Source organism: Mycobacteriales bacterium, assembly GCA_035995165.1.
GTDB lineage: Bacteria > Actinomycetota > Actinomycetes > Mycobacteriales > CADCTP01 > CADCTP01.
On the sequence record DASYKU010000094.1, the window covers coordinates 1 to 44009 of the forward strand.

The 44009-nt window shown below is 72.8% G+C and carries 45 protein-coding genes, 1 tRNA gene and 2 pseudogenes; 19 read left to right on the forward strand and 29 right to left on the reverse strand.

Annotation, left to right across the window (positions count from 1 at the left end; translation table 11 throughout):
* Positions 1-164: 164 nt before the first annotated feature.
* From VGP36_15480 to VGP36_15510, 7 genes are all read right to left on the reverse strand, one after another.
* Positions 165-240: transfer RNA gene (locus VGP36_15480), tRNA-Thr, on the reverse strand.
* Positions 241-283: 43 nt separating this feature from the next.
* The gene (locus VGP36_15485) at positions 284-838 is read right to left on the reverse strand and encodes a hypothetical protein (protein HEV7656116.1); all 555 of its coding nucleotides are present in this window, start codon (positions 836-838) and stop codon (positions 284-286) included.
* A 172-nt stretch (positions 839-1010) separates the two neighbouring features.
* Positions 1011-1211: a hypothetical protein gene (locus VGP36_15490; GenBank protein HEV7656117.1), complete on the reverse strand. Its 201-nt coding sequence runs from the start codon at positions 1209-1211 to the stop codon at positions 1011-1013.
* A 21-nt stretch (positions 1212-1232) separates the two neighbouring features.
* Positions 1233-2057 (reverse strand): regulatory iron-sulfur-containing complex subunit RicT, encoded by an 825-nt coding sequence (gene ricT, locus VGP36_15495; protein ID HEV7656118.1) that lies wholly within the window; start codon positions 2055-2057, stop codon positions 1233-1235.
* Between the two features lie 33 nt (positions 2058-2090).
* Complete coding sequence (locus VGP36_15500; GenBank protein ID HEV7656119.1) at positions 2091-3281, reverse strand: DNA polymerase III subunit delta'; 1191 nt, start codon at positions 3279-3281, stop codon at positions 2091-2093.
* A complete protein-coding gene (gene tmk / locus VGP36_15505) occupies positions 3278-5494 on the reverse strand; it encodes a dTMP kinase (protein ID HEV7656120.1) in 2217 nt (738 codons plus the stop codon). The genes VGP36_15500 and tmk overlap by 4 nt, the downstream gene beginning before the upstream one ends.
* 141 nt (positions 5495-5635) lie before the next feature.
* On the reverse strand, positions 5636-6139 hold the full coding sequence (locus VGP36_15510) for a MarR family transcriptional regulator (GenBank protein HEV7656121.1): 504 nt from the start codon (positions 6137-6139) through the stop codon (positions 5636-5638).
* 57 nt (positions 6140-6196) lie between these two features.
* Here VGP36_15510 and VGP36_15515 point away from each other — a divergent pair, with 57 nt between their 5' ends.
* Together VGP36_15515 and VGP36_15520 are read left to right on the forward strand one after the other, a co-directional pair.
* A complete protein-coding gene (locus VGP36_15515) occupies positions 6197-6964 on the forward strand; it encodes a trans-aconitate 2-methyltransferase (GenBank protein HEV7656122.1) in 768 nt (255 codons plus the stop codon).
* A complete protein-coding gene (locus VGP36_15520; GenBank protein HEV7656123.1) occupies positions 6961-7326 on the forward strand; it encodes a VOC family protein in 366 nt (121 codons plus the stop codon). Before VGP36_15515 ends, VGP36_15520 begins: the two co-directional genes overlap by 4 nt.
* Before the next feature lie 86 nt (positions 7327-7412).
* Here the strand turns inward: VGP36_15520 and topA are convergent, their stop codons facing one another.
* The 9 genes from topA to VGP36_15565 form a co-directional block, all read right to left on the reverse strand.
* Positions 7413-10133: a type I DNA topoisomerase gene (topA, locus tag VGP36_15525; GenBank protein HEV7656124.1), complete on the reverse strand. Its 2721-nt coding sequence runs from the start codon at positions 10131-10133 to the stop codon at positions 7413-7415.
* 216 nt (positions 10134-10349) lie between these two features.
* Entirely contained in the window at positions 10350-11393 is a 1044-nt protein-coding gene (locus VGP36_15530; GenBank protein ID HEV7656125.1) for a glycoside hydrolase family 76 protein, read from the reverse strand.
* Positions 11390-12817, reverse strand: a complete 1428-nt coding sequence (locus VGP36_15535) for an alpha/beta fold hydrolase (GenBank protein HEV7656126.1) — start codon at positions 12815-12817, stop codon at positions 11390-11392. The genes VGP36_15530 and VGP36_15535 overlap by 4 nt, the downstream gene beginning before the upstream one ends.
* Positions 12814-13122: a hypothetical protein gene (locus tag VGP36_15540; protein ID HEV7656127.1), complete on the reverse strand. Its 309-nt coding sequence runs from the start codon at positions 13120-13122 to the stop codon at positions 12814-12816. The genes VGP36_15535 and VGP36_15540 overlap by 4 nt, the downstream gene beginning before the upstream one ends.
* A gap of 90 nt (positions 13123-13212) precedes the next feature.
* Positions 13213-13785, reverse strand: a complete 573-nt coding sequence (locus VGP36_15545) for a hypothetical protein (GenBank protein HEV7656128.1) — start codon at positions 13783-13785, stop codon at positions 13213-13215.
* 18 nt (positions 13786-13803) lie between these two features.
* On the reverse strand, positions 13804-14361 hold the full coding sequence (locus VGP36_15550) for a hypothetical protein (GenBank protein HEV7656129.1): 558 nt from the start codon (positions 14359-14361) through the stop codon (positions 13804-13806).
* 55 nt (positions 14362-14416) lie between these two features.
* Entirely contained in the window at positions 14417-16750 is a 2334-nt protein-coding gene (locus tag VGP36_15555) for a sodium-translocating pyrophosphatase (GenBank protein HEV7656130.1), read from the reverse strand.
* A 223-nt stretch (positions 16751-16973) separates the two neighbouring features.
* Entirely contained in the window at positions 16974-17423 is a 450-nt protein-coding gene (locus VGP36_15560; GenBank protein ID HEV7656131.1) for an ATP-binding protein, read from the reverse strand.
* Positions 17424-17427: 4 nt separating this feature from the next.
* Positions 17428-17775, reverse strand: coding sequence for an STAS domain-containing protein (locus VGP36_15565; protein HEV7656132.1), 348 nt, complete (start codon positions 17773-17775; stop codon positions 17428-17430).
* A gap of 108 nt (positions 17776-17883) precedes the next feature.
* Between VGP36_15565 and VGP36_15570 the strand changes: the two genes are divergently transcribed.
* Positions 17884-20202: a DEAD/DEAH box helicase gene (locus VGP36_15570; GenBank protein ID HEV7656133.1), complete on the forward strand. Its 2319-nt coding sequence runs from the start codon at positions 17884-17886 to the stop codon at positions 20200-20202.
* Between the two features lie 118 nt (positions 20203-20320).
* The gene (locus tag VGP36_15575; protein ID HEV7656134.1) at positions 20321-20827 is read left to right on the forward strand and encodes a hypothetical protein; all 507 of its coding nucleotides are present in this window, start codon (positions 20321-20323) and stop codon (positions 20825-20827) included.
* Between the two features lie 56 nt (positions 20828-20883).
* On the opposite strand, the gene VGP36_15580 is transcribed toward VGP36_15575, so the two are convergent.
* The 3 genes from VGP36_15580 to VGP36_15590 are packed head-to-tail and all read right to left on the reverse strand — an operon-like array spanning position 20884 to position 21762.
* On the reverse strand, positions 20884-21237 hold the full coding sequence (locus tag VGP36_15580) for an Rv3654c family TadE-like protein (GenBank protein ID HEV7656135.1): 354 nt from the start codon (positions 21235-21237) through the stop codon (positions 20884-20886).
* Complete coding sequence (locus VGP36_15585) at positions 21227-21565, reverse strand: TadE family type IV pilus minor pilin (protein ID HEV7656136.1); 339 nt, start codon at positions 21563-21565, stop codon at positions 21227-21229. The genes VGP36_15580 and VGP36_15585 overlap by 11 nt, the downstream gene beginning before the upstream one ends.
* Before the next feature lie 20 nt (positions 21566-21585).
* Positions 21586-21762, reverse strand: a complete 177-nt coding sequence (locus VGP36_15590) for a DUF4244 domain-containing protein (GenBank protein ID HEV7656137.1) — start codon at positions 21760-21762, stop codon at positions 21586-21588.
* Positions 21763-22023: 261 nt separating this feature from the next.
* On the opposite strand from VGP36_15590, the gene ssd reads away from it, so the two are divergent.
* The 5 genes and pseudogenes from ssd (at position 22024) to VGP36_15615 (ending at position 26565) form a co-directional block, all read left to right on the forward strand.
* Entirely contained in the window at positions 22024-23076 is a 1053-nt protein-coding gene (ssd, locus tag VGP36_15595; protein ID HEV7656138.1) for a septum site-determining protein Ssd, read from the forward strand.
* The gene (locus VGP36_15600) at positions 23073-24227 is read left to right on the forward strand and encodes a TadA family conjugal transfer-associated ATPase (protein HEV7656139.1); all 1155 of its coding nucleotides are present in this window, start codon (positions 23073-23075) and stop codon (positions 24225-24227) included. The genes ssd and VGP36_15600 overlap by 4 nt, the downstream gene beginning before the upstream one ends.
* A 284-nt stretch (positions 24228-24511) precedes the next feature.
* Entirely contained in the window at positions 24512-24973 is a 462-nt protein-coding gene (locus tag VGP36_15605; GenBank protein HEV7656140.1) for a type II secretion system F family protein, read from the forward strand.
* Positions 24970-25662: a type II secretion system F family protein gene (locus tag VGP36_15610; protein HEV7656141.1), complete on the forward strand. Its 693-nt coding sequence runs from the start codon at positions 24970-24972 to the stop codon at positions 25660-25662. The genes VGP36_15605 and VGP36_15610 overlap by 4 nt, the downstream gene beginning before the upstream one ends.
* A gap of 222 nt (positions 25663-25884) precedes the next feature.
* Positions 25885-26565 (forward strand): annotated as a pseudogene (locus VGP36_15615) (HAD family hydrolase).
* Positions 26566-26987: 422 nt separating this feature from the next.
* Here the strand turns inward: VGP36_15615 and VGP36_15620 are convergent.
* Positions 26988-27767 carry an oxidoreductase gene (locus VGP36_15620; GenBank protein ID HEV7656142.1) on the reverse strand — a complete coding sequence of 260 codons (780 nt, stop codon included), beginning with the start codon at positions 27765-27767 and terminating at the stop codon, positions 26988-26990.
* Positions 27768-28071: 304 nt separating this feature from the next.
* Here VGP36_15620 and VGP36_15625 point away from each other — a divergent pair, with 304 nt between their 5' ends.
* The 5 genes and pseudogenes from VGP36_15625 to VGP36_15645 all read left to right on the forward strand — a co-directional run bounded on the left by VGP36_15625 (position 28072) and on the right by VGP36_15645 (position 33616).
* Positions 28072-28383, forward strand: a complete 312-nt coding sequence (locus VGP36_15625) for a hypothetical protein (GenBank protein HEV7656143.1) — start codon at positions 28072-28074, stop codon at positions 28381-28383.
* Between the two features lie 148 nt (positions 28384-28531).
* A complete protein-coding gene (gene acs, locus VGP36_15630) occupies positions 28532-30472 on the forward strand; it encodes an acetate--CoA ligase (protein ID HEV7656144.1) in 1941 nt (646 codons plus the stop codon).
* 148 nt (positions 30473-30620) lie between these two features.
* Positions 30621-31046 carry a phage holin family protein gene (locus tag VGP36_15635; protein ID HEV7656145.1) on the forward strand — a complete coding sequence of 142 codons (426 nt, stop codon included), beginning with the start codon at positions 30621-30623 and terminating at the stop codon, positions 31044-31046.
* A gap of 32 nt (positions 31047-31078) precedes the next feature.
* A complete protein-coding gene (locus VGP36_15640; GenBank protein HEV7656146.1) occupies positions 31079-31972 on the forward strand; it encodes an alpha/beta hydrolase in 894 nt (297 codons plus the stop codon).
* Positions 31973-32034: 62 nt separating this feature from the next.
* Positions 32035-33616, forward strand: a pseudogene (locus VGP36_15645) (IS1182 family transposase).
* 119 nt (positions 33617-33735) lie between these two features.
* Here VGP36_15645 and VGP36_15650 read toward each other — a convergent pair.
* Genes VGP36_15650 through nth form a run of 5 tightly spaced genes read right to left on the reverse strand, consistent with a single transcriptional unit; the run spans position 33736 to position 37468 of the window.
* Positions 33736-34917, reverse strand: coding sequence for a MarP family serine protease (locus VGP36_15650; GenBank protein ID HEV7656147.1), 1182 nt, complete (start codon positions 34915-34917; stop codon positions 33736-33738).
* Positions 34914-35339 carry a plastocyanin/azurin family copper-binding protein gene (locus VGP36_15655; GenBank protein HEV7656148.1) on the reverse strand — a complete coding sequence of 142 codons (426 nt, stop codon included), beginning with the start codon at positions 35337-35339 and terminating at the stop codon, positions 34914-34916. Before VGP36_15655 ends, VGP36_15650 begins: the two co-directional genes overlap by 4 nt.
* A complete protein-coding gene (locus VGP36_15660) occupies positions 35336-36247 on the reverse strand; it encodes a CoA pyrophosphatase (protein ID HEV7656149.1) in 912 nt (303 codons plus the stop codon). Before VGP36_15660 ends, VGP36_15655 begins: the two co-directional genes overlap by 4 nt.
* Positions 36240-36803, reverse strand: a complete 564-nt coding sequence (locus VGP36_15665) for a TlpA disulfide reductase family protein (protein HEV7656150.1) — start codon at positions 36801-36803, stop codon at positions 36240-36242. The genes VGP36_15660 and VGP36_15665 overlap by 8 nt, the downstream gene beginning before the upstream one ends.
* Positions 36800-37468 carry an endonuclease III gene (nth, locus tag VGP36_15670; protein ID HEV7656151.1) on the reverse strand — a complete coding sequence of 223 codons (669 nt, stop codon included), beginning with the start codon at positions 37466-37468 and terminating at the stop codon, positions 36800-36802. The genes VGP36_15665 and nth overlap by 4 nt, the downstream gene beginning before the upstream one ends.
* 226 nt (positions 37469-37694) lie before the next feature.
* On the opposite strand from nth, the gene VGP36_15675 reads away from it, so the two are divergent.
* The 3 genes from VGP36_15675 to VGP36_15685 all read left to right on the forward strand — a co-directional run bounded on the left by VGP36_15675 (position 37695) and on the right by VGP36_15685 (position 39579).
* Positions 37695-37958 (forward strand): hypothetical protein, encoded by a 264-nt coding sequence (locus VGP36_15675; GenBank protein ID HEV7656152.1) that lies wholly within the window; start codon positions 37695-37697, stop codon positions 37956-37958.
* A gap of 129 nt (positions 37959-38087) precedes the next feature.
* Complete coding sequence (locus VGP36_15680; GenBank protein ID HEV7656153.1) at positions 38088-38762, forward strand: Crp/Fnr family transcriptional regulator; 675 nt, start codon at positions 38088-38090, stop codon at positions 38760-38762.
* A 1-nt stretch (position 38763) separates the two neighbouring features.
* Positions 38764-39579 (forward strand): alpha/beta fold hydrolase, encoded by an 816-nt coding sequence (locus VGP36_15685; GenBank protein ID HEV7656154.1) that lies wholly within the window; start codon positions 38764-38766, stop codon positions 39577-39579.
* Here VGP36_15685 and VGP36_15690 read toward each other — a convergent pair.
* Genes VGP36_15690 through VGP36_15705 form a run of 4 tightly spaced genes read right to left on the reverse strand, consistent with a single transcriptional unit; the run spans position 39564 to position 41768 of the window.
* Positions 39564-40334 (reverse strand): MBL fold metallo-hydrolase, encoded by a 771-nt coding sequence (locus VGP36_15690; protein HEV7656155.1) that lies wholly within the window; start codon positions 40332-40334, stop codon positions 39564-39566. The genes VGP36_15685 and VGP36_15690 overlap by 16 nt on opposite strands.
* Positions 40331-41179, reverse strand: a complete 849-nt coding sequence (locus VGP36_15695; GenBank protein HEV7656156.1) for an NUDIX hydrolase — start codon at positions 41177-41179, stop codon at positions 40331-40333. The genes VGP36_15690 and VGP36_15695 overlap by 4 nt, the downstream gene beginning before the upstream one ends.
* Positions 41176-41616, reverse strand: coding sequence for a RidA family protein (locus VGP36_15700; GenBank protein HEV7656157.1), 441 nt, complete (start codon positions 41614-41616; stop codon positions 41176-41178). Before VGP36_15700 ends, VGP36_15695 begins: the two co-directional genes overlap by 4 nt.
* Complete coding sequence (locus tag VGP36_15705) at positions 41613-41768, reverse strand: DUF4177 domain-containing protein (protein ID HEV7656158.1); 156 nt, start codon at positions 41766-41768, stop codon at positions 41613-41615. The genes VGP36_15700 and VGP36_15705 overlap by 4 nt, the downstream gene beginning before the upstream one ends.
* A gap of 85 nt (positions 41769-41853) precedes the next feature.
* On the opposite strand from VGP36_15705, the gene VGP36_15710 reads away from it, so the two are divergent.
* Positions 41854-42831, forward strand: coding sequence for an ArsA-related P-loop ATPase (locus tag VGP36_15710; protein ID HEV7656159.1), 978 nt, complete (start codon positions 41854-41856; stop codon positions 42829-42831).
* A complete protein-coding gene (locus tag VGP36_15715; protein HEV7656160.1) occupies positions 42828-43961 on the forward strand; it encodes an ArsA-related P-loop ATPase in 1134 nt (377 codons plus the stop codon). Before VGP36_15710 ends, VGP36_15715 begins: the two co-directional genes overlap by 4 nt.
* Positions 43962-44009: the final 48 nt, after the last annotated feature.

The following is a 44009-nucleotide window of genomic DNA, read 5'->3' on the forward strand; positions in this document are numbered from 1 at the left end:
GCGACGCCGCTGACCGAACCATCCCGGCCTCTAGCGAACCTGACCGGCCGGTTCGGCCGCCGCCCATGAGGCGCTTCGCGCAAGAGAACGAGCTCAGATCTGAGACCGAGAAATGAACGGACCGCCATTTCTGGCGACCCACCCGGCGAACGTGCAGGTCAGGGTGGAGCCGCCTCGGAGAATCGAACTCCGGACCTATTCATTACGAGTGAATCGCTCTGCCGACTGAGCTAAGGCGGCGCTGCACGCCCGAGGGCGTACCGGCCCGAACAGTGTAGCGGGCTCAGGAGGGCGGCTCGTCCAGCGGGGAGCCGACGGCGCAGAGCGGGCAGGTCGGCGGCGGCCAGAGGTGGGACGGGACGGTGGCCAGGTGGTCGACCGGGACGCCGGCCAACCGGGCGGGCGCGTCGCCCAGGGCGAGGAACGCGGCGACGGCGACCACGGTGCCGCCGGCGGCCGCCAGAGTGTCGGCGGTGGCGGAGACGGCTGAGCCGGCGTTGATCGCGTCGTCGACAATCGCTATGCGGCGCCCGCTCACGTCGCCGGTCACCGTGTACGAGGGCGGCGTGGACCAGGCGAAGGCGGCATCGAGGGACTCGGCGACCAGCTGGGCAGCGTACGCGCCGCCGAGGAGTGGGCCGCAGACGACATCGGGATGTGCGGGCCGCACAAGGTCCGCGAGCGCAGCCGCATGAGGGCGCAGGATCCCCGGGCGGGCGAACAGCGCGTCCAGGTCAAGCCAGAGGTCACCGTGGTATCCGGACTCGAACGCATAGTGCCCGCGTCGGCCAGGGACGAGATCCAGCACGGACCCCTTTGTCGACTCAGTCAACGCCATCCGATCCCCGTCCTCAGCGGCCGAGGCCGAGATCCACGACCCCATCGACGCGGTCCCGCTTCGGCGGGACGAGGTCAGGACGGACCTCTCCGTCGGCCCTGTCAGCCCGGTCGACTGGACGCGGACCGCCTGGGGCCCAGGCGACGCGATCCCGTCGCCGTCCAGAACGGGACTACGAGCCCTCGTTCCAGCGTCGGTCCTCCTCGTCCATGCGCTTGTTGCGCTCGTGGAGCTCGGTGAGGCCGCGCTCGGCCTCTTCCTTCGACGCGTACGGGCCGAGCCGGGCCTCGCGGAACCCGCGCTTGGACGGGCCCTTCTCGGCGGCGCCCTTCTCGACGTTGTAATACCAGCTGTCGTCCAGATCGTTGGCCACGTCGTGATGATGCCCCGAGGATCAGGCGTTGTACCGCTCGTCGTGCGCGGTGCGGGGCGCGCAGACCGACTCGAACGAGCAGGAGCAGGCCCGGCCGCCGTCGCGCAGGCGCACCTTGACCGTCTCGCTCGGCACGTTGATCTCGACGACCCGGCCCGGGCCTTCGGGGGTGTCGACCTCGGAGCCGCGTGGGGGGACGGTCTCGTGCGCCTTGACGTACAGCGGGTGCTCGTACTTGAGGCAGCACAGCAGGCGGCCGCAGGCGCCGGAGATGCGCAGCGGGTTCAGCGGCAGGTCCTGGTCCTTCGCCATCCGGATCGAGACCGGCTCGAAGTCCTTGAGGAACGTCGCGCAGCAGAGGTCCCGCCCGCACGATCCGATCCCACCCTGCACGCGGGCCTCGTCCCGGGGTGAGAGCTGACGCAGCTCGACCCGGCAGGAGAGCGTCGCGCCGAGATCGCGCACCAGGCCGCGGAAGTCGACGCGGTGCGGCGCGGAGAAGTAGATCGTGGTCCGGTTGGTGTCGGGTACGTGATCCACGCCGACGACCTTCATCGGCAGCTTGTGCTCGCGGACCAGGCGCTTCGCCGCGACCCGGGCCGCCGCCTTGCGCTTGCGGATCAACGCGTCGCGATCGATGTCAGCCTGCTGGGCCACGCCGACGAGCACCGGCATGCCCATCGTGTCCTCGCTGACCCACTGCGGCGCCCACACGCACTCGGCGACCTCGGGGCCGTCGTCGGTCGGGATCAGCACCTTGTCGCCGATGGCGGGCGAGTACGGACCGGGGTCGAAGTAGTAGAGCCGGCCGTACCGCTCGAAGCTCACCGCGCAGACCATGCCCATGAGCCGACCTTACGGGCGCGCACCCCGTCGGCGTCAGGTCAGTCGCAGCGAGACCGTCAACGCCTCGACCGCGATCCGCGGTTTCACGTTGAGCTCCAGCGCCTCCCGGCAGCCCAGCACGGCGTCCAGCCGTTGCAGCACTCCCTCGGGGGTGAGCCGGGCGGCCAGGGTACGGACGTCCGCCGCCACGTCCGGGTGCGCGGGCCGGACCGCGGCGCCGCACTGGGCCACCAGCACGTCCCGGTAGAACGCGGCCAGGTCGACCAGGGCGCGATCCAACGCGTCCCGCTGGGCCCGGGTCGAGCGGGACCGCTGCCGCCGCTCCAGTTCCTTGATCGCGCCGGCGGTGCCCCGGGTCGCGGTCGCGGCGCCCTTGCCGGTGCCGCCCGCGCCGAACGCCTGCTTCAGTGCCTCGGTCTCCGGCCCGTCGAGCTCCGCCGACAGCGCCGCGGCCTCCTGCTCGGCCGCACGGACGAGCTCGTCGGCAGCGTCGAAGCAGGCGCCGAGGCTGGTCAGCCCTGCGGGGACGGACAGCACCGCGCGGCGGCGGGCCCGGGCCTCGGCGTCGCGAGCGAGGCGGCGGGCCCGGCCGACGTGACCCTGCGAGGCCTGCGCGGCCCACTCGGCGTCGGCCGGGTCGACACCGTCGCGGCGGATCAGCACGTCCGCGACCGCCTCCGGCGACGGTGTGCCGAGCGGGACAACCCGGCAGCGGGACCGGATCGTGATCGAGATGTCGTCGGGGTGGGTGGACGGCGCGCAGAGCAGGAAGACCGTCCGCTCCGGCGGCTCCTCCACCGCCTTGAGCAGCGCGTTCGACGCGGCCTCGGTGAGCCGGTCGGCGTCCTCGACCAGCACGACCTGCCAGCGGCCGAGCGACGGCAGCCGGCCCGCGGTCAGCACGATCGACCGCATCTCCTGCACCGCGATCGACAGGCCTTCGGGTACGACGATGTGGACGTCGGCATGCGTCTTGGTCTTCACGGTGTGGCACCCCGGGCACTCGCCGCAGCCGACCCCGCCGCGATCGCATTCCAGCGCGGCCGCGAACGCCCGGGCCGCGACCGATCGACCCGAGCCGGGCGGCCCGGTGAACAACCAGGCGTGGGTCATCGAACCGACCGCGGTCGCCTCGCCGATCACGATCTTGTGCGCGGCCGCGGCCGCATCCTGCAGGGTGGCGACCGCACGGGGCTGGCCGACGACCTCGTCCCACACCGTCATCGCGACTGTCCCCTGGGTACGTCGTCGGGCTCGGCCACGAGCGGCACCTCGGGCTCGCGCACCGGCATCACGCCCGCCGTGCCCACCGTCGGCACCGGCGGCGTCTCCGGCGGCACGCCCGCGACGGTCGCCCCATGCCCGGTCCTCGAACGCCGACTCCTCCACCGCAACGGCTTACTCGCCTCCGCGTCCACCGGCACCGGTCGCTGCGCCGCCATCCGCGCCGCGAGCCGCTTGCCGGCCGCCAGCCGGATCATCGTCGAGACCGTATGAGACTGCTGACCGGCGTCGATGACGAGGTAGTGGTCCGGCGTCGCCTCGGCCAGCGACCGGAACGCCTGCCGGACCCGCTGGTGGAACTCCAGCGACTCCCGTTCGACCCGGTCGTGCCCGCGACCGGCCGCCCGGGCCCGCTCCAGCCCGACCTCGGGGTCGATGTCGAGCAGGATCGTCAGGTCCGGCCGCAGCCCGTTGGTCGCCCACCGCGACAGCCGGCGGACGTCCTCGAGCGACAGCGCCCGGCCGGCACCCTGGTAGGCCAGCGACGAGTCCACGTACCGGTCGGTGATGACGACGTCGCCGCGGTCCAGCGCCGGCCGGATCACGGTGTCGACGTGGTGGGCGCGGTCGGCGGCGAACAACAGCGCCTCGGCGCGCGGGGTGAGGGAGCCGTCCGGGGAGTCCAGCAGGATCTGCCGGATCCGGACGCCGAAGTCGGTCGCCCCGGGCTCGTGCGTGGTGGTCACCGCGACCCCACGCTCGGTGAGCCACTCGGCCAGCCGGGCCGCCTGGGTCGACTTGCCCGACCCCTCGCCGCCCTCGAACGCGATGAGCATGCCGCCCTTGGACAGCCGCCGCCGCGTCCTCGTGTCCCCACGCAACGCGCTGACCACGTCCGGCACGACCGGCACACCGGTCCGGTCGTCCATCTGCCGGTACGACACGATGCCGCCGCCGACTGCAAGGAGACCGGCCGCGACGAGCAGGATCCGCGTCCCGTCCACGGTGAAGTCGATGACGCCGACGTTCACGGTCCGCTGCTTGAGCAGACCGACCAGGAACGGCGCCGCCGCCAGCGTGAGGATCAGGTCGACCCGGACCAGCGACTGGACGAACGCGAATGTCCGCCCGCGCACCTCGTCCGCGACCTCTCGACCGAGCAGCGTCGTGCCGGCCAGGTAGGCCGCGCCCGCACCGAAGCCGACACCGATCACGCAGATCAGGCTCAGGATCAGGTGCGGCATCAGCGCGACGAGCACCAGGCAACAGCCGGCGAAGATGATCGACAATCCGAACAGCCGTCGCCGGGACAGGTCCCGGGCGACGCGCGGCCCGAGTCCCATGCCGAGCCCGAGCCCGACGAAGACCGCCCCGAACAAGATCCCGTACGTCGCGTCGCCGCCGCCGAGGCTGGCCGAGTACGTCTTCCCGGTGCCGATCACCGCCCCGCCGGCCGCGAACGCGCCGAGGATGCCGACGACCAGGCCCCGCACGAGCGGCGTCTGACCGATGAACTCCCAGCCCTCGACCACCGACCGCAGCAGGCCTTGGGCGGGTGCCGCGCCCGCGCCCACCGATCGGCCGCTGATCTGCCGGATCCGCTGCACGGTCAACGCCGAAGCCAGGAAAGTCGCGGCGTTGATGTAGAGCGCGAGGTCGACCCGGTTGGCGTCGAAGAACTCGAACGAGTTGCCCAGCAGCCGGGTGAGCAGCGCCAGCAGCGAGAAGACGACGGCGGCTGCGACCGGCGTGATCCCGTACGTCGTGACCAGGCTGACCTGGTTCGCCTGCTCCAGCTGGTCCTTGCGGACCAGGTTGGGGACCGAGGCTTCCTTCGCCGGGATCCAGAACAGGCTGATGCATTCGACCAGGAAAGTCGCGACGAACAGCCACCAGAGCTGGCCGACCAGCGGGATCGACAGGAACAGCGCGAACCGGCCGATGTCGGCGACGACCATGAGCTTGCGCCGGTCGAACCGGTCCGCGAACGCCCCGGCCAGCGGCCCGAAGATGACCGCCGGCAGCAGCCGCACGACCAGCACGCCGCCGAGCGCGAAGTTCTCCGCCGCGTAGCCGCTGGCGAGCTCGGCCGCCAGCGCGGTCGTGGCGAGCAGGCCGAGCCAGTCGCCGAAGCTGGAGAACGACATGACCAGCCAGAGCCGGCGGAAGTCGCGCACGCGCAGGACCGCGCGGATCCGGTGCGTCGTCGACACCAGAGCGCGCTCGTCCTCCGCCGGCCGGGGTGGCCCGTCGGTGGCGCTGTCCGCGTCGATGACGACCTCCTCCGGGCGCGCTCGAGCCTGATTTGTCGGAGCCGACTGTATCGGCCGGGTCCGACGGATTCCGCGGCCGCGTCAGCCGTCGGGACCCCGGCTCTCGAAGTTCACCAGGACGGTGCGCAGCAGTCGCGCGAGCCGGTCCCGGTCCGGCTCGGACAGCCCCGCGAGCAGCTGCCGTTCCCGGTCGAGCAGGTCCGCGACGGCGTCGTCGGCGCGGTCCCGGCCCTGGTCGGCGAGCCGGATCCGGCGAGCGCGACCATCCTGCGGGTCCGGCCGGCGCTCGATCAGCCCGCGCGCCTCGAGCCGGTCCAAGCGGTTGGTCATCGTGCCGGAGCCGACGAGCGTCTCACGGACCAGCTGCCCCGGCGTCAGCTCGTACGGCGGGCCGGCCCGGCGCAACGCTGTGAGCACGTCGAACTCGTACGCCTCCAGGCCGTGCTCGGCGAACGCCGCCCGCCGCTCCCGATCGAGGTGCCGGGCCAGCCGGGTGACGCGCGAGAGCACCGCGAGCGGCGCGGCGTCCAGGTCGGGCCGCTCGCGCCGCCAGGCCTCGAGCAGTCCGTCGGTCTCGTCGCGCACGTTGACATGGTATCTCGACGTCGAGTTAAACTATCTCGACGTCGAGAGGAGTTGGAGATGTGGGACCCGAAGCTGTACGGGCGGTTCGCGGATCAGCGGAACCGGCCGTTCCACGAGCTGGTGGGCCGGATCGGGGCCGAGGCGCCCCGGTCGGTGGTCGACCTGGGCTGCGGTGACGGTTCGCTGACCGCGACGCTGGCCGACCGCTGGCCGGCCGCGGCGGTGCTCGGGGTCGACTCGTCGGAGTCGATGCTGGCCGACGCGGCGCCGCGGAAGTCCGACCGGCTGTCGTTCGAGCTGAACCGGATCCAGGACTGGCGTCCGTCCGCGCCGGTCGACGTGATCGTGTCGAACGCAGCGTTGCAGTGGGTGCCCGGCCACGTGACGCTGCTGCCGCGACTGGTCGAGGCGCTCACACCGGGCGGCTGGCTGGCATTCCAGCTGCCGGGCAACTTCGAGGCGCCGTCGCACGCGTCGCTGCGGACGCTGTGCAACTCGCCGCGCTGGAGTCCGCAGCTGGGCACCGCGGGGCGCTGGCCGACGATCACCGAGCCGGTCGAGTACGTCCGGGTGCTCTCCGATCTGGGCTGCACCGTGGACTCGTGGGAGACCACGTACGCGCAGGTGCTGCAGGGTGACGATCCCGTGCTCACCTGGATGCGAGGGACGGCGCTGCGGCCGGTGCTGGCGCGGCTGTCGGCCTCGGAGGCGGCCGACTTCGAGGCCGAGCTGGGCGCGATGCTGCGGAAGGCGTACCCGCCGCAGCCGTACGGGACCGTGCTGCCGTTCCGGCGGATCTTCGCCGTGACCCAGGTACCGGCGTGATCACCGGGCTGCACCACGTCCTGCTCGCGGCGCCGGCCGGCTCCGAGCCGGTGCTGCGGGCGTTCTACGGCGACCTGCTCGGGATGACGGAGGTGGCGAAGCCCGCGGGGCTGGCCGAGCGGGGCGGGGCCTGGTTCCGGTCCGGGACCGCGGAGCTGCACCTCGGCGTCGAGGCCGACTTCCGGCCCGCCCGCAAGGCCCATCCCGGCCTGCTCGTCGACGACCTGGACGCGCTGATGGACCGGCTCGGTGCGGCCGGGCATCCCGTGCGCTGGGACGGGGAGTTCCCGGGGCACCGGCGCTGCTACATCGACGACCCGTGCGGCAATCGCCTGGAACTCCTGTCCCGCCTTCCCGCCTGACTCTCCCGCCGGCCCCGGCGGAGGCCGGGGCCGTCGGCCGACCGGGTCGGGTCGGCGAGCGGCCCGCGCTGGCGGCCGGGATCGGCCTAGCTGACCGGGTCGTCTTCGAGCACGGGCGCCGCCTTCGTGGCCGGAGCCTTGGGCGCCGCCTTGTTCGCAGCGGCCTTCTTGGCCGGCGCCTTCTTGGCCGCCGCCTTCTTCGCCGGGGCCTTCTTCGCGGCCTTCTTCGCCGGGGCCTTCTTGGTCGCCTTCTTGATCGGCGCCCGCTCGCGCCGGTCCGCGAGCAGCTCGGCCGCCCGCTCGATGGTGATCTCCTCGACCGCGTCGCCCTTGCGCAGGCTGGCGTTCGTGTCGCCGTCGGTCACGTACGGGCCGAACCGGCCTTCCCGGACCACGACCTGCTTGCCGCTCGCCGGGTCGTCGCCCAGCTCGCGCAGCGGCGCCACCGGGGTGGCCGAACGACGGCCGCGGGTCTTGGGCTGCGCCAGCAGCGCCAGCGCCTCCTCGATCGTGACGGTGAAGAGCTGGTCCTCCCGCTCCAGCGAGCGGGACTCCTTGCCCTGCTTGATGTACGGCCCGTAGCGCCCGTTCTGTGCGGTGATCTCCTCGCCGTCCGCGCCGACGCCGAGTACACGAGGCAGCGTGAGCAGGCGCAGCGCCTCCTCCAGAGTCACCGTGTCGATCGACATCGAGCCGAAGAGGCTGGCGGTCTTCTCGCCGGACGACACGTACGGCCCGTACCGGCCGGCCTTGACCGTGACGTCCTCGCCGGAGTCCGGATCGGCGCCGAGGCTGCGCTCGCCCGACGGGGCGTCGAACAGCTCACCGATCTTCTCGGCGGTCAGCTCGTCCGGCGGCAGGTCCTCGGGCACGCTGGCCCGCTCGCCCTCGGCCCGCTCCATGTACGGCCCGTACCGGCCGACCCGGACGACGACGCCGCCATCGAGCGGGATCGAGTTGATGCCGCGGGCGTCGATGTCGCCGAGCCGCTCGGAGACGATCCGCTTCAGGCCGCCGGACCGGGCGATGCCGCCTTCCTCGCCACTCTCAGAGCCGAAATAGAACCGGGTGAGCCAGTCCACCGACTGCATGCCGCCGCCGGCGATGTTGTCCAGATCCTCCTCGACCGCGGCCGTGAAGTCGTAGTCGACGAGCCGGGTGAAGTGCTGCTCCAGCAGGTTGACCACGGCGAACGCGATCCAGGACGGGACGAGCGCGCTGCCCTTCTTCCAGACGTACCCGCGTTCCTGGATGGTGTGCAGGATCGACGCGTACGTCGACGGCCGCCCGATCCCGAGCTCCTCCATCGCCTTGACCAGGCTGGGCTCGGTGAAGCGGGCCGGCGGCGAGGTGGTGTGGCCCTGCGGGGTCAGCTCGCGGGCGTTCAGCGGCTGGTCCCGGAGCAGCCGCGGCAGCCGCCGCTCGCTGTCATCCCGGTCGGCGTCGTCGTCGAGGCTCTCGACGTACGCCCGGAGGAAGCCGGGGAACGTGATCGTCTTGCCGCTCGCGGCAAACTCGGCCCGCTCGCCGGTGGTGCTGGTGCCGGCCAGCCGGATCGACACGCTGGTGCCGACCGCGTCGGCCATCTGGGAGGCGAGGGTGCGCTGCCAGACCAGCTCGTAGAGCCGGAACTCGTCCGCGGACAGCTCGTCAGCGACGGCGCCCGGGGTGCGGAAGCTGTCCCCGGCGGGCCGGATCGCCTCGTGTGCCTCCTGCGCGTTCTTGACCTTGCGCACGTAGCGGCGGGCCTCCGGCGGCACGTACTCGTCGCCGTAGAGCTCCCGGGCCTGCTGGCGGGCGGCGGTCAGCGCTGTCTCGGACAGGTTCGTCGAGTCGGTCCGCATGTAGGTGATGTAGCCGTTCTCGTACAGCCGCTGGGCGGTGCGCATCGTCCGCTCGACCGTGAACCGCAGCTTGCGGCCGGCCTCCTGCTGCAGCGTGCTGGTCATGAACGGCGGGTACGGCCGGCGCCGGTACGGCTTCTCCTCGACCCGGGTGACGGCGAACGCGGCGTTGCTCAGCCGGGCGACCAGGCCGCGGGCGCCAGGCTCGTCCAGGTGCACGACGTCGCTGCGGGTCTTGCCGGTCTCGGGGGCGAAGTCCCGTCCGGTGGCGATGCGGCTGTCATCGAGCGCGACCAGGGTGGCGGTGAACGTCGACGGGTCGCCCTCAGCCGGCTTCTCGGTCAGCGCGAACAGACCTTCGATGTCCCAGTACTCAGCGGACCGGAACTTCATCCGGGCCCGCTCCCGCTCGACCACCAGCCTGGTCGCGACCGACTGGACCCGGCCCGCCGACAACTTCGGCATGACCTTCTTCCAGAGCACCGGGCTGACCTCGTAGCCGTACAGCCGGTCGAGGATGCGCCGCGTCTCCTGGGCGTCGACCAGGTCGGCGTCGATCTCGCGGGGGTTCTCCACCGCACGCCGGATCGCCTCCGGAGTGATCTCGTGGAAAACCATCCGGCGGATCGGCACCTGCGGCTTCAGCGTCTGGACCAGGTGCCAGGCGATGGCCTCGCCCTCCCGGTCCTCGTCCGTGGCCAGGTAGAGCTCGGTCGCATCCTTGAGCAGGTCCTTGAGCTTGGTGACCTGCTGCCGGTGGTCGGCGCTGACCACGTAGAGCGGCTCGAAACCGTGGTCGACGTCGACGCCGAGGCGGGCCCAGGACTCGCCCTTGTACTTGGCCGGAACGTCGGCGGCGTTGCGCGGCAGGTCCCGGATGTGACCGATGCTCGACTCGACCACGTAGCCGTCGCCGAGGAAGCCCGAGATCATCCGCGCCTTGCGCGGCGACTCGACGATGATCAGCCGGAGGCCGTCCTTCGCGGCGGCGCGAGAACGGCCGCGACGGGCTGGCGTCGCGGGGGCTTCGGTGTCGATCGTGCTCACGGTGCTCCAGGTCTGCGTCGTGCTGCGGGTGGGGACTCGCTAGGCGGCCCCGAGCGCAGTGTGCGGGGTTCAGACCGCACTCTGTCAAACCGACGGAACGGTCGGTCAGCTCGGGCGGTTCCCGATGGCTTGTTATCCGTGCGTCACATCAGGGTGCTCGACAGTCGCCAAAGCTTCGAGCAGCAGGGCCGCCGAGACCTGCGTCCCGAGGCTCGCCTCGCCGCTCACCGGCTGCCGCCAGTCGGACCCGATCGGGGCTGCCGCCGCCGCGGCAACGGCGCCTCCGCTGCTGGTCAGAGCGGCGCGCACCTGTCGGGCCACGGCACCGTCCGGATCAGGATCAGCCAATACCAAAGCGCCGAGATAGTGGGCGAATATTCCCTTGAAGACCGAGGAGTCCCCCATGCCCTCGTTCGGCAGAACTCCCCCGGACGGGTCGGCAAAATGATCCAGCGCCGCGGCCGCCGTCCGCCGGGCCCGATCGAGATGACCCCGATCGCCGGTCAGCTGCCACAGCTCGGTCTCCGCACCGACCACCGTCCCCTGGTTGTACGTCCACAACGTCCGGTCCGGCCCGGGTTGCTCGGCCGGGTGAACGCCGTCCCAGACCATCCCGCTGGCCGGGTCGACCAGCGTCGCGTACTGCCAGTCGGCAATCCGGCGGGCCCAGTCCAGGTCGGCCGGATCCCGGTAGCGCCGGTGCAGCTTGGCGGCGAGGATCGCCGACGGGGCGTTGGCCGGCGTGTTCGTGTACGGCCGCGGGTCCTCACGCCGCCAGACGATGCCGCCGTGCCGCTCGTCCCACCCCGCTCGGATGTCCGACCACAGCTCCCGGACCAGCCCGCCGGTGTCGGCGCCGGCGACCTCGTCGGCCCGCAACAGCGCGATCCCCATCCAGGCCATGTCGTCGTAGTAGCGGTTGACGATCGTGCCGCCGTTGCGGCGCACGATGCCGCCGACGTTGGCCCGGATCCGGTCCCGGAGCCCTGTCGACCCCGTCCGCGCCGCAGCGTCCACCGTGACGTCCAGAGCGTGGGCCTGGATCCAGTAGTCCCAGCTCAAGCGGACCGCGAACCGCTGCCGTCCGGGCTTGTCCTGGTAGAGGGCGAAGCGAGGGTGCCAGAACCGCTCGGCGAGCACCCGCTGCGCCGCATCCGCGGCCTCGGCCCAGCTCATGCTGCTTCCCCCGGCCGGGTGACGCCCGCGCCGTGGCCGACCACGACGCGCGCGATGTTGCGCAGCGACTCCGAACCGGGATCGAAGTAGCCGGTGTGAGCGCCGGCCAGCTGAACCGGCCAGGGCCGTCCGGGTTCCGGATCGGTCCGGATCGGGGTGGCCCCGAAGGCCGCGTCCCCTGGGTCGGCGCCGAACACGCCCAGGTCCGCGACCGGGTCGAACGGTGCCTCGCCCACGTACACCCGCCGGCCGGGCAAGCCGAGCTCGCGGGCGTTGCCGGCGAGCACGCCCGGACTGCCGACCAGCACCAGGTCGTCCGCCCGCTTCGGGCCGGCCTGGGCGGCCGCTCCGACGACCGTGCTGCCGTAGCTGTGGCCGACCAGGGTGACGTGCGGCAGCCCGCCGCCGTCCACGCTCCGGCCCGAGTCGAAGGAAGCCAGGTCCGCGGCGAGCATCCGGCCGCCCGCCCGGGCCCGGGTGGCGAACGGGACCTCGCGCCAGTCCGGCGCCGCGTATCCGAGCCAGGCGATCGCCGCGCTGGACTCGTCGGACTGCCGACCGGCCTCGGCCAACAGGTTCCCGGCTCGATCGACGGTCCCACCGACTCCGTGGACGGCGTCGTCCCCCATGCCCGGGACGAGGACGGCGACGTGCCGCGCGCGGTCGACGTCGCCGAGCCCGATCGCAACCCGGCCGACGCCGCTCAGGTCAAGGGTGAGCAGCCGCGCGCGACGACCGGCGAGGGCTCGCTCGACGGCCTCGGCGATCGTGAGCATGGAGCGGACGACGGCGTACCTCGCCTGGTGCGCGGGAAGCAGGGGGCCGGTCGTCAGGAGCTGGTCCCGTTCGGCCCGCAGTCGCGCGAGCAGGGTCGCGAGCTGCCGTCGGTTGGCCGCGTCGCGGATCTCGGCCGGTAACCCGGCGAGGCTGCCCAGCGTGGCCGGCTCACGGGCCAGCAGCTGACGACGCAGCTCGGGCGGCAGAGCGGTCCACCAGTGCGCGACCTCGGCCGCGGTCGAGTCCGGTCCGGGCAGGCGAGCGGCCGGAGACGTCGTCCGGACCGCATCCAGACCGGCGCTGATCCGACCGTCGACCGCAGCCGCCAACGCCCGGCCCTCGTCGGCTTCGCGGGGCGACTGGGCGGCGCCGCCGGCCAGCCTGGCCGCCTCGGCGATGCAGTGCAGACCGGACCGGACCACATCCGCAGCCTGCCGCAGGAGCCCGGCCAGGCCGCTCACCCGGACGGTCGCCGCACGTACTCGGGGGCGGGCATGGTCGGCGGCGGAACCGCTCCAGCCGGCCAACCGGGACTCGGTCGTGCTCAGCCGCTCGTAAGCCCGGTCGAGCTCGTCGGCGAGCCGGAAGAGCTGCCGCACACCCCGGTCGCAGGTCGCGGCGTCCCAGTCCCGCGCCTCGGTGGTCATGCGGCCCTCCCGGATCGCTCGATGCCGGTCACGATCGACCGCTCGACCTCGCCGTACTCCCGGGCAGCTGTCGTCAGCGCCCTGCCGAGGTGGCCGAGGTCAACGGCGGTCGCCCGGGCCTCGGACGCCAGCAGCGCGGCGGCGTGGTCGGCAGCCGTGGCGGTGCGCGAGCCGGGGAGGGCCGCGGCGACGGTTCCCAGCGCGCGGGTGACCTCGGCGGCGGCGTCGGCCAGCGCCGATCGCTCAGCGATGAGGGAGCGACCGGCCTCGGCCAGCACCTGCGGCTCCACCTGCAACTCGGACATGGCGCCGACAGTAGGGCGGTGTCAACCGGGGCGCGAACGGGTCTCCACAGGCGACGGTTCTGTCCACAGACGACGGTGCCGGGCTTGCCGTCAGCCGGGCCAGTCGGTTTCCGGTGCCCGGGCCGGCCGCTCGCCGACGTACTCGCCCAGCCGGGTCAGCCGCCGGCGCCCGGTGACCCGGTAGGCCGGCCCGCCTGCACGGGGGCCGACGAATGCACCGGCGATGCCGGCCCGGGCCAGCGCCGAGCCGACCGGCTCCCAGACCTGGGGGTCGTGCGGGCTCAACCGGAGCAGGTAGCCGTGCTCATCCCGGCGTCCCGCACCAATCGCCCACATACGGAGCCGCGATCCGTCCAGCGTGAATCCCGGCGGCACGGCCTTGACCGCGCCCCGGATCCAGCGCTCCGCAACGGGCTGCAACGCCAGACTGAATGGCGTTCGGACCGAGGTCACGCCGTCCTCCTCCGCCACCTCACCGCGCAGCCCACGCTCGTCGTACGCGTGGAGCACCTCCTCCACCCGCCACCGGTCCTCGACCAGCACGGATAGCCGGGCCGTACCCCCGAACCGGACGACCTGGCCCACGCCGAGCAGCAGCCCCTCGAGGTCGTCCACCCCGGGTGGGCGCACCCCGGCGGTGAGGAAGGACAGCTGCCCAGGCACAGTCGGGAGCGTAGGCGGTCAGGTGCCGGACAGGCGCTGGCAGGCCGGGTCCGCACGGAACGCCCGGTTCAGGCCGGAGTCGGTGTACGTCCGTCCGAGATCGTCGAGGGTCGTCCCGACCTGGGTGAACAGGGCACCGAGGGAGTCGCGGACCTTCCGGGCGCCGGCCGCGTACGCGGTGAGGTTGCCGGTAGGCAGCGCGGCGAAGCTCCTCTGCGCGGCGCTGAGACCCGTCCGGGTCCGTTCCAGCGCGGCGGCGAGGTCGCGGGAGTAGCCCTGCCCGCGGTCGGCCTTGGGGGCGCCGGCCGACTTGACCGAGCCGAGCAGTTGGTCCGTGCGGCGGACCGTGGCGGTGAAGAACCGCGCGTACCGGGCCCGGACGGTGGCGACGTCGTTGGCGCCGTCCAGGCTGTGGGTCAGCTCCGCGCTGTCCGCTGCGACCCCGTCCCGCCAGCCGATCAGTCCGGAGCAGACGGTCTGCGCGTACGCCGCCGGTTCCACGATCCCGGCGTCCTTCGCCCCGCAGGCGGACAGAAGTGCGGCAAGTACGGCGAAGGCGGCAATCGGGCGAAGCACGGCGGACACCCTACGGACCGGCGGACACCGATGGCGGCCGCCGGTCCGATCGGGCTCAGACCTCCGTCGTCGCCGGCTCGGCGCCGACCGCGACCGACCGCCGCTTCGAGATCGCGATGGACCCGGCGATGATCGCCACGGCCAGGACGGCCAGGCCGATACGCAGCGCCTTATTGGCGTCGGTGCCGATGCTCAGCTGCACGACCGCCGGGGCGATCAGCAACGACACCAGGTTCATGACCTTGATCAGCGGGTTGAGCGCCGGGCCCGCGGTGTCCTTGAACGGGTCGCCGACGGTGTCGCCGATGACGGTGGCCGCGTGGGCCTCGCTGCCCTTTCCGCCGAACTGGCCGTCCTCGACCAACTTCTTCGCGTTGTCCCAGGCACCGCCGGAGTTCGACAGCATCACGGCCATGAGCACGCCGGTGGCGATCGCGCCGGCCAGGTACGAGCCGAGCGCGCCGGCACCGAGACCGAAGCCGACCGCGATCGGCGCGAGCACCGCGAGCAGCCCCGGGGTGATCAGCTCCCGCAGCGAGTCCTGGGTGCAGATGTCGACAACCCGGCTGTAGTCCGGGCGCTCACTGAAGTCCATGATCCCGGGCTTGGTCCGGAACTGCTCCCGGACCTCGAAGACCACCCGGCCGGCGGCCCGCGACACGGCGGTGATGGCGAGCCCGGAGAACAGGAACACCACCGAAGCGCCGATGATCAACCCGACCAGGTTGGTGGGATCGGCGACGTTGAGGACGCCCGCGTACTGCAGCAGGTCGAGGTTGCTGACTCCGGTGACCGAGTCGATCCCGGTCTTGGCCACGGCGGTGCTGACCGCGTCGGTGAACGACCCGAACAGCGCGGTCGCGGCCAATACCGCGGTCGCAATCGCGATGCCCTTGGTGATCGCCTTGGTGGTGTTGCCGACCGCGTCGAGCTCGGTCAGCACGCGCGCCGCCTTCTCGTCGATGTCGTGGGACATCTCGGCGATGCCCTGCGCGTTGTCGCTCACCGGTCCGAAGGTGTCCATCGAGACGATGACGCCGACCGTGGTGAGCAGGCCCGTGCCGGCGAGGGCGACCGCGAACAGGGAGACGACGATCGAGCCGCCGCCGAGCAGCGAGGCGCCGTAGACCGCGGCGCCGATGAGGATGGCCGAGTAGACGGCAGATTCCAGGCCGATCGAGAAACCGGCCAGGATCACCGTCGCCGGACCGGTCAGCGACGAGCGGCCGATGTCCCGGACGGGTCGCCGGCTGGTCTCGGTGAAGTACCCGGTGAGCACCTGGATCGCCGCCGCCAGCACGAGGCCGATGAGCACCGCGACGATGGCGATCACCCGTGGGTCCTTGCCACCGGCCGAGTTCAGCACCGCGTCGCTCACGCCGTCGAGGTCGGAGATCCGCCCCGGCAGGAAGATGAACGCGGCCAGCACGACCAGCACGGCCGAGATCAGCGCCGAGGCGAAGAAGCCCCGGTTGATGGTCTGCAGGGCATCGCGGTCGGACGCACGCGGCTCGGTCAGGAAGATGCCGACGACCGCGGTGAGCACACCGATGGCCGGCACGACCAAGGGAAAGATCAGCCCCTCGGAGCCGAACGCGGCCTTACCGAGGATCAGCGCGGCGACCAACGTCACCGCGTACGACTCGAAGAGGTCGGCGGCCATGCCCGCGCAGTCGCCGACGTTGTCGCCGACGTTGTCCGCGATCGTCGCAGCGTTGCGGGGGTCGTCCTCGGGGATGCCGGCCTCGACCTTGCCGACCAGGTCGGCACCGACGTCCGCGGCCTTGGTGAAGATGCCACCGCCGACCCGCATGAACATCGCGAGCAGCGCGGCGCCGAAGCCGAAGCCCTCGAGCACGGTCGGGGCGTCCTGGTTGTAGACCAGCAGCACGATCGAGGCGCCCAGCAGACCCAGGCCGACCGTGAGCATGCCGCAGAAGCCGCCCGTCCGGAACGCGATCCGCATCGCGTCACGACTGCCGGTCGCCCGGGCCGCCGCGGCCACCCGGACGTTGCCGCGGGTCGCGAGCGTCATCCCGAAGTAGCCGACGAGCGCCGAGAAGCAGGCGCCGACCACGAAGAAGACGGAGCGGCCGATGCGGACGCTGGCGCCGCCATCGGTGACCGGCAGGATCAGCAGGAGGACGAAGACGATGAGGACAAAAGCGCTCAACGTCTTGAACTGCCGGTTCAGGTACGCCGCGGCGCCCTCCTGGACCGCCCGGGCGATGTCCTGCATCCGGGCCGTGCCCTGGTCGGCGCGCATGACCTGGTTGTAGAGGTAGAGGGCGAACACGAGCGCACCGAGGGCGATGGCGGCGATGACCACTACGACGAAGTAGTCCGCGCCTGCGATCTCCGGGGCCTCCGCCAGGGAAAGCGGGAGCAATGCGTCCTCCTGTTAGACGACGTTGGCGAACAGCCACAGGACGCCGGACGGCGGGTGGAGCTGGTCGTTAGAGCGTGCGCTGACCGGACACATGCGGTCCCGCGCAGATCGCGCGGAGTTTACGGGAGCATGACCGGTCCCCCAAGACGGACCTTACTTGTGCGACCGGAATCACAGCTTTGTGGCATTTATGTCGCATACTGTCGGCCGTGCCCGGATTGCCTCAGGCCAGCGGCCACGACATGGTCACCCGCGTCCCGCCGTCGATCTCCTGATCGACCACGAGATCCTGGACCACCGCCCCGAGCAGCGCCAGACCCAGAGCGTCCCCGCTCGGGTCCGCCCACGGGATCGAACCACCCGCGCCGTTGGCCATCGCGGTGAGCTCGTCTCCCGTGCCGGTCTTGGCACCGTCGACCACGGACACCCGGAACCGGCCGGCCTCCGCGAACTCGACGGTCACCGGCGCGGTCACGCCCTGCCGCTCCTGCATCCGCACCGCCCGGGCGCAGGCCTCGCCCACGGCAAGGCGGACCTCGTCGAGGTTGTCCTCGCCGACCCCGCTCCGCCGGGCCATGGCCGCCGCGATCAGCCGCGCTGTCCGCACGTGAGCCGGGCTCGGCGGCAGACGGAGCGTGACGGTGACGTCGGTGTCAGCGGCGATCCCGCTCATGGCCTCAGCCTGCCGACGGACTGGCGAGCGCTTCGTCCACCGTCGAGTGCACGGTGAAGACCTCGTCCAGGCCCGTGATCCGGAACAGCTTGAGGACCCGCTCCTGCGGACAGACCAGCGACAGACTGCCGCCGACCTCCCGGGCCCGGTTGAGACCGGCGACGAGGACGCCCAGCCCGGTCGAGTCGAGGAACTCGACCCCACCGAGATCGATGACCAGCTGATGCTGACCCGAATCGAGAAGATCGGCGATCCGGTCCCGCAGGGCCGGCGCGGTGTAGACGTCGACCTCCCCGGAGACAGCCAGAACCGTATGCCCGGCCTGGTCACGGGTGTTCAACGTGAGGTCCATGGCGCACCTCCGCGTAAGTTGGCGACGTGAGACGAGCGTCGGTCCGCCGACCGGGCTCTACTGCTTGCCCCCGATCTAACCAAAGTCGCGAGCGCGAAAGTGAGTGACGTGGTCCGTACGCGCGCGCCGGAGGGTGCCACCCTCCGCGGGCAAGATCTGCTCGACCGCGTCCTGGCCGGTAGCCGGTACAACCCGGTGACGCATGTGGAGCAGGTTCCGCCCCGGCCCGGGCGGTCCGCGGACTGGCCGGACTGGGCCCCTGAGCTGCTGGCGGACCGGTTCCGGGCCCGGGGCATCGCCCGGCCCTGGGAACACCAGGCGGCCGCCGCGTCGCTGGCCTACGCCGGCCGGTCGGTGGTCGTCGCGACCGGAACCGCCTCGGGCAAGTCGCTGGCCTATCAGTTGCCGGTGCTGTCCGCTCTGCTCGCCGACGGCAAGGCGACCGCGCTCTACCTCGCCCCCACCAAGGCTCTGGCCGGCGACCAGCTCCGGTCGCTGCGCTCGCTGGTGCTGCCCGACGTCAGGGCTGCGTCCTTCGACGGCGACACGGCTCCGCCGGAGCGGGACTGGGTTCGTGCCCATTCCCGGCTGGTGCTCACGAACCCGGACATGCTGCACCGCGGCATCCTGCCGTCGCACACACGATGGGCGGCCTTCCTGCGCCGGCTGAGGTACGTGGTGATCGACGAGTGCCACACCTACCGCGGCGTCTTCGGCTCGCACGTCGCGCACGTGCTGCGGCGGCTGCGGCGGATCTGCGCTTCCTACGGTGCGTACCCGACCTTCGTACTCGCCTCGGCGACGGTCGCGACGCCGGCGATCTCGGCCAGCCGACTCACCGGCCTGGAGGTCGAGGAGGTGACGCAGGACGCATCGCCCCGCGGGTCGACCGCCTTCGCGCTCTGGGAGCCGCCGCTGACCAACGGCCACGGCGAGCACGGCGCCCCGGTCCGGCGTCCCGCCGGGGCCGAGGCTGCCCGGCTGCTGGCCGACCTCGTGATCGAGGACGCCCGGGCGCTGGCGTTCGTCCGGTCCCGGCGTGGGGCCGAAGTGCTGGCCCTCACCACCCGCCGCCATCTGGCCGGCGCCGCGCCGGAGCTCGCCCAGCGGGTGGCCGCGTACCGGGCCGGCTACCTGCCGGAGGAACGCCGTGCATTGGAGACGGCGCTGGCGAACGGGACGCTGCTGGGCGTCGCGGCGACGAACGCGCTGGAGCTCGGCATCGACATCGCCGGGCTGGACGCCGTCGTGCTGGCGGGCTTCCCGGGCACGCTCGCCTCGCTCTGGCAGCAGGCCGGACGCGCGGGCCGGGAGGGACTCGGTGCGCTGGTCGTCTTCGTGGCCCGGGACGACCCGCTGGACACGTACCTCGTGCACCACCCGGAAGCGGTCTTCGGCCGCCCGGTCGAGGCGACGGTCCTGGACCCGGAGAACCCGTACGTGCTCGGTCCGCAGCTCTGCTGCGCCGCCGCCGAGCTCGCCCTCACCGACGCCGACCTGCCGATGTTCGGCGGGCCGGCCGCCGAGGCGGTGCTGCCGGACCTGGTCCGCCGCGGCCTGCTGCGGCACCGGCCCACGGGCTGGTACTGGACGGCACGCGCCCGACCGGACCTCGACATCCGCGGGACGGGCGGCGAGCCGGTCCGGGTCGTGGAGGGCGGCACCGGCCGGGTGCTCGGCACGGTGGACGCCTGGGCCTCGCACACCACCGTCCATGCCGGCGCCGTCTACCTGCATCAGGGCGTCTCGTACCTGGTCGACGAGCTGGACCTCGAGGCCGCCGTCGCCCTGGTCCACCAGGCCGAGCCTGACTACTCGACCTCGGCCCGGGACACCACCGACATCCGGGTGGTGTCGACGCTGCGGGAACGCGACCTCGGGGAACTGACCCTGCACCACGGGACCGTCGACGTGACCAACCAAGTCGTGTCGTACCTGCGGCGTCAGCATCTGACCGGTCAGGTGCTCGACGAGACCCCACTCGACCTGCCCAAGCGGGAGCTGCGGACGAGGGCCGTCTGGTACACGCTGTCCGACACTGCGATCGCCGCGGCCGGCCTGCATCCGGCCGACGTCCCGGGTGCCGCCCACGCCGCCGAGCACGCCGCGATCGGACTGCTTCCCCTGTTCGCCACCTGCGACCGATGGGACATCGGCGGCGTCTCCACGGCCCTGCATCCCGACACCGGTCGCATGACGATCTTCGTGTACGACGGACAACCGGGGGGCGCCGGCTTCGCTGCCCGCGGCTACGACACAGCTCGCGAATGGCTGCTCGCGACACGTGAGGCGGTGAACGCCTGCGAGTGCGAGGCGGGCTGCCCGTCGTGTGTGCAGTCGCCCAAGTGCGGCAATGGGAACGAGCCGCTGGACAAGGCCGGCGCCGTACGCCTGCTCGACGCCGTGCTCACGTCCTTGCCATCCTGATGCCAGGCGTTTCGCGCGTTCGGAGCAGCCGACGCTTGCCGATCGGCGCCGACGGGTATGTCCACCGCAACACGGACGAGGGACGAACCCGTCCACTCGAAGAAAGGAGCTGATCACCGTGGCGGTTCTAGGTCTCATCCTGCTCGCCGGTGCCGGCGTGCTCACCGCCGCCGTAGTCACCAGCAACACCGACTCGCTCGCAGTCTCGCTCTGGGGTGTCTCCGTCTCGAACGTCACTCTCGGCGTCGTCTTCGTCGCCGGCATGATCACCACCGTCCTCGCTGTCGTCGGCCTCGGTCTTCTGATGGGTGGCATGCGGCGCAACCGCCGGCTGCGCAAGGAGCGGCGGACGCTGCGGCGCGAGAACGAGGAACTCGCGCAGCGCGTGGACTCCACGCCGGAGACCACCACCGTGCCGCCCACCCGGTACGAGGAGCCTCGGCTCTCCGACCGCTCGCGCACGGACGCTCCGGTCGTCGATGACCGGACGCGCGTCCAGCCGCCGGTCGACGCCAACTACGAGGCGGCCCCGCCCGTCGAGGACTCCACCGCCCCGCGACGCCGGTCGTTCCTGCCGCGCCGTGAGGAGCGCACGACGACCGACACGGTGTCCCGGGACTCCTGATCGGCTTCAGCTGAGGGGTGGGCGGCGCGGACAGCGCCGCCCACCCCTTCCTCATGTCACGGCAGGTCCTCCATCGGACCTGCCCGAGCCCTGGCCGTCGCCTCCCGGACACCCAGACCACCGAGACGGATCGGCCGGGACACCACCACCTCGACGTCGTCTCCGACCACACGGCACACCTGAAGGACCGCGCCGTTTCGGCCGGCGATCGAGGTCGCGGCACGGCAGGCGCGCGACGTGCCGTCGGGCACTCGGACCGCCGCTGCCAGCGCTGCCAGATCGGCCGCCGTCTCAACGCGGTGTCGGCCGACGACCGCGCTGCCGTAGAGAACGGCCGCCGAGCAGCTCAGCCAGATGAGGCCGGCCAGGGCGGCCGCCCAGATGGTGACGCTGCCCCGGTCACGGCACACCGCTGGACTCCGGCTCCCTCGACGCGACGGCGGTGGCCTTGACGGTGAAGACCGGGAGCAGACCTCCGGTGCGGCCGGCCGCTGCCGACACTGTCACCTGGACATTGTCGCCGGCGTTCGCGACCGTCACCGTCGCTCCCGCCGGTGCCACTCGCATGGCGGCCGATCCGGCCCCCGCGACGGACTCACCACGGGCCGCCGCCCGGGCTCCCTCCCGCGCGGCGTCGACGCAACGCAGTTGCGCGAGCATCACCGACACGGCGGTAAGTCCGGCTGCGATCACCAGCACCAGAGCCGGGAGCACGACGGCCAACTCCGCGGTGGCCATCCCGCCATCGCGCCGCCTGGTCATCCCTGGGAGAGGGCGCGCTTGACGATCGCCGTCAGGGCGGTCAGCACCGTGCCGCTGGTCACCACCTTGTAGAGGATTCCGGCGAACGCGACGGCGGCGATCAGTCCGACCGCGTACTCGGCGGTGGTCATCCCGTCGTCGCGCCGGTAGGTCGCCCGGAACTTCTTCAGCATGGATTCGCTCCTCTCTCGACGCCGCCCGGTGCGGCGTGCGGGACCGAGCATCCGCGGCGGCGGGGGCCCGGGCCAGCCTTGTACTACAAACTGTGGACAGATCTCTCCACTGTGGATGATCGATGAATTCTGTCAGTGCTCTGTGCTAGCGCGGGGACGCCTTGTCCACAGGCCTTCGCTTCATCCACAGATTGGGCTCTGGACTCGCGATCCGTTGCGCCACAGCGGTTTGCTTCTCCGGCGTGCACCGAAGGAGGAGCAATGACCCGAGAGAGCCGACCGCTGGTACTCACCGCGGACACCGAGTTGCTCGACGACCTGCTCGGAATGGCGGCGGCGGTCGGAGTAGCGGTCGACGTGTCCGTCGAGCCGGCCGTCTGTCGTCCACAGTGGACCCAGGCGCCGCTGGTGCTGGTCGGCGCGGACCTGCTGGAGACGCTATCGATGGCCCGACTGGAGCGGCGCCCGGGCGTACTCCTCCTCACGAGAGGATCACCGTCGGACGCTCTTCGCGACACCGCGACGATGATCGGCGCCGAGGAGACGATCGGGTTGCCGAGCGGCGAAGCCGGCCTGCTCGATCGACTCGCCGACCTGGCCGAGCCCGCGGCCCGCGCGCGCGTCGTCGGGGTCGTCGGTGGTCGTGGCGGGGCCGGCGCGAGCGTGCTGGCGGCCGGTCTCGCGTTGACGGCCGCGCTGCGCGGACCGTCCTGGCTCGTGGACCTGGATCCGCTCGGCGGCGGAGCCGACGCCGGGCTGGGAGCCGAGCTCGCACCCGGAGCCCGGTGGGCCGACCTGGGTGTGCTGAGCGGACGGCTGTCCCCCACCGCCCTGTATGAGGCGGTCCCGACTGTGCACGGCCTCGCAGTGCTGGCCGCAACCGACGCCGCTGAACTGACACCGGACGCGGTGCGGGCCGTGGTTGCGGCGGCGAGCCGGGGCGGTGGCACGATCGTGCTCGACCTTCCCCGGCACCGTACGGCGGGCCGTGACGAGGCACTGACCGCCGCCGACGAGCTTCTCGTCGTGATACCGGCAGAGGTCCGATCGGTGCTGGCGGCACGACGCGTCGTCGACGGGCTCGGCTCAACGCCGGCGCCACGGGCAGTCGTGCGAACCGGGCCGGGGGCTCTCCCCAGCCGAGAGGTGGTTCGCGGGGCCGACCTGCCGTTCGCGGGTGAGCTGGCGGACGAAGCCGCGGTGCGACAGGCGGTTCAGGTCGGCAACGGCGCCGGTCTGATCCGGGGCACCCGCCTCGGTGAACTGTGCGAGCACCTGCTGGGCCGGACCGGCGCCGTCCGGGAGGCGGCATGAACGCCGAGGCACTGGAGCGGGTGCGACGCCGACTCGTCGACACCGGCGCGCCGCCCGGCCGCGCTGCCATCGCCGCCCTGGTGAGGCAGGACGCGGGTGGCCTCGCCGGTCACGGTCAGGTCCTCGACCTGGTACGTGAAGCGGAATCAGAACTGGCCGGGGCCGGACCGCTGCAACCGCTTCTTCAGCAGCCGGGAGTAACCGACGTGCTGGTCAACGCGCCCGACAGTGTGTGGGTCGATCGCGGGGCCGGCCTGCAGCGCTCGGCCGTCCGGTTCCCGAGTGAGGCGGCGGTCCGCGGGCTCGCCCAACGACTGGCGGCAGCGGCCGGCCGGCGTCTTGACGACGCAAGCCCGTACGTGGACGCGGCGCTGCCGGACGGAACGCGGCTGCATGCGGTACTGCCGCCGGTCGCGCCGGGCGGCACCTGTCTGTCGCTGAGGACGTTCACGGCGAAGGCCTTCACCATTGCCGAGCTGGAGGCGGCCGGAACGCTGCGGCGAGGTGCCGCTGGACTGCTGTGGGCGATCATCCGGGCGCGGGCCGCGTTCCTCGTCAGCGGCGGTACGGGATCGGGCAAGACGACCCTGCTCGCCAGCATGCTCGGACTGGTCGATCCGGCCGAACGGCTGATCCTCGTCGAGGACGCGCCTGAGCTGCGCCCCGCCCACCCGCACGTGGTCCGGCTGACCGCGCGTCCGGCGAACGTCGAGGGCGCCGGTGAGGTGTCCCTGCGCGATCTCGTCCGCCAGGCACTGCGGATGCGGCCCGACCGGCTCGTGGTCGGCGAAGTTCGCGGCGGCGAGGTCGTGGAACTGCTGACGGCGCTGAACACCGGTCACGCCGGCAGCAGCGGGACGCTGCACGCCAACAGCGCCGGGCAGCTGCCGGCCCGTTTGGAGGCGTTGGGCGCGTTGGGACGGCTGGACCGGCATGCAGTCCGCAGCCAGGTGGCTGCGGCACTCCAGGTCGCGATCCATCTCGACCGGCTCCCGGACGGGCATCGGGTGCTGGCCGAGATCGGCGTCTTCCGACGGGACGGCGAGGAGATGCGGGTGGTACCGGCCTGGCGGCACGACGCGGGTCCGGTCGACGCCTGGGCCGATCTTGCCCGCATCCTGGAGCCGCACCTCGAACGGAGCGGTCCGTGACCGGCGTCGCGCTCGCTCTCGCGGCCCTGGCACTCGGTCTCGTCGCCCGGCCATCTCCGGGGACCTCCCGGCTCCGGGCGCTGCACGGCGGTGCGGGATTCCGGCGGCCGACTCGGATCTCGGGGCCGACGGGTCGGACCGGGACGATGGCGTGCGCGACGGCAGGCGCCGCGGCTCTGGCGGCCTGGGCCCGGCTCGGGTTCGGGAACGCGGTGCCAGTGCTCCCGGCGGCGGCCGGCGGCGTGGCCGCAGCGACGGCATGGGTTGTACTGCGTCGCGGTGCCGTGGAACGCCGGGACCGGCGGGCCGCGGCCGAGATGGTCGAGGCGGTCGGCATGCTCGCTGCCGATCTCAGGGCCGGTCAACGACCGGCCGAGGCGTTGGCGGCCCTCGACGGGTCTCCTGCTGTCGCGCATCGCGCTGTCCGGGCGGTGTGGACGGTGTCCGAGCGAAGTGGGGCTCCGGCGGCCACGGTCCTCGACCGGGTCGAGCAGGATCTGCGGTCCCGGGAGTCTGAGAAACGCGAGGTGGTCGCGCAGCTGGCCGGCGCCAGGTCGACCGCCGGGCTGCTGGCGATCCTGCCGGTCCTCGGAATAGGCCTGGGCGCGGCGATGGGAGCCGAGCCACTGACCGTGCTGCTCGGGCAGCCGCACGGCCAGCTGGCACTCGTGGTCGGCGTCGTCCTCGAGGCCGTCGGCGTGCTCTGGACGGCACGGATCGTCGCGGCTGCCCAAGGAGCCCGATGAACGCGGCCGCGCCCTTGTTGATGGCTCTGTCACTCGCGTTGATGGGTCGACGCCGTCGTATCCGTCCAACCCGGCGGGCAGGGCGGGTCGACGGCCGGCGAATGACCCGACCGGCGGCGGGCGCCCTCGGTGTCGCGACGGCGCTGGTCGTCGGAGGCCCGCTCGGTCTCGGCATCGGCGCAGGAGCCTTCGTGGCCGCCGACCGGGTTCTGCGGAAGCTGGAACCGGCGAAGGTTCGGAAGGATCGGGAAGACCGTCAGGCCGACCTCCCGCTCACGCTCGACCTGCTCAGCGTGTGCCTGCAGGCGGGCATGCCGCTGGTGGCCGCCCTGGAAGCAGTGGCGGCCGCGCTGCCCGGGCCGTTCAGCGAGGATCTGGGTGTCATCGCCGGGCTCCAACGACTCGGGACGGCCGCGCCGGCGGCCTGGGCCGGGGTGGCCGCTGACGACGACCTCGCGCCGGTGGCAAGGGCGGTCGGCCGGTCCGCTGAGAGCGGCAGCCGATTGGGGGTCGCGTTCGACCGGCTCGCCGCGAGCCGGCGGTCCGGACTGGCCGCGGCCGGGCTGGCCCGGGCCCGCAGTGCCGGTGTCCTGGCGATGGCGCCGCTCGGACTCTGCTTCCTGCCGGCCTTCGTCTGTCTCGGGATCGTGCCGATCGTCCTGTCGCTCGCCAAGGAGGTGCTGCCGTGACCGAACCGACCGCGGACATGAGACGGCCCCCGCCTGGGGGGATAGCGGGGGCCGTCGAAGCCCGGCTCCGGGGGGTTGAGCCGGACGATTGGCGTGGAGCAGCACGAGGCACACCCCACCTACTCCATGTGTACCCTCTCGTGCCCTCAAGCACACAGAGATGCCGGAGTCTTTTTCATCAGATCGTTAAGAGGGCCTGCTCCTATGCTTTGCGGTGTGCACCGCTCCGCGGCTTTCTTCGATCTGGACAAAACGATCATCGCCAGGTCGAGTGCGCTCGCATTCGGGCGGCCGTTCCGCGCAGGGGGCCTGATCAGCCGCCGTGCCGCCCTGAAGGCCGCGTACGCGCAGTTGGTCTACCTCGTCGCCGGAGCGGACGAGGACCAGATGAACCGGATGCGGGACTACGTCACGGAGATGTGCACCGGCTGGGATGTGCAGCAGGTCAGGGAGATCGTCTCGGAGACATTGTTCGAGATCGTGGATCCGTTGATCTATGCCGAGGCGGCCGACCTGATCGAGGAACACAAAGCGGCCGGACGCGAGGTCGTGATCGTCTCGAGCAGCGGCGAGGAGGTCGTGGGACCGATCGGCGAGCTGGTCGGCGCGGATCGGGTGATCGCGACCAGGATGGTGGTCGAGGACGGTCGCTACACCGGCGAGGTGGCGTACTACGCATACGGGCCGGCGAAGGCGGCGGCAATGCGGGAGCTGGCCGAGGCGGCCGGGTACGACCTGGCCGACTGCTACGCCTACAGCGACTCCGTCACCGATCTGCCGATGCTCGAAGCCGTCGGCCATCCCACCGCGGTGAACCCGGACCGGGGCCTGCGCCGCGCGGCCAGGGAGCGCGACTGGCCGGTCCTGGTGTTCAGCCGACCCGTCTCGTTGCGGTCCCGGCTGGCCCGGGCACCACGCCGGCCGATGGTCGGGACCGCTGTGGGCGTCGGTGCGGCGGTTGCCGGAATCGCGTGGTACGCGGCGGCTCGACGGAGATCAGCGACTCTTGCTCCACAACCAGGCGCACGCCGGCGCGGTGGCGAAACGTTACTCGTCCGTCGGTCTTCCGCCGCTCGCTGAACGGGCGTACAAAGGACTGCACGGAAGCCGGTTCGTCGGCGGGAACACCCTCGGTGAGCTGCGGTTCCGTGCACGGACGCTGGGTACCCACGCGCGACCAGCCGCGGGAGGCACGACGGGTCCGACCTCGGTCGGTGACCGTCGAGACGGTGTGCACGCCTGCTAACCCGGGTCCGTCCGTGCGCGACGGCGCCTCCTCATCGGGGCGCCGTTCGCGTGTCCGGGCCGGCTGTCCGAGGGTCGGCTCAACCCCTCAGCACGGCCTCGCAAATGGCAAGACCCTCCCGGGCGCCGAGCGCCACCGCGGTCGCGCAGTGGCGGAGCCAAGTGGCGACGCCGTCCGGTGCACCGGAGCGGTAGCCCTCCAGCGCTGTCCGGTAGTCCTCGGCCAGCTCGAGGTGGCCGACCTCGGGGACGCTGACCGACTTCGGGTCGACGCCGCGGGTCACCAGTGTCAGGCGGGCGGCTGCTCGGGCCACCAGGCCGTCCGCGCTGCCGAACGGCGCCAGCGTCGCCAGCTCGCCGTGGACGACGGCGGCCACCAGGGTGCCGGGAACGCTGCTGCGGCCGGCGACGAGGCGAGCCAGACCCGCGAGCCGGGCGGCGATCGCCGGGTCGCCGGTGGGACGGCCCAGCCGATCCGCCGGGACCGTGCCGGTGGCGGCCAGGACGTGCAGGCGAGCGATCGCCTGCAGGGGCGCCTGCTCCCAGGTGGTGACAAGGGCCCCCAGACCGGCGCTGAGCCGGAGCGCTCCCTGTACGACCGGGTCCTCGAGCCGGCCGGCCCGCAGGTCGGCCAGCGGGATGTCGGCGCCTTCCAGAGCTGCCGAGGCGCGAGCACCGCGCAAGGCGGACTCGCTGCTCACGGCTGCGCTCTGCCGGCGCAGCACGCGGTGGTCGAGCAGCCGGTCGACCGCCTGCCGCGCGGAGGCCAACTCGTCCGTCACGCCAGGGAGGTCGAGCAGGGGCGCGAGCGGGTCCGCGGTGCCGGGCGAGGGCACGCGCGCGGCGGGTGGTGGTGGCACCGGATCAGGCTAATCGCGGGCCTGATCGTCCCGGGCCGGGCGGTACGGACACGCCGCGGACCGGGAGCGATGTCCCGGCCCGCGGCGGAATTGGAAGCAGGATCGGCGCCGATGTCTCTCCCCGCATGCGCACCCCGCAGTGCACGCGAACGCCGACGCCGATCCTGCGCCTATGGGCCGGACCGCCACTCCCGATGGACGCCCCAGGAAAGGGGTAGGTCTCTCGCGGGCGTTCACCGATGCGACGGTCCGGCCGGTTCAGGAGATCGCGGAGGTACTGCCTGCGCAATCGATTCAGCGCTCATTGCCTCTTGGGCGTGTCCGGGCGGTCTGGCTGTTCGACGTCGGCAACCAGTCGATCCGGTTCTACGGCGCCGAGATGCTCGCGCTCGTCGACGCGGCCGCGGCGCTGGTGCAGAGCGGCGACCTGGACGGGCCGGCCGAGCGGCTCCGGCCCGTGCCGGAGCAGCAGCTGGACACGTTCACCTCCCGGCTCGGGGACCTGCGCGACGCGCTGCGCCGCAGTCGGTACGCGACGAGCCGGCCGGCCGTGGACATGCAGCGCCAGATCGAGGAGTTCCGATCGGGCGCGCTGGGCCAGATCCTGAGCCGTTAGGAGAGCCGCACCGGACTCCCGACCGATCGCAGGGTGACCACCGGAGGAAAGCGGGCATAGGGTCGCTGACGAGAGCGGCCCAGCGCAGGGCCGGCCCACCGGGAGGAGCGCGGTGACCGAGACGAGCAGCGACGCCACACTCTCCAATCTGTCGAGAGAGACGCGGCGGTTCGAGCCCCCGGAGGCCCTCGCGGCCGCCGCGAACGTCACGGCGGAGGCGTACGACCGGGCCAAGGCGGACCGGCTGGGGTACTGGGAGGAGCAGGCCAACCGGCTGACCTGGGCCAAGCCCTGGGACACCGTGCTGGACTGGAAGCCGCCCTTCGCGAAGTGGTTCGTCGGCGGCGAGCTGAACGCGGCGTACAACTGCGTGGACCGGCACGTCGAGGCCGGCAAGGGCGACAAGGTCGCCTACCACTGGGAGGGCGAGCCCGGCGACACCCGGACGATCACCTACACGGACCTGCTGCGGGACGTCTGCCGCGCCGCCAACGCGCTGACCGAGCTCGGTGTCGGCAAGGGCGACCGGGTCGCGATCTACATGGCCATGATCCCCGAGACCGTGGTCACCATGCTCGCCTGCGCCCGCCTCGGCGCCATCCACACGGTCGTGTTCGGCGGGTTCTCCGCCGACGCGCTGCGCAGCCGGATCATCGACTGCGACGCCAAGCTGGTCGTCACCCAGGACGGCGGCTACCGGCGCGGCGCTCCGAGCGCGCTCAAGCCGGCCGTCGACGAGGCGCTGGAGAAGGCGCCGGGCGTGGAGAAGGTGCTGGTCGTCCGGCGTACCGGCCAGGACGTCGAGTGGACCGAGGGCCGCGACGTCTGGTGGCACGACCTGGTCGACGGGCAGTCCGACCAGCACACCGCCGAGCCGCACGACGCCGAGCACCCGCTCTACGTCATGTACACCTCGGGCACCACGGCCAAGCCGAAGGGCATCCTGCACACCACCGGCGGCTACCTGACCGGCGCGAGCTACACCCACGACGCGGTCTTCGACCACAAGCCGGACACCGACGTCTACTGGACCGCGGCCGACATCGGCTGGGTCACCGGCCACTCGTACATCGTTTACGGGCCGCTCGCCAACGGCGCCACCAGCGTGATGTACGAGGGAACGCCGGACACCCCGCACCGCGGGCGGTGGTGGGAGATCGTGCAGAAGTACGGCGTGACGATTCTCTACTGCGCGCCCACCGCGATCCGGACGTTCATGAAGTGGGGCGAGAAGGAGCCCGGCCAGTACGACCTGTCGTCGTTGCGGCTGCTCGGCTCCGTCGGCGAGCCGATCAACCCCGAGGCCTGGATCTGGTACCGCAAGTACATCGGCGGCGACCAGGCGCCGGTGGTCGACACCTGGTGGCAGACCGAGACCGGCTCGATCATGATCAGCCCGCTGCCGGGCGTCACCGCGGCCAAGCCGGGCGCGGCGATGCGGCCGCTGCCGGGCATCTCGGCCGACGTGGTCGACGACACCGGCAAGTCCGTCCCCAACGGCGGCGGCGGGTACCTCGTGATCACCGAGCCGTGGCCGTCGATGCTGCGCACGATCTGGGGCGACGACAAGCGCTACCAGGAGACGTACTGGTCCCGCTACGACGGGATCTACTTCGCCGGCGACGGGGCCAAGAAGGACGACGACGGCGACATCTGGCTGCTCGGCCGGGTCGACGACGTCATGAACGTCTCCGGGCACCGGATCTCCACCACCGAGGTGGAGTCCGCGCTGGTCAGCCACCCCAAGGTGGCCGAGGCCGCGGTGGTCGGGGCGAACGACCCGACCACCGGGCAGGGCATCGTCGCGTTCGTCATCGTCCGTGGCTCCGTGGCCGAGGACGAGGCGTCCGGCGAGGCGCTGGTCAAGGAGCTGCGCGAGCACGTGTCCAAGGAGATCGGCAAGATCGCCCGGCCGCGGCAGATCATGGTCGTGCCGGAACTGCCGAAGACCCGCTCGGGCAAGATCATGCGTCGGCTGCTGCGGGACGTCGCGGACAACCGGCAGCTCGGGGACGTGACGACGCTGACCGACTCGTCGGTCATGGACCTCATCTCCGACAAGCTGCCGAGCGCCTCCAGCGAGGACTGAGTCCGTCCGGGGAACGGGGCCGGTCCAGCCGGCCCCGTTCCCCGGCGGGAGTACCAGTCGCAGGACGAGCATGGTTCGGCGGGGCCGCTGGACCGCTGCCACCACGTACCGGGATGATTCCGGCCACGACCTGCGAGGAGGCGCCACGGTGAGCACACTGCAGTCCCCGGATCCCGAGCCGTCCGTCGGCGAGCTGGTCCGCCGCGCGTCCGAGAACGTCTCCACCCTCGTCCGCGGGGAGATCGAGCTCGCCAAGGCGGAGCTGAGCACGACGGTGAAGCGGGCCGGGGTCGGCGGCGGCATGCTGGCCGCGGCCGCGGCCGTGCTGCTGTTCTCGGTGCCGTTCCTGTTCGTGGTGATCGCGGAGGTGCTGGTCGCGATCGGGCTGCCGCGCTGGCTGTCGTACCTGATCGTCTGGGTGTTCTTCCTCCTCGTCGCCGGCCTGCTCGCGCTGATCGGCCGCCGGCAGCTGAAGAAGATGAAGAAGCCGGAGCGGACGCTGAGGACGGCGAAGGACACCGCGGCCTGGGCCCGCCATCCCACCTCGACCACGCCGACCACCCCGACCGCGTGACGCCCGACCTTCCTGATGGCTCGTCCGTCCTCGTGGACGGTCCGTGGACCCACCGTGAGGTCAGCGCGAACGGTGTCCGCCTGCATGTCGCGGAGGCCGGAACCGGCCCGTTAGTCCTGCTGCTGCACGGTTTTCCCGAGTTCTGGTGGACCTGGCGGCACCAGCTCACCGGGCTCGCCGACGCCGGCTTCCGGGTCGTCGCCCCCGACCTGCGCGGGTACGGGGCCAGCGACAAGCCACCGCGCGGGTACGACGCGGTCACGCTGGCCGGGGACGTCGCCGGTCTGGTCCGGGCGCTCGGCGAGCGGGACGCGATGATCGTCGGGCATGACTGGGGCGGCATCCTGGCCTGGACGGTCGGCACCCTGCACCCGCGGGTGGTCCGCCGGCTGGTCGTGCTCGGCGCCGCGCACCCGCTGCGGCTGCGGGCGGCGCTGCTCACCGACCCGCGCGGCCAGCTGCGCGCCAGTGCGTACGCGTTGGCGTTCCAGACCCCGCGCTGGGCCGAGTCGCAGCTGACCAAGGAGGCCGCCCTGTACGTCGGCGGCCTCCTGGAGCGCTGGTCCGGCCCGACCTGGCGGCGCACCGGCGACCACTACGAGGCGGTCGGCCGCTACCGGGACGCGATCCGGATCCCGAAGACCGCGCACTGCGCGCTGGAGTACCACCGCTGGATGGTCCGCTCCCAGCTGCGCCCGGACGGCTTCCGGTACGCCCGCTCGCTCTCCGAACCGGTCACCGCCCCCACGCTCCAACTGCACGGTGCGCTGGATTCCTGCACGCTGCCGCGGACCGCGCTGGGATCGGGCCGGTACGTCGCGGCCGCGTACGAGTGGCGGCTGATCGACGGCGTCGGCCACTTCCCGCACGAGGAGGCCCCCGACCTGGTCACCGGCGAGCTCCTCCGGTGGGCCAAGGAGACCTAGGAGACTCCTGAACAACTGCGTGTCGTCCCGGGCCCGTGGAGTGGGGCGGGGACGATGTGGTGGTGCAGGGTCGTTCGGAGGGTCAGCGGGAGTTGCTGGACGCTGAGTCGGTGGCGGGGCATTTGTTGAAGCCGGGGAGCGTGTTCGGGTTCCTGGCCGGGCACCGTAGGCGACTTTTCCCGGAGGAGATGTTCGCGGATCTGTTCCCGTCCGGGCGGGGCCGGCCGTCAGTACCCGGCGAGGTGATGGCGGCGGTGATCGTGCTGCAGACGCTGCACGGACTGTCGGACTCCGAGACGACCGACGCGGTGACGTTCGATCTGCGGTGGAAGGCCGCGGTCGGCTGGCCGGTCACGGCCGCGGCGTTCCACGACACGACGTTGACGTACTGGCGGCGGCGGTTGGCGGCTTCGGCTGATCCGAACCGGATCTTCCACGCGGTGCAGCAGGTCATCGCCGAGACCGGTGTGCTGAAGGGCAGGACCCGGCGGGCGTTGGACTCGACCGTGCTCGATGACGCGGTCGCCACCCAGGACACGGTCACGCAGCTGATCGCCGGGGTCCGCAAGGTCCGCCGCGAGGTTCCGGGTGCCGCGGCCGTCGTCGCGGAGGTGACCTCGGCGCATGACTACGACGACCCGGGCAAACCCAAGATCGCCTGGCACGACGGGCAGGCCCGCCGGCAGCTCGTCGACGGGCTGGTCCGCGACGCTCTGGCGGTCGTGGCCGCCCTCGGTGAGCAGCCGGACGGGACACCGGCGGCGGACGCGGTCGGGTTGCTGGCACTGGTCGCCGGGCAGGACGTCGAACTCGTCACCGACCCCGACGGGTCGCAGGACGGGCCGCGGTGGCGGATCGCCCGCCGGGTCGCTCCGGACCGGGTGATCAGCGTGGTCGACCCCGAGGCCCGGCACGCGCATAAGACCGTGCACCGCCGGCAGGACGGCTTCAAGGTGCACCTGGCGATCGAGCCCGGCACCGGCCTGGTCACCGCCTGCCAGCTCACCAAAGCCGCCGGCGCCGGCGCGCACGACGCGGTCGTCGGCGTCGAGCTGCTGACCGCCGAGACCGCCCCGCTCGACGTGCTGGCTGACAGTGCCTATGCCACCGGCCAGGCGCTCGCCGCGCTGGCCCGGGCCGGCCACCGGCCGGTCATCAAGCCTTGGCCGGTCAAGCCCGCCGTTCCCGGCGGGTTCACCGTCGATGAGTTCACCGTCGAGGAGTTCACCGTCGAGGAGGCAGCCGGCACCGCCGGCACCGCGACCTGCCCGGCGGGGGTCACCCGCCCGATCAGCCGGACCCGGGTCGTCACCTTCGGTGCGGCCTGCCGCAGCTGCCCGCTGGCGCAGCGGTGCACGACAGCGAAAGACGGCCGCAGCCTGAAGATCCCACCAACACGACGCGCTGCAACGGGCTCACCGCCGCCGCGCCGAAGACCCCCAGTGGCAGGCCGAGTACCGCCAGCACCGGCCGATGGCCGAACGGACCATCGCCTGGCTCACCGCCCGCGGCAACCGCAGACTCCGCTACCGCGGCGTCACCAGCAACAACCACTGGCTCCACCACCGCACCGCCGCCCTGAACCTGCGCCGACTACTCACCCTCGGCCTGGACCACCAGCAAGGAACCTGGATCCTCGGCTGACAGCCAACCCGGGACCAACGCCCCGCACCCACAACGGCTGCAGCGGCAAGCAGCTGCGATCCTTCACCTCGCCCCACGCCACCGACACCCGGCCAGGACAGGGTTAGTTCAGGAGTCTCCTAGGCACAGTCCCCGGTCGGGACCGCGGAGTCCGACGCCGCCCCGGTCCGCGCATCCTCCGCGACCTCCGCCGCGGTCAGCGCGAACCCGGTGAACTGCTGGTCCACCGCCGCCGCGAAGATCACCCCGAGCACCGTCCCGTCCGGCGCGATCAGCGGCCCGCCGGAGTTGCCGCTGCGGACGTCGCCGTAGATCGAGTAGACCTGCCGGGTGACCGTACGGGAGTCGTAGATGTCCGGGCCGCGGATCTCCATCCGGTCCCGGATGCGGGCGGCGCCGGCGAAGAACGGGCCGTCCTCGGGGTAGCCGAGCACGATCGCGTCGTCGTTCGTGTCGACCGGCCTGGTCGCGAACGCCAGCGGCCGCAGCGCCAGGTCGGGCACCGCGAGCACCGCCACGTCCTTCTCGGGGTCGTAGAGGACGACGGTCGCCTTGTGCTGCTCGCCGGCGACCTCGACCTCGGGCTGATCGACCCCGGCGACGACGTGCGCGTTGGTCATCACCCGGTCGGCCGCGAACACGAAGCCGGAGCCCTCGACCCGGCGGGCGCAGGACGGGGCCAGGCCGGTGACCTTGACGACGGACGGGCGGACCGTGGACACGGCCCGGGTACGCAGCAGGGCCGGGTCCGGCGCCGGGACGTCGCGCACCCGGGTCGGCACCAGCGGCCCGAAGACCTCCGGGAAGTCGTACCCGCTGATGGCGTCGCGCAGCGAGGAGTAGATCGAGCGGACCTGCCGCGGCACCACGTCGTTGACCGCACGGATGACCTGGCTGTCCCGGACTGCCGCCGACACCCGCGGGTACGGCGCGGCGGCCAGCGGCGAGGCCACCATCCAGAACACCAGCAGCACCGCGACCGCCGAGACGACCGCGCCGAGCACCGCGTCCAGCGTCTGCACCGGGCGCCAGGTCAGCCGCTGCCGCAGCTGGTTGCCGATCCAGACCGCGATCACCTGGCCGAACAGCGCCACCGCGAGCACCACCGCGACGGCCACCGCCACCCGCCAGGACGAGTTCTCGGCCAGCCGGCCCGCGATCGGGTCGGCCAACTGGGCACCGAGCACGGCCCCGCCGAAGAACCCGAGGAAGGAGAGCACGGCCGTGACGAAGCCCTGCCGGAAGCCGCCGACGGCGAACGCGATCGTGGCGACGATCAGCGCGATGTCCAGCAGGTTCACGGGGTCGATTTCACGACGAGCCGGCCGACCTGGCCCTGGGTCTCGTGGATGGAGCACACGAACCGGTAGTCCCCGGGGCGGCCGATGGTGAACCGGACCGAGTTGCTCTGCCCGGCCGTGGTGAGCGGGACGTCGGCGCCGGGCAGCTGGGCCGCCTGCCAGTTGTGCGGCGCGCCCTTGCCGACGTGGGTGAGCGTGAGCGCGACCGGTCCGGGCCGGGCGTTGATCACCGAGGGGTGGAAGCGCAGGTCGTCACCGGCGTCGACGACGACGGACTGGATGCCGTCCGGACCGGGGCTGAGCGTCACCTGGTCGGGCTGGGAGGACTCGGACCGCCCGGCGCTGTTGGTGGCCTGGCCGCAGGCGGCGAGCAGCGTCAGCATCGCGCAGCCCGCGATCACCCGGACAGCGCCCGATTTCACGACGAAACCGTACCGCTCCCGCCGGTGCGGCTCGGCGGCGCGCCATGCTCGTCGGCGGGCACGACGTCCTCCGCAGCCGGCCCGTCGTCGCCCTCCCGGGGATCGACGGACGAGGGATCGGCAGACAAGGGATCGGCGGACGAGAGATCGGCGGACGAGGACCCGACGGGCGAGGACCCGACGGGCGAGAGATCGGCGGGCGAGGGCAGCTCCGGCCCCCCGCGCGGCCCGGTGAACCCGGCCGGCACCCCACGCCGGGCCAGGTCCCGCAGCGGCGCCGGCAGATCGCGGACATCGGAGGGGTTCCAGGGCCGGGCCCAGCCGCCGAGCTCCAGCACCCGGTCCAGCACGGCCGCGGTGAAGCCCCACACGACCATCCCGCGGACCAGGAAGGCGGGCCCGGCGTACCCGGACGGGCCGCGGACCCGGCACCGGTTGGCCGGGTCGACCAGCTCGGCGATCGGCACCCGCTCGACCCGGGCCACCTCGCCGGGGTCGACCACGCCGACCGGCCCGGGCGTGTGCCACCAGCCCAGCACCGGCGTGACCAGGAACCCGGTCGGCGGCAGGAACAGCTCCGGCAGCAGCGTCACGACCTGCACACCGGACGCGTCCAGCCCGACCTCCTCGGCCGACTCCCGCAGCGCGGTCCCGACCGGCCCGTCGTCGCCGGGGTCCAGCGCGCCGCCCGGGAACGCGGGCTGCCCGGCGTGCTTGCGCAGCCGGGCGGACCGCTCGATGAGCAGCAGGTCGGGACCGTCCGGGCCGTCGCCGAAGAGGATCAGCACCGCGGACCGGCGCCCGCCGGTGGTGGGCGTCATCGGCGCCCCGAGCCGCAGGTAGTCCGACGCCGTGGTGGAACCGACGGCAGCGGCGAGCGGCAGCAGCCAGCCGGGCAGGTCAGACATCGACGCCGAGCTTGCCCTTGACCAGCGCGCGCAGCGTCGTGTCGGTCAGCGGCGGCCCCTGGTAGACCTCGGCCACGGTCCCGTCCGCGGCCACCAGCACGGTCGCCGGCACGTTGTGCCGCAGCAGCCCGCGCAGCAGGTCGCCGTCGCGGTCCTGCAGGGACGGGAACGGCAGCCGGCTGTCGGAGGCGAAGGAGACCGAGTTTCCCGGCACGTCCAGGCTGGCGACGCCGAGCACCCTCAACCGAGGCCCGGCGTCGGTGGACAGCGCGGCCAGCGCCGGCAGCTCGGCCCGGCAGGGCCCGCACCAGCTGGCCCAGAGGTTGATCACCATCGGGGTCCCGGTCAGCCGGCGCAGCGGGACCGCGGCCGAGCCGCCGACGCCGAGGCAGGGCAGCGACAGGTCCGGCAGCGGCTTGGCCGAGCGGGTCTGCGCACCCGGCAGCGGGCAGGCCGGCAACGCCGCGGTGGCCCCCTGGGACGGCATCGGAGCCGGTGCCGGGGAGGAGGTGCACGCGGCGGCCAGCAGCAGGACCAGCACCGCGAGCTTCCTCACCGCGACACCGCCACCTGCGCACCGCTCTTGACCAGCTTCTGCGCCTCGGCCGGGTCGATCGGCCCCAACCCGTACGACGGGCAGTCGTGGGCGAGCGGGCAGGCCCCGCAGGCCGGCTTCTTGGCGTGGCAGATGCGGCGGCCGTGCCAGATCGTGCGCTGGGAGAGCAGGGTCCAGTCCTTCTTCGGGATCATCTCGGCGATCGCGAACTCGACCTTGACCGGCTCGGTCTCGGCGGTCCACTGCCAACGCCGGACCAGCCGGCCGAAGTGGGTGTCGACGGTGATCCCGGGGATCCCGAACGCCTCCCCGAGGATCACGTTGGCCGTCTTGCGGCCGATCCCGGGCAGCGTGACCAGCTCGTCCAGGGTGTGCGGGAGGACCCCGCCGAACCGCTCGACGACGGCCTGGCCGAGCCCGATCAGCGAGGTGGTCTTGTTCCGGAAGAAGCCGGTGGAGTGGATCAGCTTCTCCAGCTCGCCCCGGTCGGCGGCGGCGTAGTCGGCCGCGGTCGGGTACTTCGCGAACAGCGTCGGGGTGACCAGGTTGACCCCGCGGTCGGTGGACTGCGCGGACAGGATCGTGGCGACGGCCAGCTCCAGCGGCGTGCTGAAGTCGAGCTCGGTCACCGCGTCGGGCCAGGTCTCGGCCAGCTCCCGGGTCATCCGGCGGGCCCGTCGCGTACGCCCCAGCGAGGTCTCGTCGCGGAATCTGCGGGCGCGGGCGGCCGGGGTGGTCACGGCGGCCAGCGTACGACCAGGTGTGACGGTCCTGGCCGAGAGTGCGTATTCAGCTGCCGGTGTCCGTCACGTGACGTTCGGTCGAACTTCCCGGTGCCCGCGCGAGCCGGGGGGCGCCCACAGAGCGTGATAGGGCAGGATGACGGTCACTATGGCTGGTCTGCTCGTGGTGTTCTTCCCGTTCATCCTCCTCGCGTTCATGATCATGATGGAGCGCGTCGAGAATCCCCTGCGCACCGCGGTCGAGGACCGCGTCGAGGAGTTCCTGGACGAGGCCCGCCCGGCGGAGATGGACACGTTCGTCCGGGACGGTCTGCCGGCGGCGCTGACCGAGCACGACCGGCGGCGCAGGCTGTCCCGGCTCCTGCCCCGGCGTCCGATCCGCAAGGGGCGGCACGCCGGCCAGCGGCCCTGACGAGCCCTCCGGCGGCGAGGCGAGACACCTGGCTGGCAAATTTCGGCCCGGTCACTTCTAGACTGCGATCTCGGGGTCCGCGCCGATCATCGCCGCGGGAGTCTTGCGCACGCCGGAAGGGATCGCCGCATGGACGAGGTGTTGGCCAAGGCCGGACTGTTCCAAGGGGTGCCTCCGGAGGACGCGGAGGTCATCGCGGGCCAGTTCGACCTCCTCGACGTGCCTCGCGGCACCGTCGTCTTCCACGAGGGCGAACCGGGCGACAGCCTCTACATCGTGCTCTCCGGCAAGATCAAGCTGGGCCGCCGTACGGCCGACGGCCGGGAGAACCTGGTCGCGGTCATGGGCCCGTCCGACCAGTTCGGCGAGCTGTCCCTGTTCGACCCGGGTCCGCGGACGTCGACCGCGGTCGCGGTCACCGACGCCCGGCTGGCCCGGATGTCGAAGCAGGCGCTGCGGTCCTGGATCACCCAGCGGCCGCAGATCGCCGAGCAGCTGCTGCGGGTCGTCGCCCGCCGGCTGCGCCGGACCAACGCGATGCTCGGCGACCTCATCTTCACCGACGTCCCCGGCCGGGTGGCCAAGCAGCTGCTGCAGCTCTCGCAGCGCTTCGGCACGCTGGAGAACGGGCAGCTCCGGGTCACCCACGACCTGACCCAGGAGGAGCTGGCCCAGCTCGTCGGCGCGTCCCGGGAGACGGTGAACAAGGCGCTGGCGGACTTCGCCCACCGCGGCTGGGTCCGGCTGGAGGGCAAGACGGTGGTCATCCTCGACCGCGACCGGCTGGCCCGGCGCGCCCGCTGACGTGCGCGTCCGCGGGTTCGACTTCGACGTCCGGGACGAGGGCGACCGGTCCGGCGAGGCGGTCGTGCTGCTGCACGGCTTCCCCGCGTACGCCGGCTCCTGGGACCGGCTGACGCCGGGGCTCATCGAGGCCGGCTACCGGGTCGTCCGGCCCGACCAGCGGGGCTACTCGCCGGGCGCGCGCCCCACCGGCCGCCGGGCGTACGCCGGGGGCGAGCTGGCCGCGGACGTGCTGGCGATCCTGGACGAGCTCGGGCTGGACCGGGTGCACCTGGTCGGCCACGACTGGGGTGGCTCGGTCGCCTGGCGGATCGGCGCGACCGCCCCGGACCGGCTGCGGACACTGACCGCGGTCTCGACCCCGCACCCGGCCGCGCTGGTGCACAGCTTCGTCTCCAGCCTCCAGGGCCTGCGCAGCTGGTACATGGGCGCGGCCCAGCTCCCGCAGGTCCCGGAACGGCTGCTGCTGGCCTCCGGCGGCGCGCCGCTGCTGCGGGCCCTGCGCCGCAGCGGTCTCCCGGCCGCCACCGCCGAGGACTACGTGGCCCGGATGCGGGAGCCGGGCGCGCTCGCCGCCGCGCTGAACTGGTACCGCGCGATCGCGTACGACCGGGACGGCGCCGGCCGCGTCACCACCCCGACCCTGTACGTCTGGGGCACCGGCGACAGCTTCCTCGGCCGGGCCGCCGCCGAGGACACCGCACGGTTCGTCACCGGTCCGTACACGTTCCTGCCGCTGGACGGGGCCGGGCACTGGATCCCGGAGGTCGAGCCGGAGCGGCTATTGCAGCCCCTGCTCGCTCACCTGCGCACGTAGTCCAGCTGGGCCCGGACGGACAGCTCCGCGGCCGGCCAGAGCACCTCGTCGACGTCGGCGTAGACGACCCGGACGACGTCCGCGGCGGCCGCGTCCGGCCCGAGCGACTCCAGCGCGGCGCGGACCTGCTCCAGCCGCTCCGCCCGATGGGCCAGGTACGCCTCGGCGACCGCGCCCAGGTCCGGCAGCTCCGGCCCGTGTCCCGGCAGCACGGTCCGGGTCCCGAGGTCGCGCAGCCGCCGCAGCGAGTCCAGGTACGGCCCCAGCCGCCCGTCCGGGTGCGCCACCACCGTCGTCCCGCGCCCGAGCACGGTGTCGCCGGTGAGCACGGAATCGTCGAGGGTGAAGCAGAGCGAGTCGGACGTGTGCCCGGGGGTGGCCAGCACCCGCAGCTCGACCCCGGCCGCGGCGACCACGTCGCCCTCCCCCAGGCCGGCGCCGCCGAGCCGCTGGGCCGGGTCGAGCGCGCGCACCGGTGCCCCGGTCAGCTCCCGCAGCGCCGCGGTGCCCTCGGAGTGGTCCGGGTGCCCGTGCGTCAGCAGGATCTCCGCGACCCGCCCGGCCGCCTCCGCGACCGCCCGCAGGTGGGCCTCGTCGGCCGGCCCGGGGTCGACGACCAGGCAGGACTCCGACCCGGGGGCTCGCAGCAGCCAGGTGTTGGTGCCGTCCAGGGTCATCGGGGACGGGTTGCGGGCCAGCAGCACCGACGCGTACGGCGTGACCGGCCGGAGCGTGCCGTAGAGCGGGTGGCTCACGGCTGGGCCAGCCGCAGCACCCGCCCGTTCGGCAGCGTCACCGACGGCCGCCCGTCGATCGTGGAGACCTCGGGCTGGACCCGGGACACCGACCGCTGCGCGGCCAGCACGGCGGCGACGGACGGGTAGTCCGCCACCTCCTCCAGCGTCACGATCGTCGGCGGCATCATCGGCCGCTCGCCGGCGCGCTGCTGGGCCAGCGCGTCCGCGGGCCGGACCCACTCCACGAAGTCGGCCTCGGAGGTGACGTCCCGGGTGGCCTGGCCCGCGGGCAGGGCGGCGACGAAGAAGCGGGTGTCGTACCGGCGGCGGACGTTCTCCTGCGGCGGCGTGATCCAGTGCGCCCAGGGCCGCAGCAGGTCCGCGCGCAGCACCAGCGCGCGCCGGGCCAGCAGCTCGGCCAGCGAGAAGTCACGCTGCTCCAGGCCGACCCGGTCGGCCTCCCAGTCCGGCCCGTCGGTGGTGCAGACCTCGCCCGCGGACGGCCCGGCCAGCAGCACGCCCGACTCCTCGAACGTCTCCCGCACCGCCGCGCACAGCAGCGCGCGCGCCAGCGCCTCGTCGGCGTCGAACGGCATGGTCCACTCCGCCGGCGGCGGCCCGGTCCAGCCGACCGCGGTGTCCGCGTCGCGGGGGTCGACGGCACCGCCGGGGAACACGGTCATCCCGGCCGCGAACGCCATCCCCCGCACCCGCCGCAGCAGGTAGACCTCCGGACCGGCGGGCGCGTCCCGCATCAGCACCACGGTCGCGGCATCGCGGACCGGGACGCGCTCCGTACGCTCCTCGGTCAGGTCGGCCCTCGTCGTTCCCCGTTCGCCCTGCGGGCCCTCGGGCTCGCTCATCGCACCTCGACGATCAGCTCCACCTCGACCGGTACGCCGAGGGGCAGCTCGGCGACCCCGACCGCCGACCGGGCGTGCGCGCCGGCCTCGCCGAAGACCTCGCCCAGCAGCTCGCTGGCGCCGTTGATCACGCCGGGCTGGCCGGTGAAGCCGGGCGCGCTGGCCACGAACCCGACCACCTTGACCACCCGGACGACCGCGTCGAGCCCGACCAGCGCGTCGATCGCGGCCAGCGCGCTGAGCGCGCACTCGCGGGCGGCGGCCTTCGCATCGGCCTCCGGGACCTCCGCGCCGACCTTGCCGGAGTAGCCGCGGGCGACCTGGCCGGAGGTGTAGACGAGGTTCCCCGTCCGCACCGCGGGCACGTACGCCCCGGCCGGCGCCGCGACCTCGGGCAGCTCGATCCCCAGCTCCGCGAGCCGGGCCACGGCGCTCACGACAGCGGCCGCTTGAGGTAGGCGACGAGCTGCTCCGGGTTCGGTCCCGGGATCACGGAGACGAGCTCCCAGCCGTCCTGGCCCCAGTTGTCGAGGATCTGCTTGGTCGCGTGCACCAGCAGCGGCACGGTCGAGTACTCCCACTTCTGCATGAACCGAACCGTACCGCCGGTCCCGGCCGCGCCCGTGCCGCGGCTCGTCGCGCCGTGGCAACCCGACGCACCTACCCTGGCGGGGGTGAGTACCAGTCCCTGGCCGGAAGCCCGGCTGCACGTGGTGACCGGCAAGGGAGGCACGGGCAAGACGACCGTGGCCGCCGCGCTGGCCCTCGCCCTGGCCGCCGGCGGCCGGCGCACCCTGGTCGTCGAGGTCGAGGGGCGGCAGGGCCTGGCCCAGCTGTTCGACACCCCGCCGCTGCCGTACGAGGAGCGCCGGATCGCCTCGGCCGCGGGCGGCGGCGAGGTCCGCGCGCTGGCCGTGGACGTCGAGGAGGCCCTGCTCGACTACCTGGCGATGTTCTACAACCTGCGCTCGGCCGGACGGGCCCTGCGCAAGATGGGCGCGGTCGACTTCGCCACCACGATCGCCCCGGGCATGCGGGACGTGCTGCTGACCGGCAAGGTCAAGGAGGCCGTCACCCGCACCGAGAAGGGCCACCGGGTGTACGACGCGGTCGTCCTGGACGCGCCCCCGACCGGCCGGATCACCCGCTTCCTCAACGTCACCGCGGAGGTCGCCGGGCTGGCCAAGGTCGGCCCGATCAAGTCGCAGAGCGACGGCGTGATGGCGGTGCTGCGCTCGCCGCAGACCGCGGTGCACGTGGTCACGCTGCTGGAGGAGATGCCGGTGCAGGAGACCGTGGACGCGGTCGCGGAGCTGCGCGCGGCCAAGCTCCCGGTCGGCTCGGTCGTGGTGAACATGACCCGGCCGCCGCTGCTGCCCGAGCCCGCGCTGGCCTCGGCCGCGGCCGGCAAGCTCGACAAGCCGGAGCTGCGGGCCGGCCTGTCCGCGGCCGGGCTGGACCCCAAGTTCGCGGTCGCGCTGGCCGAGGAGGCCGTCGAGCACGCCGAGCGCTGGGCGGTCGAGGACCGCAACCGGGCCGCGCTGACCGCGCTCGGCCTGCCGACGGTCGAGCTGCCGTTCCTCACCGGCCCGATCGACCTCGGCGGCCTGTACGAGCTGGCCCGCCTGCTGCGGGACAAGGCGGCGGCATGACCGGCCGCGCCCCCGCGCTCGACCTCGACGCGGTCGCCCTCGACCCCGGCACCCGGATCATCGTCTGCTGCGGCAGCGGCGGCGTGGGCAAGACCACCACGGCCGCCGCGATCGCGCTGCGGGCGGCCGAGGGCGGCCGCAAGGTCGTCGTGCTCACCATCGACCCGGCCCGCCGGCTGGCCCAGTCCATGGGCCTGTCCGAGCTGGACAACACCCCGCGCGAGGTGGCCGGCGTCGACACCGCCAAGGGCGGTGAGCTGCACGCGATGATGCTGGACATGAAGCGGACGTTCGACGAGATCGTCACCTCGCACTCGACCGCGGAACGGGCCGAGCAGATCTTCACCAATCCCTTCTACCAGTCGCTGTCGAGCTCCTTCGCCGGGACGCAGGAGTACATGGCGATGGAGAAGCTGTCCCAGCTGCGGGCGCTGGACGACTGGGAGCTCATCGTCGTGGACACGCCGCCGTCGCGGTCCGCGCTGGACTTCCTGGACGCACCGAAGCGGCTCGGGCGGTTCTTGGACGGGCGGATGCTGCGGCTGCTGCTGGCCCCGGCCCGGACCGGCGGCCGCGCGTACCTCAAGGTGGTCAGCGCGTCCTTCGGGTTGTTCACCCGGGTGCTGACCAAGATCATCGGCACCGAGGTGCTGCGTGACCTGTCCGCGTTCGTGGGTGCGCTGGAGACCATGTTCGGCGGCTTCCGGGAACGCGCGCAGAAGACGTACGAACTGCTGAAGACGCCCGGGACCGCGTTCGTCGTGGTCGCGACGCCGGAGCCGGGCGCGCTGCGGGAGGCGTCCTACTTCGTGGAGCGGCTCTCGGCCGAATCGATGCCGCTGGCGGGCATGGTGCTCAACCGGGTCCGGACCAGCGGGGCGCCCCGGCTGTCGGCCGAGCGCGCGGAGGTCGCTGCCGACGCCCTCGACGAGGCCGGCGGGCACGAGCTGACCGCGGCGGTGTTGCGGGTGCACGCGGCCCGGGCCCAGTTGGCGGCGCGGGACCGACGGATGCGGGACCGCTTCACCAGCGCCCATCCGGACGTACCGCTGATCGAGGTGCCGGCGCTGTCCACGGACGTGCACGACCTCGACGGGCTGCGCCGGGTCGGCGAGGCGCTCGCGACCTGACCGGACAAGATCCGCCGCGCGGGACCGACCTGACCGGACAAGATCCAC

Excerpts from the sequence above, each read along its gene's own strand:
- VGP36_15485 (HEV7656116.1), bottom strand. The coding sequence starts at position 838 with ATGGCGTTGACTGAGTCGACAAAGGGGTCCGTGCTGGATCTCGTCCCT.
- ricT (HEV7656118.1), bottom strand. The coding sequence starts at position 2,057 with ATGGGCATGGTCTGCGCGGTGAGCTTCGAGCGGTACGGCCGGCTCTAC.
- VGP36_15500 (HEV7656119.1), bottom strand. The coding sequence starts at position 3,281 with ATGACGGTGTGGGACGAGGTCGTCGGCCAGCCCCGTGCGGTCGCCACC.
- VGP36_15515 (HEV7656122.1), top strand. The coding sequence starts at position 6,197 with ATGTGGGACCCGAAGCTGTACGGGCGGTTCGCGGATCAGCGGAACCGG.
- VGP36_15530 (HEV7656125.1), bottom strand. The coding sequence starts at position 11,393 with ATGAGCTGGGCCGAGGCCGCGGATGCGGCGCAGCGGGTGCTCGCCGAG.
- VGP36_15535 (HEV7656126.1), bottom strand. The coding sequence starts at position 12,817 with ATGACCACCGAGGCGCGGGACTGGGACGCCGCGACCTGCGACCGGGGT.
- VGP36_15540 (HEV7656127.1), bottom strand. The coding sequence starts at position 13,122 with ATGTCCGAGTTGCAGGTGGAGCCGCAGGTGCTGGCCGAGGCCGGTCGC.
- VGP36_15560 (HEV7656131.1), bottom strand. The coding sequence starts at position 17,423 with ATGAGCGGGATCGCCGCTGACACCGACGTCACCGTCACGCTCCGTCTG.
- VGP36_15565 (HEV7656132.1), bottom strand. The coding sequence starts at position 17,775 with ATGGACCTCACGTTGAACACCCGTGACCAGGCCGGGCATACGGTTCTG.
- VGP36_15585 (HEV7656136.1), bottom strand. The coding sequence starts at position 21,565 with ATGGCCACCGCGGAGTTGGCCGTCGTGCTCCCGGCTCTGGTGCTGGTG.
- VGP36_15590 (HEV7656137.1), bottom strand. The coding sequence starts at position 21,762 with ATGCTGAAGAAGTTCCGGGCGACCTACCGGCGCGACGACGGGATGACC.
- ssd (HEV7656138.1), top strand. The coding sequence starts at position 22,024 with ATGACCCGAGAGAGCCGACCGCTGGTACTCACCGCGGACACCGAGTTG.
- VGP36_15600 (HEV7656139.1), top strand. The coding sequence starts at position 23,073 with ATGAACGCCGAGGCACTGGAGCGGGTGCGACGCCGACTCGTCGACACC.
- VGP36_15610 (HEV7656141.1), top strand. The coding sequence starts at position 24,970 with ATGAACGCGGCCGCGCCCTTGTTGATGGCTCTGTCACTCGCGTTGATG.
- VGP36_15660 (HEV7656149.1), bottom strand. The coding sequence starts at position 36,247 with ATGTCTGACCTGCCCGGCTGGCTGCTGCCGCTCGCCGCTGCCGTCGGT.
- nth (HEV7656151.1), bottom strand. The coding sequence starts at position 37,468 with ATGACCCGGGAGCTGGCCGAGACCTGGCCCGACGCGGTGACCGAGCTC.
- VGP36_15675 (HEV7656152.1), top strand. The coding sequence starts at position 37,695 with ATGGCTGGTCTGCTCGTGGTGTTCTTCCCGTTCATCCTCCTCGCGTTC.
- VGP36_15680 (HEV7656153.1), top strand. The coding sequence starts at position 38,088 with ATGGACGAGGTGTTGGCCAAGGCCGGACTGTTCCAAGGGGTGCCTCCG.
- VGP36_15695 (HEV7656156.1), bottom strand. The coding sequence starts at position 41,179 with ATGAGCGAGCCCGAGGGCCCGCAGGGCGAACGGGGAACGACGAGGGCC.
- VGP36_15705 (HEV7656158.1), bottom strand. The coding sequence starts at position 41,768 with ATGCAGAAGTGGGAGTACTCGACCGTGCCGCTGCTGGTGCACGCGACC.
- VGP36_15715 (HEV7656160.1), top strand. The coding sequence starts at position 42,828 with ATGACCGGCCGCGCCCCCGCGCTCGACCTCGACGCGGTCGCCCTCGAC.